General features: G+C 64.2%; 50 protein-coding genes and 1 pseudogene (1 of these 51 running past the window's edge). 41 read left to right on the top strand and 10 right to left on the bottom strand.

Annotated features, from left to right (window positions below; genetic code table 11):
• The 6 genes from EBS11_RS12900 to EBS11_RS12875 all read left to right on the top strand — a co-directional run.
• On the top strand, nt 1-436 hold the 3' end of the coding sequence (locus tag EBS11_RS12900) for a ligase-associated DNA damage response exonuclease (protein ID WP_290603358.1). 608 nt of this gene lie to the left of the window's left edge; the window shows 436 of its 1,044 coding nt (coding positions 609-1,044); the start codon falls outside the window, past its left edge; its stop codon occupies nt 434-436.
• Nucleotides 429-2,060: an ATP-dependent DNA ligase gene (locus tag EBS11_RS12895; RefSeq protein ID WP_290603357.1), complete on the top strand. Its 1,632-nt coding sequence runs from the start codon at nt 429-431 to the stop codon at nt 2,058-2,060. The genes EBS11_RS12900 and EBS11_RS12895 overlap by 8 nt, the downstream gene beginning before the upstream one ends.
• Nucleotides 2,061-2,070: 10 nt before the next feature.
• Nucleotides 2,071-4,536 carry a ligase-associated DNA damage response DEXH box helicase gene (locus EBS11_RS12890; protein WP_290603356.1) on the top strand — a complete coding sequence of 822 codons (2,466 nt, stop codon included), beginning with the start codon at nt 2,071-2,073 and terminating at the stop codon, nt 4,534-4,536.
• Nucleotides 4,533-5,201, top strand: a complete 669-nt coding sequence (pdeM, locus tag EBS11_RS12885; RefSeq protein ID WP_290603355.1) for a ligase-associated DNA damage response endonuclease PdeM — start codon at nt 4,533-4,535, stop codon at nt 5,199-5,201. Before EBS11_RS12890 ends, pdeM begins: the two co-directional genes overlap by 4 nt.
• Before the next feature lie 195 nt (nt 5,202-5,396).
• Nucleotides 5,397-5,768 (top strand): KGG domain-containing protein, encoded by a 372-nt coding sequence (locus EBS11_RS12880; protein ID WP_290603354.1) that lies wholly within the window; start codon nt 5,397-5,399, stop codon nt 5,766-5,768.
• Between the two features lie 225 nt (nt 5,769-5,993).
• Nucleotides 5,994-6,260, top strand: a complete 267-nt coding sequence (locus EBS11_RS12875) for a hypothetical protein (RefSeq protein WP_290603353.1) — start codon at nt 5,994-5,996, stop codon at nt 6,258-6,260.
• 14 nt (nt 6,261-6,274) lie between these two features.
• Here EBS11_RS12875 and EBS11_RS12870 read toward each other — a convergent pair whose 3' ends face one another.
• Nucleotides 6,275-6,880, bottom strand: coding sequence for a DUF2239 family protein (locus EBS11_RS12870; protein ID WP_290603352.1), 606 nt, complete (start codon nt 6,878-6,880; stop codon nt 6,275-6,277).
• An 83-nt stretch (nt 6,881-6,963) separates the two neighbouring features.
• Entirely contained in the window at nt 6,964-7,461 is a 498-nt protein-coding gene (locus EBS11_RS12865; protein WP_290603351.1) for a pyridoxamine 5'-phosphate oxidase family protein, read from the bottom strand.
• Between the two features lie 276 nt (nt 7,462-7,737).
• Between EBS11_RS12865 and EBS11_RS12860 the strand changes: the two genes are divergently transcribed.
• The 6 genes from EBS11_RS12860 to EBS11_RS12835 all read left to right on the top strand — a co-directional run bounded on the left by EBS11_RS12860 (nt 7,738) and on the right by EBS11_RS12835 (nt 12,817).
• Nucleotides 7,738-8,391, top strand: coding sequence for a PepSY-associated TM helix domain-containing protein (locus tag EBS11_RS12860; protein ID WP_290603350.1), 654 nt, complete (start codon nt 7,738-7,740; stop codon nt 8,389-8,391).
• A 31-nt stretch (nt 8,392-8,422) separates the two neighbouring features.
• A complete protein-coding gene (locus tag EBS11_RS12855) occupies nt 8,423-8,938 on the top strand; it encodes a DUF2271 domain-containing protein (protein ID WP_290603349.1) in 516 nt (171 codons plus the stop codon).
• Nucleotides 8,939-8,950: 12 nt separating this feature from the next.
• Nucleotides 8,951-9,775, top strand: a complete 825-nt coding sequence (locus tag EBS11_RS12850; RefSeq protein WP_290603348.1) for a DUF4198 domain-containing protein — start codon at nt 8,951-8,953, stop codon at nt 9,773-9,775.
• A gap of 26 nt (nt 9,776-9,801) precedes the next feature.
• The gene (locus EBS11_RS12845) at nt 9,802-10,842 is read left to right on the top strand and encodes an FAD:protein FMN transferase (RefSeq protein WP_290603347.1); all 1,041 of its coding nucleotides are present in this window, start codon (nt 9,802-9,804) and stop codon (nt 10,840-10,842) included.
• Between the two features lie 117 nt (nt 10,843-10,959).
• Nucleotides 10,960-12,195, top strand: coding sequence for a sulfite reductase subunit alpha (locus tag EBS11_RS12840; RefSeq protein WP_365955352.1), 1,236 nt, complete (start codon nt 10,960-10,962; stop codon nt 12,193-12,195).
• A gap of 70 nt (nt 12,196-12,265) precedes the next feature.
• Complete coding sequence (locus tag EBS11_RS12835) at nt 12,266-12,817, top strand: glutathione peroxidase (protein ID WP_290603346.1); 552 nt, start codon at nt 12,266-12,268, stop codon at nt 12,815-12,817.
• A gap of 63 nt (nt 12,818-12,880) precedes the next feature.
• On the opposite strand, the gene EBS11_RS12830 is transcribed toward EBS11_RS12835, so the two are convergent.
• The 6 genes from EBS11_RS12830 to EBS11_RS12805 form a co-directional block, all read right to left on the bottom strand.
• On the bottom strand, nt 12,881-14,107 hold the full coding sequence (locus EBS11_RS12830; RefSeq protein WP_290603345.1) for a DUF2325 domain-containing protein: 1,227 nt from the start codon (nt 14,105-14,107) through the stop codon (nt 12,881-12,883).
• 43 nt (nt 14,108-14,150) lie between these two features.
• Nucleotides 14,151-14,477: a hypothetical protein gene (locus EBS11_RS12825; RefSeq protein ID WP_290603344.1), complete on the bottom strand. Its 327-nt coding sequence runs from the start codon at nt 14,475-14,477 to the stop codon at nt 14,151-14,153.
• 88 nt (nt 14,478-14,565) lie between these two features.
• The gene (locus EBS11_RS12820; protein ID WP_166449765.1) at nt 14,566-14,763 is read right to left on the bottom strand and encodes a hemin uptake protein HemP; all 198 of its coding nucleotides are present in this window, start codon (nt 14,761-14,763) and stop codon (nt 14,566-14,568) included.
• A 236-nt stretch (nt 14,764-14,999) separates the two neighbouring features.
• Nucleotides 15,000-15,806, bottom strand: a complete 807-nt coding sequence (locus EBS11_RS12815) for a helix-turn-helix domain-containing protein (protein WP_290603384.1) — start codon at nt 15,804-15,806, stop codon at nt 15,000-15,002.
• A gap of 339 nt (nt 15,807-16,145) precedes the next feature.
• Entirely contained in the window at nt 16,146-16,790 is a 645-nt protein-coding gene (locus EBS11_RS12810; RefSeq protein ID WP_034750556.1) for a response regulator transcription factor, read from the bottom strand.
• 140 nt (nt 16,791-16,930) lie between these two features.
• Nucleotides 16,931-17,398 (bottom strand): universal stress protein, encoded by a 468-nt coding sequence (locus EBS11_RS12805; RefSeq protein WP_290603343.1) that lies wholly within the window; start codon nt 17,396-17,398, stop codon nt 16,931-16,933.
• Between the two features lie 468 nt (nt 17,399-17,866).
• Here EBS11_RS12805 and EBS11_RS12800 point away from each other — a divergent pair, with 468 nt between their 5' ends.
• The 18 genes from EBS11_RS12800 (at nt 17,867) to EBS11_RS12715 (ending at nt 38,816) form a co-directional block, all read left to right on the top strand.
• The gene (locus EBS11_RS12800) at nt 17,867-18,727 is read left to right on the top strand and encodes a protein phosphatase CheZ (protein ID WP_290603342.1); all 861 of its coding nucleotides are present in this window, start codon (nt 17,867-17,869) and stop codon (nt 18,725-18,727) included.
• The gene (locus tag EBS11_RS12795) at nt 18,727-20,580 is read left to right on the top strand and encodes a chemotaxis protein CheA (protein WP_290603341.1); all 1,854 of its coding nucleotides are present in this window, start codon (nt 18,727-18,729) and stop codon (nt 20,578-20,580) included. Before EBS11_RS12800 ends, EBS11_RS12795 begins: the two co-directional genes overlap by 1 nt.
• Nucleotides 20,581-20,856: 276 nt before the next feature.
• Entirely contained in the window at nt 20,857-22,260 is a 1,404-nt protein-coding gene (gene leuC, locus EBS11_RS12790; protein ID WP_290603340.1) for a 3-isopropylmalate dehydratase large subunit, read from the top strand.
• Nucleotides 22,261-22,382: 122 nt separating this feature from the next.
• Nucleotides 22,383-22,505, top strand: coding sequence for an entericidin A/B family lipoprotein (locus EBS11_RS12785; protein WP_010400408.1), 123 nt, complete (start codon nt 22,383-22,385; stop codon nt 22,503-22,505).
• Between the two features lie 51 nt (nt 22,506-22,556).
• Complete coding sequence (gene leuD / locus EBS11_RS12780) at nt 22,557-23,204, top strand: 3-isopropylmalate dehydratase small subunit (RefSeq protein WP_290603339.1); 648 nt, start codon at nt 22,557-22,559, stop codon at nt 23,202-23,204.
• A 10-nt stretch (nt 23,205-23,214) separates the two neighbouring features.
• A complete protein-coding gene (gene leuB / locus EBS11_RS12775; RefSeq protein ID WP_290603338.1) occupies nt 23,215-24,285 on the top strand; it encodes a 3-isopropylmalate dehydrogenase in 1,071 nt (356 codons plus the stop codon).
• Nucleotides 24,286-24,330: 45 nt separating this feature from the next.
• Nucleotides 24,331-25,458 carry an aspartate-semialdehyde dehydrogenase gene (asd, locus tag EBS11_RS12770; protein ID WP_290603337.1) on the top strand — a complete coding sequence of 376 codons (1,128 nt, stop codon included), beginning with the start codon at nt 24,331-24,333 and terminating at the stop codon, nt 25,456-25,458.
• 245 nt (nt 25,459-25,703) lie between these two features.
• Nucleotides 25,704-28,217: a FimV/HubP family polar landmark protein gene (locus EBS11_RS12765; protein WP_290603336.1), complete on the top strand. Its 2,514-nt coding sequence runs from the start codon at nt 25,704-25,706 to the stop codon at nt 28,215-28,217.
• Between the two features lie 44 nt (nt 28,218-28,261).
• Nucleotides 28,262-29,092, top strand: coding sequence for a tRNA pseudouridine(38-40) synthase TruA (gene truA, locus EBS11_RS12760; protein WP_290603335.1), 831 nt, complete (start codon nt 28,262-28,264; stop codon nt 29,090-29,092).
• A gap of 22 nt (nt 29,093-29,114) precedes the next feature.
• Nucleotides 29,115-29,798 carry a phosphoribosylanthranilate isomerase gene (locus EBS11_RS12755; protein WP_290603334.1) on the top strand — a complete coding sequence of 228 codons (684 nt, stop codon included), beginning with the start codon at nt 29,115-29,117 and terminating at the stop codon, nt 29,796-29,798.
• The gene (trpB, locus tag EBS11_RS12750) at nt 29,791-31,041 is read left to right on the top strand and encodes a tryptophan synthase subunit beta (protein ID WP_290603333.1); all 1,251 of its coding nucleotides are present in this window, start codon (nt 29,791-29,793) and stop codon (nt 31,039-31,041) included. Before EBS11_RS12755 ends, trpB begins: the two co-directional genes overlap by 8 nt.
• Nucleotides 31,042-31,149: 108 nt before the next feature.
• Nucleotides 31,150-31,947 carry a tryptophan synthase subunit alpha gene (gene trpA, locus EBS11_RS12745; RefSeq protein WP_290603332.1) on the top strand — a complete coding sequence of 266 codons (798 nt, stop codon included), beginning with the start codon at nt 31,150-31,152 and terminating at the stop codon, nt 31,945-31,947.
• Nucleotides 31,948-32,144: 197 nt separating this feature from the next.
• Complete coding sequence (gene accD / locus EBS11_RS12740; protein WP_010400390.1) at nt 32,145-33,017, top strand: acetyl-CoA carboxylase, carboxyltransferase subunit beta; 873 nt, start codon at nt 32,145-32,147, stop codon at nt 33,015-33,017.
• Nucleotides 33,018-33,132: 115 nt separating this feature from the next.
• Nucleotides 33,133-34,431: a bifunctional tetrahydrofolate synthase/dihydrofolate synthase gene (gene folC, locus EBS11_RS12735; RefSeq protein WP_290603331.1), complete on the top strand. Its 1,299-nt coding sequence runs from the start codon at nt 33,133-33,135 to the stop codon at nt 34,429-34,431.
• Between the two features lie 24 nt (nt 34,432-34,455).
• Nucleotides 34,456-35,433 (top strand): SPOR domain-containing protein, encoded by a 978-nt coding sequence (locus EBS11_RS12730; RefSeq protein ID WP_290603330.1) that lies wholly within the window; start codon nt 34,456-34,458, stop codon nt 35,431-35,433.
• Between the two features lie 20 nt (nt 35,434-35,453).
• On the top strand, nt 35,454-35,942 hold the full coding sequence (locus EBS11_RS12725; protein WP_092795381.1) for a CvpA family protein: 489 nt from the start codon (nt 35,454-35,456) through the stop codon (nt 35,940-35,942).
• A 39-nt stretch (nt 35,943-35,981) separates the two neighbouring features.
• Nucleotides 35,982-37,505, top strand: coding sequence for an amidophosphoribosyltransferase (gene purF, locus EBS11_RS12720; protein ID WP_290603329.1), 1,524 nt, complete (start codon nt 35,982-35,984; stop codon nt 37,503-37,505).
• A 69-nt stretch (nt 37,506-37,574) separates the two neighbouring features.
• On the top strand, nt 37,575-38,816 hold the full coding sequence (locus EBS11_RS12715) for a cystathionine gamma-synthase family protein (protein ID WP_290603328.1): 1,242 nt from the start codon (nt 37,575-37,577) through the stop codon (nt 38,814-38,816).
• Nucleotides 38,817-39,020: 204 nt separating this feature from the next.
• Here the strand turns inward: EBS11_RS12715 and lexA are convergent, their stop codons facing one another.
• Nucleotides 39,021-39,656, bottom strand: coding sequence for a transcriptional repressor LexA (gene lexA / locus EBS11_RS12710; RefSeq protein WP_290603383.1), 636 nt, complete (start codon nt 39,654-39,656; stop codon nt 39,021-39,023).
• Nucleotides 39,657-39,921: 265 nt separating this feature from the next.
• Here lexA and rpsF point away from each other — a divergent pair, with 265 nt between their 5' ends.
• The 7 genes from rpsF to EBS11_RS12675 all read left to right on the top strand — a co-directional run bounded on the left by rpsF (nt 39,922) and on the right by EBS11_RS12675 (nt 44,722).
• Nucleotides 39,922-40,308 (top strand): 30S ribosomal protein S6, encoded by a 387-nt coding sequence (gene rpsF / locus EBS11_RS12705; RefSeq protein WP_010400028.1) that lies wholly within the window; start codon nt 39,922-39,924, stop codon nt 40,306-40,308.
• Nucleotides 40,309-40,328: 20 nt separating this feature from the next.
• Nucleotides 40,329-40,628: a primosomal replication protein N gene (gene priB / locus EBS11_RS12700; RefSeq protein WP_086144118.1), complete on the top strand. Its 300-nt coding sequence runs from the start codon at nt 40,329-40,331 to the stop codon at nt 40,626-40,628.
• A 25-nt stretch (nt 40,629-40,653) separates the two neighbouring features.
• The gene (gene rpsR, locus EBS11_RS12695; protein ID WP_010400024.1) at nt 40,654-40,944 is read left to right on the top strand and encodes a 30S ribosomal protein S18; all 291 of its coding nucleotides are present in this window, start codon (nt 40,654-40,656) and stop codon (nt 40,942-40,944) included.
• A 27-nt stretch (nt 40,945-40,971) separates the two neighbouring features.
• Nucleotides 40,972-41,427, top strand: a complete 456-nt coding sequence (gene rplI, locus EBS11_RS12690) for a 50S ribosomal protein L9 (RefSeq protein ID WP_034783456.1) — start codon at nt 40,972-40,974, stop codon at nt 41,425-41,427.
• A 135-nt stretch (nt 41,428-41,562) separates the two neighbouring features.
• Entirely contained in the window at nt 41,563-42,948 is a 1,386-nt protein-coding gene (locus EBS11_RS12685; protein ID WP_071322553.1) for a replicative DNA helicase, read from the top strand.
• Nucleotides 42,949-43,042: 94 nt separating this feature from the next.
• Nucleotides 43,043-43,669: a DUF47 domain-containing protein gene (locus EBS11_RS12680; RefSeq protein ID WP_010400015.1), complete on the top strand. Its 627-nt coding sequence runs from the start codon at nt 43,043-43,045 to the stop codon at nt 43,667-43,669.
• Between the two features lie 39 nt (nt 43,670-43,708).
• Nucleotides 43,709-44,722: an inorganic phosphate transporter gene (locus EBS11_RS12675; RefSeq protein WP_290603382.1), complete on the top strand. Its 1,014-nt coding sequence runs from the start codon at nt 43,709-43,711 to the stop codon at nt 44,720-44,722.
• A 46-nt stretch (nt 44,723-44,768) separates the two neighbouring features.
• Here EBS11_RS12675 and EBS11_RS12670 read toward each other — a convergent pair whose 3' ends face one another.
• The gene (locus EBS11_RS12670; RefSeq protein WP_290603327.1) at nt 44,769-45,665 is read right to left on the bottom strand and encodes an MBL fold metallo-hydrolase; all 897 of its coding nucleotides are present in this window, start codon (nt 45,663-45,665) and stop codon (nt 44,769-44,771) included.
• 188 nt (nt 45,666-45,853) lie between these two features.
• Here EBS11_RS12670 and EBS11_RS12665 point away from each other — a divergent pair, with 188 nt between their 5' ends.
• The 4 genes and pseudogenes from EBS11_RS12665 to EBS11_RS12650 form a co-directional block, all read left to right on the top strand.
• Nucleotides 45,854-47,476: an HD family phosphohydrolase gene (locus EBS11_RS12665; protein WP_290603326.1), complete on the top strand. Its 1,623-nt coding sequence runs from the start codon at nt 45,854-45,856 to the stop codon at nt 47,474-47,476.
• A 32-nt stretch (nt 47,477-47,508) separates the two neighbouring features.
• A pseudogene (locus tag EBS11_RS12660) lies at nt 47,509-49,736 on the top strand (adenylate/guanylate cyclase domain-containing protein).
• A gap of 217 nt (nt 49,737-49,953) precedes the next feature.
• Complete coding sequence (locus EBS11_RS12655; protein ID WP_290603325.1) at nt 49,954-51,576, top strand: ShlB/FhaC/HecB family hemolysin secretion/activation protein; 1,623 nt, start codon at nt 49,954-49,956, stop codon at nt 51,574-51,576.
• Between the two features lie 16 nt (nt 51,577-51,592).
• On the top strand, nt 51,593-57,671 hold a 6,079-nt coding region (locus EBS11_RS12650), incomplete at its 3' end, for a YDG domain-containing protein (protein ID WP_290603324.1).

The following is a 57,671-nucleotide window of genomic DNA, read 5'->3' as shown; positions in this document are numbered from 1 at the left end:
CTACCGCGAATCGGGCGTGGCCTTGCCCGCCACCGTCATGGTGGACGAGGTGACGGACAAGGCGGCCCTGAAGACGGCCATGGTGATCGCCCCGCCGTCGGCGGCCGGCTCGCCCTGGATGAAGCGCTTCGGCGATTACAGCGATGCGTTCGCCAGCGGCTGGATGCTGCTGCGGGGCGCGCGCCGGCGGCGCGGCGTGGACCGCGGTTTCGTCCTGTCCGACCACGCCGACTGGCCCGGCCTCATGCAAGCCATCACGGCCACGCAGGCCGAGCGCATCATCGTCACGCACGGCTCGATTCCCGTGATGGTGCGCTGGCTGCAGCAGCATGGCTGGCAGGCGGGTGGCTTCGAGACGGAATATGGCGACGACGAGGCCGATGACGGCGTGCCCGCGGCATCCGCGGCGCAGGCGGAGGAAGGTCCCCATGCGTGACTTTGCCCGGCTGTATGCGGAGCTCGACGAGACCACGTCCACCAGCCGCAAGCTGGCGGCCCTGCAGGCGTATTTCCAGCGCGCCGCGCCGCAGGACGCGGCCTGGGCCGTGTACTTCCTGGCCGGCGGCAAGCCACGCCAGGCCGTGCCCACCAGACTGCTGCGCGAGTACGCGACCGAACGGGCGGGCCTGGATGCCTGGCTGTTCGACGAGGCCTATCACGCCGTGGGCGACCTGGCCGAAACCATCGCCCTGATCCTGCCCGCGCCGGCCAAGCGCAGCGACATCGGCCTGGCCGAATGGGTCGAGCAGCGCATCGCGCCCCTGCGCGGCGCCGCGCCGGAGACCATCCGCACGGCCCTGCTGGCCTACTGGGACGAGCTGGAAACGCGGGAGCGCTTTTTACTCATCAAGCTGATCGGCGGCGGCTTTCGCGTGGGCGTGTCGAAACTGCTGGTGACGCGGGCGCTGGCGTCCATCGCCGCCATCGACGGCAAGCTCGTCGCCCAGCGCCTGATGGGCTGGACGGACGGCAAGGTCAGCCCCACGGGCGCCGGCTTCTTGAAACTGATCGGCGCGCCGTCCGATGGCGAGCACGCGCTGCGCGGCGGCCAGCCCTATCCCTTCTTCCTCGCCCATCCCCTGCAGGCGGGAGCGGAAACCCTGGGCGACATCGGCGACTGGCTGGTGGAATGGAAATACGACGGCATGCGCGCCCAGCTGCTGCGCCGCGACGGCGCCAGCTGGCTGTGGTCGCGCGGCGAGGAACTGATCACGGAACGCTTTCCCGAACTGGCGCAGCTGCCCCTGCCGGAAGGCACCGTGCTCGATGGCGAAATCCTCGTCTGGCAGCCGGGCGAGGTGCCATCCGCGTTTGCCGACCTGCAAAAGCGCATGGGCCGCAAGACGGTCTCGCCCAGGCTGCTGGCCGAACTGCCGGCCGTGCTCGTGGCCTACGACGTGCTGGAATGCGACGGCGTGGATGTGCGCCACCTGCCGCAGCACGAGCGGCGCGCCCTGCTGGAAAACGTGGTGGCCGCCGTGGACGCTCCCGCGCTGCGCCTGTCGCCGCGCATCGAGGCGGCAAGCTGGGACGCGCTGGCCGCCATCCGCGCGGAATCGCGGGCGCGCGGCGTGGAAGGCATGATGCTCAAGGCCGTGTCGGCCGCGTATGGCGTGGGCCGCACCAAGGACGTGGGTACGTGGTGGAAATGGAAGATCGAGCCATATGCCGTCGACGCCGTGCTGATCTACGCGCAGGCGGGCCACGGCCGCCGCGCCTCGCTGTACACGGACTACACCTTCGCCGTGTGGGATGAGGAGGGGGAGGGCGAGCGCAAGCTGGTGCCGTTCGCCAAGGCATATTCGGGCCTCACGGATGCGGAGATCGGGCAAGTTGACGCCGCCATCCGCAAGACCACCATCGAAAAATTCGGCCCTGTGCGCAGCGTCAAGCCCACCATGGTGTTCGAGATCGGCTTCGAGGGCATCGCCGCGTCCGGCCGCCACAAGGCGGGCATCGCCGTGCGCTTCCCCCGCATCCTGCGCCGGCGCGAGGACAAGGCCATCGGCGACGCCGACACCCTGGCCACCCTGAAGGCCATGCTGGCCGGCGCACCGTGAAAGGCGCGCCATGAGCAAAGGCGCGCTGGCGCAGCGCATCGACGCCTGGTTCCTCGGGCGCGGCTGGAAGGTGTTTCCGTTCCAGCGCGGCGTCTGGCGCGCGGCCGCGCAAGGCCGGTCCGGCCTGCTGCATGCGAGCACGGGGTCGGGCAAGACCTACGCCGTGTGGTTCGGCGCCCTGCTGCGCGCCGAGCGCCTGGCGCGCAAGAGCCGCAAGCAGGGCTTGCGCGTGCTGTGGATTACGCCCATGCGCGCGCTGGCGGCCGACACGGTGCGCGCCCTGCAGGCCTCCGGCGCCGATCTCGCACCGGGCTGGCGCATCGAGGCGCGCACGGGCGACACGAGCGCGGCGCAGCGGGCAAGGCAGGCCAAGGCCTGGCCCGACGTGCTCGTCACAACGCCGGAAAGCCTGTCCCTGATGCTGAGCCAGGCGGATGCACGGGAACGCTTCGCCTTGCTGGAAACGGTGATCGTCGACGAGTGGCACGAATTGATGGGCAGCAAGCGCGGCGTGCAGGTGCAGCTGGCGCTGGCCCGGCTGCGCCGCTGGCAGGAAACCCTGATGACGTGGGGCCTGTCGGCCACCCTGGGCAACCTGGTGCAGGCGCAGGACGTGCTGCTGGGCGACGACAATGACGGCGTGCTCGTCGAAGGCAAGGTCAGGAAGCGCATCCTCGTCGACAGTTTGATCCCCGTCAATCCCACGCGCTTTCCCTGGGGCGGCCACCTGGGCATCCAGATGCTGCAACCGCTGATCGCGGAAATCGAGGGCAGCGCCACCACCCTGGTGTTTACGAATACGCGTTCGCAGGCGGAGCTGTGGTACCAGCATTTGCTCGATGCGCGGCCCGACTGGGCGGGACTGATCGCCCTGCACCACGGTTCGCTGGACCGCGAAGTTCGCGAGTGGGTCGAGCAGCATTTGAAGACGGGCGAGCTGAAAGCAGTCGTGTGCACGTCCAGCCTGGACCTGGGCGTGGATTTTCTGCCCGTCGAACGGGTGCTGCAGGTGGGCAGCGCGAAGGGCATCGCCCGCCTGGTGCAGCGGGCCGGGCGCAGCGGCCACGCGCCGGGGCGCATCTCGCGCGTCACCCTGGTGCCCACCAACAGCCTGGAATTGCTGGAAGCGGCCGGCGCCCGTGCCGCCCTGGCGCAGGGCCACCTGGAAGCGCGGCCCGTGCCCGACAAGCCGCTCGACGTGCTGGTGCAGCACCTGGTGACGGTGGCGCTGGGCGGCGGCTTCCAGTCGCAGGAACTGTACGGGGAAGTGCGCAAGGCGTGGTCCTACCGCCACCTGACGCCCGGCGAGTGGCAATGGGCGCTCGATTTCGTCGCGCGGGGCGGGCAAAGCCTCACCGTGTACCCGGAATACCGGCGCGTGCTGCCGGACGACGACGGTGTCTACCGCGTGCCGGACGCGGCGCTGGCGCGGCGCCACCGCATGAGCATCGGCACCATCGTCTCGGAAGCGGCGATCCAGGTCAAGTTCATGAGCGGCGGCAGGATAGGCAGCATCGAGGAATCGTTCATTTCGCGCCTGCGGCAGGGCGACCATTTTTTGTTTGGCGGGCGCATCCTGGAATTCGTGCGCGTGCACGAGATGACGGCGTACGTGCGGCGGGCTACCGGCAGCCGCGGCGCCGTGCCGCGCTGGCAGGGCGGCAAGATGCCCCTGTCGTCGGAACTGGCGCATGCCGTGCTGGACCAGCTGCAGCTGGCTCAGGAGGGGCGGGCCAGCGGACCGGAAATGCGCGCGCTGGCCCCCTTGCTGGCCATCCAGGCGCGCTGGTCCGCCTTGCCCACGCGCGCGGCCCTGCTGGTGGAAACCCTGTCCAGCCGGGAAGGTCATCACCTGTTCGTCTACCCGTTCGCGGGGCGCTCCGTGCACCTGGGACTGGCATCCCTGCTGGCCTACCGCATCGCCCGCGCACAGCCGGCCACCCTGTCCATCGCCGTCAACGACTACGGCTTCGAATTGCTGGGCGCCAGCGAGCTTGACTACGCGCCCCTGTTCGACGCGGCCACGGGCGGGGGGCTAGCCCTGTTCAGCACGCAGCACTTGCTGGAAGACGTGCTGGCCAGCCTGAACGCGACGGAACTGTCGCAGCGGCGCTTCCGCGAAATCGCCCGCATCGCCGGCCTCGTGTTCCAGGGCTATCCGGGCCAGCCGAAGAGCGCGCGCCAGCTGCAGGCTTCGTCCTCGCTGTTCTTTGAAGTGTTCCGCAGGCATGATGCGGCCAACTTGCTGCTGAGCCAGGCACAGCGCGAAGTGCTGGAGCAGGAGCTGGAACTGACGCGCCTGCGCGCCACCCTGCGCGAGCTGCATGGACGCACGATTGCCCTGCAGCCCCTGGAGCGGGCGTCGCCCTTCGCCTTCGGCCTGATGGTCGAGCGCTTCCGCGAACAGCTGACGACGGAAAAGCTGTCGGACCGGGTGGCGCGTCTCGTCAGTGCACTGGAAAAGGCCGCCGCATGAACGGCCAGCGCCCAACGCATTGCGTCGTGGAACTGGCGGGCGAGCAGCTGTGGCTGCTGGCGCACAAGGCCGTGTACTGGCCGGCGCGCAAGATGCTGGTCGTGGCCGACATCCATTTCGGCAAGGCGGCGGCCTTCCGTGCGCTGGGCGTGCCCGTGCCACGCGGCACCACCTCGCAAAACCTGCTGGCGCTGGACGCCTTGCTGGCCACCTACGCCAGCGAGGAGGTCGTCTTCCTGGGTGACTTCCTGCACGCGCGCGCCGCGCACGCGCCCGCCACCGTGGCGGCCATGCTGGTCTGGCGCACGCGCCATCCCGGCCTGCGCCTGACGGTGGTGCGCGGCAACCATGACCAGCATGCGGGCGACCCGGCGGCGGCGCTGGGCATCCGCATGGTCGACGAGCCGCACACGGTGGGAAATTTGTCGTTCTGCCATCATCCGGACACCGCGGCGGCCGGCCATGTGCTGGCGGGCCACGTGCATCCCGTGTTCCACCTGCGCGCCGGGCGCGGCGGCCTGCGCCTGCCATGCTTCCTGCTGGGCCAGGAACGCACCATCCTGCCCTCGTTCGGCGCCTTCACGGGCGGCCACGCGGTGCGGCCTGCCGCGGGCGAGCGCGTGTACGTGACGGCCGATGCGGCCATCTTTCCCGTCCCCCTGTAACTGCTGAGTGTCTGGTACTTTTGGTGGAAAACTAAAAGTAACTTCGCCACCAAGGGCGGGACTCTTCCTACATGAGCGCTTGCCATCCTCCTATTTCTTGCACCCCATGCGCGCACTAAGATGACGTCTCCCTTGCCATGCGCGGGGAAGAATTGCATGCACTGTTTTCTGATTCTATCGATCAAGGAGATCATCATGGCCACATCGAGCGACAATAAACAGCAGGGCAGTAAAACCAGTAGCAGCGCCGGTAGCGGCGGCGGCAGCAAGCAGAGCGATACCAGCAAGCGTGGCTTCGCGTCCATGGACCCGGCACAGCAGCGCGAAATCGCCAGCGAAGGGGGGCGTGCCGCCCATGAAAAGGGCACGGCGCATGAGTTCACGTCCGAAGAAGCGCGCCGCGCAGGCAGCCAAAGCCACAAGAACGATGCCAACCGGCAAAGTGCCGCCAGCTCCGGCGGCACGCGCGACAATGCCAGCATGAACCAGGACGGCAATCGCGACAGTGGCAACAAGCAAAGCGGCGGGCAGGGCTCCGGCTCGGGGTCTGCTTCGCGCAACAAGTAAGGGAGGCCGCACGGCGCACGTGGCCGGTGCATGGCCGGCGCATGCCTGCCTGGCATCGGCCGGCCACGTGCAGCGCAGCGCGCAGGCGCAGCCGTGAAAATTTTGATGCATTGCAGCAGGCATGGACTATGATGAATGAGCGGCGCTGGCAAGGCGGCTGTTATCGGCCCCTAGCTTGTGCGCACGCACTCCGCACGCAATCCGCAGTCAACGATCAGGGAGAAGATGATGGGCAACTCCACCACGCCACAGCCAGGCAATAGCCAGGGCGGCGCGCCGTCCACGGCAGGCAGCAAGCAAAGCACGGCCGACGCGGCCGAGAGCTTTGTGCTGGTCGATAGCGAGCAAGGACTCGATATCGGCGACGATCTGTTTTCCATCGGCGAAGTGCGGCGTGCCGACCGCCTACCGCATCACCAGTCCGGCTCGGCCGGCCAGAGCCGCCAGAGCGCCGACGACGCGCCCGACACGACGGGCAGCACGGGCGTCTGAGCCGCGCTGACCCGTCAAGCGTCGTCTGACCATCCTCCTTGGGCCAGTTGCAGGACGTGCGCCTGCACGTCCGCTGGCCAATCCTGCACGCACGCCAGAAATGCCTGCTGCCGCCCGGCGAACAGGGCGCGGCAGGCTTCCTCGAAGCCGGGCGCATCGCCGGCGAGCGCGCTCATGACCTTATATGCCGCTTCGCGCGCCTGGCGCTGCTCGTCCTGCGCCTTGTTGCCCCGCTGCGCATGTTCCACCAGCTTGCGCAAGGCGACGGAGGCGCCGCCCGGCTGCGTGGCCAGCCATTCCCAGTGACGGGGCAGCAAGGTGATTTCGCGTGCCACCACGCCCAGTTTCGGCCGCCCCGCCGTGCGGGCAGGGGCGGGCGCGTCCGGCGCCTGCGGTGCCGGCGCGCGGGGCAGGCGCTGCAGCACCTCGTCCAGGCTGCCATGCAGGTTGAGGTCCACCTGGCTGCCGCTGGCGTCGTCAAAGATGAGGATTTGTGCCGCCGGGTCGCGCGTCACCAGTTCCTTCAGCGACTGCGCCACGCCGTGCAAGGGACCTGCGGCGACTTTCCGCTGGCCGGCAAAGGCGGTGTAGCGGGGTGCGGCGGGGATATCGGTCTGCATATGGGCCTCCATGGATAATGCAGGCAATTTTACCCGGGTTAAAATGAAAGTCAATAACACCCGGGTAAAATGACGCGATCCTGCTACAGGTCGACCCGGCCGTGTTCCCCCACGTCCTTCGGCGGCTCGCCCGTGATGGCGGCCTTGGCCATTTCATAGAATTGCATCATCTTGCTGGCGCTGCTGTCCCAGTATTCGGCCGACTGTATCGTCACCTTGATCAGCGACAGCTTGGGATCGTCGAGTCCGCCGGGGAACCAGGCTTTCACGAGCGGACTCCACAGCTCTTCCGCCTTGGCGCGGTCTTTCAGCAGCTGCGCATGGCCGCAGACGGACACGTACAGGCTGTCGCCCGTGTCGACAAAGCTGACATTGACTTGCGGATTGTTCAGCAAATCGCGCGCATAGCTGGCGTCGTCCGACACAAAAAACCAGATCTGCCCGTCATTGTCGATTTGCTGCTGGGTCAAGGGCCGGCTGGTCAGCGTGCGCATGTCGTCGCTGGTGGTGAGCATGCCGAATTTGACGCTCTTGATCCTGGCCGCGATGCTGGCCAGTTGTTCGCTGGAATACTGTTGCATGGTGTGCTCCCCGTTGATTGTCCTGAACAAAGCATAGGCGGGCACGGCATGCGGCTCTGTACGCCAGCTTACGTAACGGGCTTGCCGGCCTGCGTGGCGCCATGTTTCAAAGTTGTTACAAAACGCCGCCCTTGCGGACGTCCCCATGTATTGACTTAATAAATGATAATCATTATCATTTGTTTGAAACTATGGGCATGGAGCGGGATTGAAGGATGGGAATGAAGCACACTGACTTGTCGCGCCACGGGGCTCGCCGCCTGCCGGGAGCGGTCCATGGCTAAGACGGACGCCGCCGACAAGGCCAAGAACAACGCCAGCCGCGCCGTCTGGCTGAAGAATTTGCACCAATGGCATTGGATCAGCTCGGCGCTTTGCCTGCTGGGCATGTTTCTGTTCGCCATTACCGGCATCACCCTGAACCACGCCAGCCAGATCGAAGCCAAGCCATCCATCACGCGCCAGCAGGCGACCCTGCCGGCCCCCTTGGTCACGCAACTGGCCGCCTTTGCCGCCCAGCACGACGGCGCCAACGCGCCCCTGCCGGCCGCCGCCGAGCGCTGGCTTGCGCAGCAATGGTCGCTCAATGCGGGCGGCCGTCCCGCCGAGTGGAGCGTGGACGAAGTGTATCTGCCGCTGCCCAAGGCGGGCGGCGACGCCTGGGTGCGCATCGGCCTGGAAGACGGGGCCGCCGAATATGAATTGACGGACCGGGGCTGGGTGTCCTGGCTCAACGATGTCCACAAGGGCCGCAACACGGGCGTGGCCTGGAACTGGTTCATCGACATCTTTGCCGGCGCCTGCCTCGTGTTTTGCCTGACGGGCCTGCTGATTTTGAAGTTCCACGCGGCCAACCGGCCATTTACCTGGCCGATGGTTGGCCTCGGTATCTTGATACCCTGCGCGATCGCCTTGCTGTTTATTCACTGATCGTTTTTATTCTTCTTTTTACAGGCACACCATGAAATTACGCTACTCCCTGGCGCTTGGCCTTCCCCTGATCGGCACTTCGGCGATGGCAGCCGACCTGTCCCTCAAGATTGAAATTCCGCAACTGAACGTGGCGGAATACCACCGTCCATACGTGGCGGCATGGCTGGAAACGGCAGACCAGAAGGTGGTGGGCAACCTGGCCGTGCTGTACGACGTGAAGAAGAAGGACAAGGCGGGCGAAAAATGGCTGAAGGACATGCGCCAGTGGTGGCGCAAGAGCGGCCGCGACCTGGCCATGCCCGTCGACGGCGTCAGCGGCGCCACGCGCGCCCCCGGTGAACATACCCTGACCTTCCCCGGCGCCAAGGCCTTGCTGGACAAGTTGCCGGCCGGCGAATACCAGGTCGTGGTGGAAGCGGCGCGCGAAGCGGGCGGACGCGAACTGGTGCGCGTGCCGTTCCAGTGGCCGCTGAAGTCGGCCCAGTCCGTACCTGGCAAGGGCAAGGAAGAACTCGGCAATGTCGTCGTCCAACTCAAACCATAAGGCGCCCCCATCATGTTCAAGCAACTGAATAAACCGCTGATCGCCCTGGCCCTGGCCGGCCTGGCCATGAATGCCCACGCCCACCGCGGCTGGATGGTGCCATCGAGCACGATGGTGGAAAGCAAGGACGCCTGGGTCACGGTGGACGCGGCCGTGTCCGACGGCCTGTTCGAGATCGACCACCAGCCGCTGCGCCTGGACGCGCTGCAGGTGACGGGCCCGGATGGCGCGCCAGTCACGCCGGCCAATACCCTGACGGGCCGCCTGCGCAGCGTGTTTGACGTGAAGATGGAAAAGCCTGGCACCTACAAGGCGGCCATCGTGTCGCAAAACGTGATGGGCAGCTACACGGTGAACGGCGAGCAGAAGCGTTTCCGTGGCAACGAGGAAAGCTTCAAGAAGGACGTGCCGGCCGATGCGAAGGATGTGAAAGTCACGCGCACGGCAGCGCGCCTGGAAACCTTCTTCAGCAATGGCGAGACGAGCACGGAAGTGTTCAAGCCGACGGGCGTGGGCCTGGAATTCGTGCCCGTCACCCATCCGAACGACTTGCGCGCGGGCGAGAAAGCCACGTGGCGTTTCCTGATCGACGGCAAGCCGGCCGCCAACCAGGCCTTCAGCCTCGTGCCGGGCGGCGTGCGCTATCGTGGCGTGCTCGGTGAAATCCGCCAGAGCACGGATGCCAAGGGCGAGATCACGTTCACCGTGCCGGCCGCCGGCATGTATTACCTGAGCAGCACCTGGCCTGCGGCCGCCCCCGCCGTGGCCGGCCAGCCGCCCGTGATGCCGGAGCGCCGGGCCACCTACGCCGCTTCCGTGGAAGTGCTGCCGCAGTAAGCGGCGGTCCGTTCGCCAGCTTGCCGATGCGCCGGGTCCTGCTGCCCCAGCATATTTCCGATGAGGTCGCGCCGCCCGGCGCCGCGATCCGGGACTTGCGCGGCCTGTCCATGGGCACCAGCTGGTCCGTGCGCCTGCTGGAATCCGCCATGCCGGGCCGGGCCGGCAGCGCCGACCTGCAGCAGGGCTTGCAGCAGCAGCTGGACCTGGTCGTGGCGCAAATGAGCCACTGGGACGAGGACTCGGACCTGGGCCGCTTCAACCGGGCCGAGGCGGGCAGCTGGCACAGCCTGCCCGCCGCCTTCTGCGAGGTGCTGGGCTTTGCCATGCATGTGGCGCAGGCGTCCGGTGGCGCGTATGACCCGTGCGCGGGCGCCCTCGTCAACCTGTGGGGCTTCGGCCCCCGCAACCGCTACGACCAGCCCGGCTTCCTGCCGCCGAAAGACGATACGGTGGCCCTGCTGCTGTCGCAGCGTCAGCGCCGCCGCCTGGAACTGGACTTGCCGGCCCGCCGCGCGCGCCAGCCCGGCGGCTTGCAGCTGGACCTGTCCGCCATCGCCAAGGGCTATGGCGTGGACCGCCTGGCCCGCTACCTGGACAGCCAGGGCATCCATCACTACCTGGTCGAAGTGGGCGGCGAGCTGCGCGGTGCAGGCAGCAAGCCCGACGGCCAGCCGTGGTGGGTCATGCTGGAACAGGTCGATGGCGCTGCCGATAGTGCCGATAATGCACGGCATCCGGCGGAAATGCTGCTGGCGCTGCATGGCCTGTCCGTGGCGACGTCGGGCGACTACCGGCGTTTCTATGACGACGGTTCGGCGCGTTTTTCCCATACCATCGATCCCCGCAGCGGCATGCCGATCGCCAATCAGCTCGCGTCCGTCACCGTCGTGCATGCCGAATGCATGGCGGCCGACGCCTGGTCGACGGCCCTGACGGTGCTCGGTGCCGAAGCGGGCATGGCGCTGGCCGAAGAGCAGGGCCTGGCCGCGCGCTTCCTGCAGCGCGACGGCGCAGGCTACCGCGAATTTCTCAGCAGCCAGCTGCTGGCCATGCTCGACGAATGAATAGTTATTTCCCATGATTTTTACGCACGATACGACGCGGCTGGCCTTGCTGGCCGCCCTGTCACTCAGCTATGCAGGCGTGTGCCTGGTGCTGACCAGGAACAAGGCGCGCTCCGCTTGCTCCAGATCCGCGGCCGTCAGCTCGGCCAGCGGGCACAGGCGCACGGCAATGCCGAAGAGCTGGCCACGCAAACGGCGCAGAGCCTGCAGCTGGCCGGCATTGCCGTGCGCCTGTGCCCGCTGGCCGAGCTGACGGCCGCGGATCTGGAGCAAGCGGAGCGCGCCTTGTTCCTGGTCAGCACCTATGGCGAAGGCGACGCGCCCGACAATGCGGCCGCCTTCATGGGCCGGCTGATGACGGGCGAGCTTGCGCTGCCGCAACTGCATTACGCGGTGCTCGCCCTGGGCGACCGCAGCTATGGCCAGTATTGCGGCTTTGGCCGCGCGCTGGACGCCTGGCTGGCGGCGCAGGGTGCCGCGCGCCTGTTCGAGCGCATCGAAGTTGACCGCAGCGCCAGCGCCGCCATCGAGCAATGGTTCCAGCACCTGAGCCACCTGGCCGGCACCAGCGACGCACCCGACTGGAGCGCGCCCGCCTTTGGCGAGTGGCGCCTGGCGCACAGGCAGCTGCTCAATCCCGGCAGCGCGGGGGGCGCCATCTATCATCTGGAACTGGCGCCCGCGACGGGCGCTTTGCCGGACTGGCAGTCGGGCGACCTGGTGCAGGTGGCCGCGCCGCTTGATCCTGCGCAACCGCGCGAATATTCCATCGCCTCCATCCCGCACGACGGCAGTGTGCACTTGCTGGTGCGCCAGCATGCGCATCCCGACGGCAGCCTGGGCCTGGCCTCGGGCTGGCTGACGGCGCAGGCGGCCGTCGGCGACGTGGTGCAGCTGCGCCTGCGCCAGCACCGGCGTTTCCGCCTGGAAGACAATGCCCAACGGCCCTTGATCCTGATCGGCAATGGCAGCGGCATCGCGGGCTTGCGCGGCCACCTGAAAAGCCGCGTGCTGGCGGGACAGCGGCGTAACTGGCTGATCTTTGGCGAACGCAACCTTGCCCATGATTTCCATTACCGCGAAGAAATCGAAGGCTGGCATGCGAGCGGCGACCTGCCGCGCCTGGACGTGGCGTTTTCGCGCGACCAGGCGGAGCGCACCTACGTGCAGGACCGCCTGCGCGGCAATGCCGACGAAGTCAGGCTGTGGCTGGCACAGGGCGCCGCCATCTACATCTGCGGCAGCCTGGCCGGCATGGCGGGCGGCGTGGACCAGGCCCTGCAGGAGATGCTGGGCCGCCCCGCGCTCGACGCGCTGGCCGCCGAAGGGCGCTACCGCCGCGACGTCTACTGAGTTTTTTCGCGCCGCCAGCGCGTTCGCGCGCGGGCGGCTATGATGGTTGTTTCTTCCAGGGAGAACCATCATGAGCGACAGTATCTACGACATTCCCTTGCGCCGCATCAATGGCGACTCCAGCAGCCTGGACGCGTATCGCGGCAAGGTGGTGCTGGTGGTCAACGTGGCATCCGCCTGCGGCCTGACACCCCAGTACGCAGGGCTGGAAAAACTCTACGCCGACAAGCAGGCCGAGGGCCTGGTCGTGGCCGGCTTTCCCGCCAATGAATTCGGTGCCCAGGAACCGGGCAGCAATGCCGAGATCGCGGACTTTTGCCGCGGCACCTTTGGCGTGCAATTTCCCATGTTTGAGAAGATCGTCGTCAAGGGGCCGGGCCAGCATCCGCTGTACCAGCGCCTCGTGCAGGAGCAGCCGCGGGCGCAGGAAAAGCCGGGCAGCGATTTCCGCGCCAAGCTGGCCGGCTACGGCATCACGCAGGAACATCCCGGCGACGTGCTGTGGAATTTCGAGAAGTTTTTGATCAGCAAGGAGGGCAAGGTGGTGGGACGCTTTGCGCCCGACACGACGGTGGACGACGCGATCCTGCGCGACGCCATCGCGCGCGAATTGGCGGCCTGAGCGGGAAGGCATCGGCGGGCGGCGTCGACGTTGCGGCGCTGTCCGCGCCGCCCTTGTCCGTGCCTAGTCTGTCGTGTTCAGCGCGGCCGGTTCCATCTCGCCGCTCACTTCCTGCAAGCCGCGCGCCAGGCTGGAAATGCTGGGGTTGTCGATGAAGACGCAGCGCTTGCCCGTGCGCTTGCAGTAATCCTTCACGCGCCAGTAGGCGCTGTGGCTGATGCAGCCCGTCTGGCAAATCACCAGGTCGGCTGCCGCCAGGCTCGAATCGAGCAGGTTGGCATTGTCTTCCAGGCCGCCGTCGTGGTGGGCGAACTGCGCGCCCACCCGTTCGATCAGGGCGCGGTAGGTGGCGACATTGCCGCTGCGTCCGCCCACGCACAGCACGCTCTGGTCGACGAGGCGGATGGGCATTTTCAGCTTGCCGCCCGTCGGCACTTCCAGTTTCGGCGCCGGCGGCGGCACGGCCGTGGCTTGGCGCGGCTGGGCTTGCTTCAATTCCGCGATTTGCTGGCGCAATTCCTTTTCCCGCTCATCCATCTGCGCCAGGCGCTCGACGAGGCGCGTGCGCGATTCCAGCGCCGGGATGGCCGCCTGCAGCTGCGCCAGTTCCGCGCGCAAGCCGTCGATGACGCTGTCCTTGCCGATCGAGTCGGCCCGCGTGCGCAGCAGCACGGCTTCCTGGCGCTCCAGCTCGCCCGTCTTTTCCTGCAGCATGGCCTGGCTGCGCTGCTGCAGCTTGGCCAGTTCGTGCGCCAGGCGCGCATTTTCCTCCTGCAAGGCCGTGAACTTGCCCATGTCGGCGCGCACGCAGGCGCCCGCCTGGTGCTGGATCATGTGCAGGTCGCGGCACATCTGCTCTTCCAGTTCCGCGTCGCAGCGCGGGTGCGTCAGGCCGGCCCAGAAGGCGCCCGACACGTCGCCGTTGGCGACGGCCGTGCGCCACAGTTCGGCCACTTGCTGCGTCGTCTTGGCGCCGCGAAAGCGCAGGATGACGGGCGCGTAGCGGCGTTCCAGTTCCTTTTGCAGCGCTTCGGACAGGCGGTTGCGCGCGCCGCATTCCGTGACGGCGCCCACGTGCACTTCGTAGTCGTCGGCCAGGACCCTGCCGCCCGTCATCTTGCCCACCAGCTTGCGCAGGTATCCTAGCGGTAAACCCACGCCCACGAGGGGGCAATGGCAGGTATGCGACAGTTCCCACAGGCGCCGGCGGCGCGAGGCAAGGGCGGCCGTGTCGGCCGCGCCGCTGGAACAATTGCTGATGACGGGCAGGGACTTGTCTTTGTCACACATGGCGATATCCTGTAGGGCGGTGAAAGGGAGTGGGTGCGGGCGATTACTGGGGCAACGGCGTGGCGGGACGCCGGGGGCCGAGCAGGCGGGCCAGGCGTTCGATGACCGTGGTCCTGGCAGGCGCCGGGCGGTGCAGGGCCGCCAGCGCGGCCCACTGCTGCGACAGCTGCTGGCAGGTGGCCTGCAGCACGGGACCGAGGTCGGGCAGGCCGGACAGCGCCTGCAGGTGGCGTTCGATGACGCCGGCCAGCTTCGGGCAGGCGCCGTCCGCATGGTAGTGCGACATCAGGTGCAGCACGGCCGACAGCATCAACTCAGGCTGTTGCCCTTGCATGGACGAAAACTTCGAAGCAGGTTGGTCGGTCGCCATCAAACGCTCCTGTGCGGTGGTTTGGCTGGCTGGCGCGCACGCGGGGCGCGACTGGCTGGCGAGTGGGGTGGCTGGCTGCCGTGCGCTATCAGGCAGTCAGGATCAGCTTGTTCAATTGCGTGACGCGCAGGCGATAGATCTTGCCGCTGTGTTCAATCTCCACTTCGCGGCCCTGCTGCAGCAGCGCTTCGCTGGTGATGCGGCGCGCCGGTTGCGCCACGCTGACGGGAGGGCGGACGTGGGCGGTGGCGGCATCCTGGATCAAGGCTGGTTTTGAGCTTTGCATGTTGGGCTTTCTTTGTCTCAGTTGAGAATGATTCGTATTTGCATTATTGTTGAATGTGGCCCGAAAAGCAAGGCTTATTTGCGGGGAGTGCGCGCTTTTTTGGTGCGCGCGCAGATGGGGGCGGAAGGGGGCTGGCAATGCGGCGCGCGCGGGGAGGGGACGCAAAAAAGACCCGGCGAGGCGTTTGCGCGCCTCGGCCGGGCCAAGCCTGTGCCAAGCTTGAATCAGGGATGGGGTTAAATGGTGGCCAGCAGTTGCGCGGAGGCCGTGCTGGCTGCTGCCGTATCGGCTTTCAGCTTGGCGGCGGCCAGCTGCTTGGCGCGCGAGCGCGACGGCGGCAGGCGGCGCAGGGTCTTCAGGGCGTCCGGGTCCTTGATGCCGATGGTGCGCTGGTCGACCGTGATGAGGCCGATTTCATTGAAGGCGGACAGGGTGCGGCTGACGGTTTCCAGGGTCAGGCCCAGGTAGCTGCCGATTTCATGGCGCGTCATGCGCAGGTTGAACAGCTTGCTCGAGTAGCCCATCTGCGCGAAGCGGTCGGCCAGCGAGACGAGGAAGCGCGCCACGCGGGCTTCGGCGCTCAAGGCGCCCAGCATGCCGATCATGGCTTGCTCGCGCACCAGTTCGCGGCTCATCACGCCGTACATGACGTTTTCCAGTTCCAGGTGGACCCGGCCCAGGGCCGTGAGTTTCTTGAACGGCAGCAGGATCAGGTCGCAGTCGGACAGGGCCACGGCTTCCGACGAATAATGGCGTGAGTGGATACCGTCCACGCCCAGCATGTCGCCCTTCATGGGAAAGCTGAGCACCTGTTCATTGCCGAATTCGTCGATGAGCACGGTTTTCAGGAAGCCCGAGTTGACGATGTACAGGGTGTCGAAGGGCTGGCCGATGGTGTGCACGCGCTGTCCCGTCTTGAACTGCACGTGCTGGAACAGCAGCTCGTCGGCGGCGATGGTGCAGGCGCTGGAGATATGCAGCAGTTCGCATACTTCCTTCAGGTTCGACCACAGCCGTCCCTGGCGCTGGCGTCCCGCTTCCATCGGGGCGGCAGGAGGCAGCGATGCTGGGGCAGGGCGGGTTTCAGGCGTTTGCGTGGACAGCATGTTCATCTCCTGGTGACAGGTAGTTCAGAGTTGAATGACGGAATGCACAAGGGCGGCGGGCACGGCGCAAGGGCTGGCGGCGCGCGTCCTGGCAGGTAGTGCTCAATTCGCTGAAGACTTGCTGTGTGATGAAATAACTTCCCAGCAACTTGATGACTGGTTTCAGTATGCCAACAACCTTGGGGAATTAATATCAGCAGTGGCTGAATATGGCAGTAGGAGCTGCGGTAGCTGATGTAGGATTGTTCCTACGCCTGGCGGCGCAGGAATGGGCGCTCATGTCTTGAAGGGGGACAGCAGCCGGTGGGCTACCGCGTACTGCACCATTTCCGATAGCGAGCTCATGCCCATCTTTTGCATGATGCGCGTCTTGTGCGTGCTGACCGTCTTCACGCTCAGGTGCAAATTGTTGGCGATCTCCGTGATCGACTTGCCCGCCACCAGCAGCGAGAAGACTTCGAATTCGCGGTCCGACAGCTGTTTGTGCAGCAGGCTTTCATTCGGCATCATGATGTTGAGCACGAGCTGTTCCGCCACTTCGGCGCTGATGTAGGGGCGTCCCGAGGCTACCTTGTGGATGGCGCCCACCAGCTGCGTGCCCGCGCTTTCCTTGGTCAGGTAGCCTTGCGCCCCGGCGCGGATGGCGCGCACGGCATATTGCTCTTCCTCGTGCATGGTGAGGATGAGGATGGCCAGCTTGGGCGCTTCGCTGCGGATCTGCCGGATCAGGTCGACGCCGCTGCGCCCCGGCATCGACAGGTCCAGCAGCAGCAGGTCAAAGCCGCCCTGGCGCACGTGGTTGAGCACTTCGAAGCCGTCGATGGCCTCGCCGACGATGTCGATGTCCGGCGCGCCGTCAAGGATGCGCTTGAGGCCCTCGCGCATGATGGTGTGGTCGTCGGCAATCACAATGCGTATCATAGGCGGGCGATCTGGCGGGGGGCTTGGCGGCCCCCGATGTTAGGAAACGGGTAAGATTGTCATATTAACTGAAAACGGCGCCAGCTTTGCCTTTTTCTTAACAGTTGCAGGCTGGCGGCATCCTCTTGCCATGTGACCCGCTACTGCGGCGCGGGTTCCTTGATCAGCCTGTGCACCAGCACCGGCAGCTTGGAATGCGACAGCACCTTGTTCGTCACGCTGCCCAGCAGCAGCTGGCCCCAGCCGCTGCGGCCGTGCGAGCCCATGAAGATCAGGTCGCAGTGCTGGAGCTGGGCCACTTCCACGATCTTCAGGGCGGGGCTGTCGGAAAAGGCCGTCAGGCCCGTCGCCTCCAGGCCCCGCCTGGCCGCCGCATCGAGGATAGGCTGCCAGTGGTCGGCGCCCGCCTTGCGCATGGCGATGCGGTATTCCTCCTCGCTGGGATAGCTGGGCGGGATGATCTCGATGTACACCGGGTACTGGTATTCGGGCGCCACGTACAGGGCGAGGATGTCGGCGTGCATCTGTTCGGCAAAGGCGACACCGGCGCAGGCGGTCAGGTTGGAGACGGTGGAACCGTCCGTGGCGATCAGAATTTTCTTATACATGGCAGCTCCTTCGGCGGTGGACCAGCGCGCGCAACGTCCTTATTGTAGACGCGGCGGCAGCATTGTATTCATGTAAAGACTTGATAATTATCAATACTACTGCACCTTCAGTATAGACAACATTGGCAGAAAGACCGTGTGTTTGCCCACCATGGCCGCCACGGGCCGGCGTTGCGCGTGCCGCACAGGGGCAGGATTTCTTGCGCGGGGCGTGGTCTTGCCTGCACGCCAATGGTAGTATTTCAAAATACAACAGTGGGAACACTTATTTCCTGGTGGAAAAGCTCTTGCAAGCCCGCTTTGCAGCGGGAAGCGCGTTTTGAGATTTACCAACAGGGCGGCGCCCTGCTACACTCGCACCATCGCAGCGGTATTGCCTCAAATCATCTTAATCGAGAAATTGCGGGTATCAGTCTGTAAAACGCACAGTTCAGGCGGAATTTTGACAAATTATGGAGAAGCAGGGATATGACCAACGCCGCTGATGATTTCGATGCATTATTCGATGAAGTATCCGCGCAAAGCGCGGCCGCGGCCAAGCCCGCGCCTGCCGCCGCGCCCGCTCCCGCCGTGATCGCGGACGACGATTTCGACGCGCTGTTCGATGCCGTGTCGGCCAGCGCCGCCGTGCCCGCTCCCGCGCCTGCGGCCGCCGAGCCTGCCGCTGCCGCTCCGGCCGCGCTGGAAACGGCCGCGTCCGGCGAAGCAACCGACCCCGTCGACCAGTCCGATAAGCCGATGTTCGAGCGCCTGGGCGGCATCGTGCGCCTGCTGCACGACTCCCTGCGCGAACTGGGCTACGACAAGGCGCTGACGGAAGCGTCGTCGCAGATCGTCGACGCCCAGGACCGCCTGGAATACGTCGCCACCTTGACGGAACAGGCCGCCAACAAGGTCCTGAACACGCTCGACGAAGGCATGCCGGCACAGGATGTGCTGTCGAAAAAGGCGAAGGACATGGACAGCCGCTGGACGGCCCTGTTCGATGGCAAGCTGAGCCTGGAAGAATTCAAGGCCCTGGCCGGCGACTCGCGCCAGTTCGCGCAAGCCGTGACCGAGGCCACGGAAGCGGAAAAGGCGCGCCTGCTGGAAATCATGATGGCGCAGGACTTCCAGGACATCACGGGCCAGCTGATCAAAAAAGTGGTCAACATCACCAAGACGGTGGAAAACGAACTGGCGCAGCTGCTGCGCGATAACGCGCCGGCCGAAGTGCGCGAAAAGCTGGCGCAGAAGCAGGAGGCGCCGCTGATGCAGGGCCCGTCCGTGCCGTCGGTGGCGCTGGACCAGGACAATGTTGACGACCTTCTTGCGGATTTGGGATTCTAATGGACGATATGCTCAAGGATTTCGTCGTCGAGGCGATGGATCTTGCGGTTAATGTTGAAGAGCACTTATTGCGTCTCGAACGCGATCCGGACAACAAGGAAACACTGAATGCCGTGTTTCGTTCTTTTCACACCATCAAGGGCGGCGCCGGCTTCATGGGCCTGCCTGCGCTGGTGGCCGCCTGCCATCTGACGGAAAACCTGTTCGATGCCTTGCGCACGGGCGCCGCGCCCGTGACCCCCATCGCCATCGAGGCGGCGCTGCAGGCGTCCGGCTTCGTGGCCGACCAGCTGACGGAACTGGCCAACGGTTCCGCGCCGGAAAGCCTGCCGGCCATGCCGGAAGAGCTGGAACATATCCTGACGAACGCCATCGAAGGCAAGGGCATGGATGCGCCGGCCCCGGCCGCTGCCGCCGTGGTCGCCGAGGTGGTCGTGGCCGAGGCGGTGGCGCCAGCCGCCACCGCCAGCGCCGATGGCCTGGACTGGGAAGGCATGTACAACGCCGTCGTGCCGGCTGGCAGCCAGCTGGCCGTCGTGGCCGCGCCTGCCGCATCGGCCGCCCCGGCCGCCGCACCTGCGGCCGCTGCCGCCGCCAAGCCCGCCGCCAAGGCCTGGGATGGCGCGGAACGCCGCGAAGAGCGTCCCGACGTGCGCCATGCGGCGCCCGTCAAGGAAGACAGCATCCGCGTCGACGCCGTCAAGCTCGACGCCTTGCTGGAAGTGGCCGGCGAATCCGTGCAGGCCGCCAACCAGGCTGCCGTGCTGCTCGAGCGCCTGCTGCAATTCAAATTCGAAGGCCAGGCCGCCACCCTGATGGCGACCCTGGCGGAAACCCTGGAACGCGCCTCGCGCTACTCGACGGAGCTGCAGCGGGCTACCCTGGCCACGCGCATGCAGCCCGTCGGCCGTCTGTTCCAGAAATTCCCGCGCCTCGTGCGCGAGCTGGCAAAAGACCTGGGCAAGGATGTCGAACTGACCATCGAGGGCGCGGAGACGGAAGTGGACCGCGTGGTGGTCGACAGCCTGTACGATCCGCTCGTGCACATGCTGCGCAACTCGCTCGACCATGGCGTCGAATCGCCGGAAGCGCGCCTGGCCGCCGGCAAGCCCGCCAAGTCGTATATTTCGCTGAAAGCATGGCAGGAAGCCAACAGCGTCATGATCGTGCTGCAGGATGACGGCAAGGGCATGGACCCGGTCTTCCTGCGCAGCAAGGCGCAGCAAAAGGGGCTGATCAGCGAAAACGCGCAGCTGAGCAACGACGAGTGCTTCCAGCTGGTGTTCCTGCCAGGCTTCTCGACCAAGGAAGTCGCTTCCAGCGTCTCCGGCCGCGGCGTGGGCATGGACGTGGTGAAGACGGCCGTGGAGAAAAACCGCGGCGCCATCCATATCGAGTCGGCGCTGGGCAAGGGCACGAAGTTCGCCATCCGCCTGCCGATCGAGCTGTCCATCGTGCCGACCATGCTCGTCTCCACCTCGGGCGCCGCGCTGGCGCTGCCGATGGCGGTGGTGCAGCGCGTCGTCGAATTGCCGGAAACGTTCATGGAAGTGGGCGGCGCGCCCGTGCTGAAGGACCAGGGCCGTCCGTTGCCCGTGCGTTCGCTGGCCGGCGCCCTGGGCTACGAATCGTGCAGCGAGCGCGTGGGCATTGTTGTCGCTGCGCCACAGCCGTACATTCTGGCCGTGGAAGCCGTCGATGGCACGGCCGACCTGGTGATCAAGCCGATGACGGCCATCACCGTGGAAGGCATTACCGGTACCGCCCGCTCCGCCGAAGGCGAGCTGGTGCTAGTCGTGGGCCTATCTTTCCTGATGGATGGTTGCAGGGGAAGTGTGCGCATGGCTGCCTAGAAACGCCGGCACCCACGCCAAGCCCGCTGCAGACCTCTGCAGCGGGCTTTTTTTTCGGCTTTTTTCGATTTTTATTCGCCCCGCCGGCAATTTGGCGGATTTTCGTATCAGCAATTTTTTAGCCATATCCGCAATGCCAGCCGAATTTTGTATCGCCCATCCCACGCTGGGGCGGCTTTTGCTTCTGCATTGCACAATATATGGCATAATCATTGCCGATCCCTTCGATCAGTACGACAGATCACTTAAACAGGCTGTGGCAACGCTGCATAAATCATGATGAAGACGCTTTACGACAAACTTTGGGAATCCCACGTTGTTCGGGCCGACGATGATGGCACGACAATTCTGTATATCGACCGGCATTTGCTGCATGAAGTGACCAGCCCGCAAGCCTTCGATGGCCTCGGCGTGGCAGGCCGCCAGCCATGGCGCGTTTCCGCCAACCTGGCCGTGGCCGACCACAACGTGCCCACCACCAGCCGCGTCGACGGCATTGCCGACCCCGTTTCGCGCCTGCAGGTGGAAACGCTGGACAAGAACGCCAAGCACTATGGCTTGACCTACTTCAACATGAACGACAAGCGCCAGGGTATCGTGCATGTGATCGGCCCCGAACAGGGCGCGACCCTGCCCGGCATGACGGTCGTCTGCGGCGACTCGCACACGTCCACGCACGGCGCCTTCGGCGCGCTGGCGCACGGCATCGGCACGTCCGAAGTCGAGCACGTGCTGGCCACGCAAACCTTGCTGCAAAAGAAATCCAAATCCATGCTGGTGCAGGTCGACGGCGCCTTGCCGGCCGGCGTGACGGCCAAGGACATCGTGCTGGCCATCATCGGCAAGATCGGCACGGCCGGCGGCACGGGTTACTGTATCGAGTTCGGCGGCTCGGCCATCCGCGCCCTGTCGATGGAAGGCCGCATGACGGTGTGCAACATGGCCATCGAGGCGGGCGCGCGCGCCGGCATCATCGGCGTGGACGACACCACCATCAATTACGTCAAGGGCCGCCCGTTTTCGCCGGCCGGCCCGCACTGGGAACGGGCCGTGGCCTACTGGCGCACCCTGCATTCGGACCCGGGCGCCCGCTTCGACCTCGTCGTCACCCTCAACGCGGCCGAGATCGAGCCGCAGGTGACGTGGGGCACGTCGCCCGAGATGGTCGTCGGCATCGACGGCCGCGTGCCGGACCCGGACAACGAGAAGGACAGCGTCAAGCGCGACGCCATCGAAAAAGCCCTCGTCTACATGGCCCTGAAGCCGAATACGCCGATTGCCGACATCCGCATTGACAAGGTCTTCATCGGTTCCTGCACCAATTCGCGCATCGAGGATCTGCGGGCGGCAGCGGCCGTGGTGCGCGGCAAGTACCGCGCCTCCAACGTCACCCTGGCGCTGGTCGTGCCCGGCTCCGGCCTCGTGAAAGACCAGGCGGAACGGGAAGGCCTGGACCGCATCTTCAAGGATGCCGGTTTCGAGTGGCGCGAGCCGGGCTGCTCCATGTGCCTGGCCATGAATGCGGACCGCCTGGAACCGGGCGAACGTTGCGCCTCGACCTCGAACCGCAACTTCGAGGGTCGGCAGGGGCAGGGCGGACGCACACACCTGGTGTCGCCCGCGATGGCGGCGGCGGCGGGCATCGCCGGCCACTTTGTCGACGTGCGGGGATTGCGATGAATTAAGGGAACTGCGTGGTAACGCAGCCAAATTCCGGGGTCAGACCCGCCGGGTCTGACCCCAGCTTTCAGCTGCTGGTTTACACTAGCGCCATTCATTTCCCTGAAACAAACGAGACCATCATGAAAAAACTCTTCGCCCTCCTCATCGCCACCGTCATCCTGTCTGGCTGCAATACCGTCTCCGGCATCGGCCGCGATGTGCAGAAAGTCGGCCAGGTCGTCACTGGCGCCGGCGGAAAATAAACCGTGACGGGCCGGTGCAGCGCGCCGCCCGTCCTACCGAGTAGAAACAGCATGGATAAATTTACGATTTACGAAGGCCTGGTCGCCCCGCTGGACCGCGCCAACGTCGACACCGACGCGATTATCCCGAAGCAATTCCTGAAATCGATCCACCGCAGCGGCTTCGGCCCCAACCTGTTCGACGAATGGCGCTATCTCGACCATGGCGAACCGGGCCAGGACAACAGCCGCCGCCCGCTGAATCCCGATTTCGTGCTCAACGAGCCGCGCTACCAGGGCGCGTCGATCTTGCTCACACGCAAGAACTTCGGCTGCGGCTCCTCGCGCGAACATGCGCCGTGGGCGCTGGACCAGTATGGCTTCCGTGCCATCATCGCCCCTTCGTTTGCCGACATCTTCTTCAATAACTGCTACAAGAACGGCCTGCTGCCCATCGTGCTGTCGGAAAGCCAGGTCGAGCACCTGTTCAATGAAGTCAAGGCCTTCCCCGGCTACAAGCTGGTGGTGGACCTGGAACAGCAGTGCGTGCGTACCAGCAATGGTTCCGTGTCGTATCCGTTCGAGATCGACACCTTCCGCAAATATTGCCTGATGAATGGGCTCGACGATATCGGCCTGACCCTGCGCCACGCGGACGATATCCGCGCCTTCGAAGAGCGCCATTTGAACAATCAGCCTTGGCTGGCGAACGTTATCTAAAGATCACTCCATGAAAATTGCAATCTTACCCGGCGACGGCATCGGTCCTGAAATCGTCGCGCAAGCCGTCAAGGTCTTGAATGTGCTGGGCGAATCGTTCGAGCTGGAAACAGCGCCCGTGGGCGGCGCCGGCTATGCGGCCCATGGCCATCCTTTGCCGGAAGGCACCCTGGCCTTGGCGAAGGCGGCCGATGCCGTGCTGTTCGGCGCCGTGGGCGACTACCAATACGACAATCTGGAGCGCCAGTTCCGTCCCGAGCAGGCGATTTTGGGCTTGCGCAAGAACCTGGGCCTGTTCGCCAACCTGCGTCCGGCCATTCTGTATCCGGAACTGGCCGGCGCTTCGACCCTGAAGCCGGAAGTGGTGTCCGGCCTGGATATCCTGATCATCCGCGAATTGACGGGCGACATCTATTTCGGCCAGCCCCGCGGCGTGCGCGAGTGCCCGGACGGTCCGTTCAAGGGCCAGCGCGAAGGCTTTGACACGATGCGCTATGCGGAAGGCGAAATCCGCCGCATCGCCCACGTGGCCTTCCAGGCGGCGCAAAAGCGCGACAAGCGCCTGACCAGCGTGGACAAGGCCAACGTGCTGGAAACCTTCCAGTTCTGGAAAGACATCGTCATCGACGTGCACAAGGAATACCCGGATGTTGCGCTCGATCATATGTACGTCGATAACGCGGCCATGCAGCTGGTGCGGGCGCCGAAGAAATTCGACGTCATGGTGACTGGCAACATGTTCGGCGACATCCTGTCGGACGCGGCCGCCATGCTGACGGGCTCGATCGGCATGCTGCCGTCCGCGTCGCTCGATGCCAATAACAAGGGCCTGTACGAACCGTCGCACGGTTCGGCGCCCGATATCGCGGGCAAGGGCATCGCCAATCCGCTGGCGACGATCTTGTCGGCGGCCATGATGCTGCGCTATTCGCTCAACCGCGAAGAGCAGGCGGACCGCATCGAGGGCGCCGTCAAGCGGGTGCTGGCGCAGGGCCTGCGCACGGCCGATATCCATGAAGCGGGCACGACTTTGGTCGGTACCGAGGCCATGGGTGATGCAGTTGTAAAAGCACTGGGATAAAATAGTCTAATGACGGCAGTCGCCGTCTCATCTTGAGGAATGGTAATGAAATTAGTTGGCTTGGTAGGTTGGCGCGGTATGGTCGGTTCGGTCCTGATGCAGCGCATGCAGGAAGAGGGCGATTTCGCCCACATCGAACCGGTGTTTTTCACGACGTCGAACACGGGCGGCGCGGCGCCGGCCATGGCGAAGAATGAAACCATCCTGAAGGATGCCAACAACATCGCCGAACTGTCCAAGTGCGACATCATCATTTCCTGCCAGGGCGGCGACTACACGAGCGCCGTCTTCCCGCAGCTGCGCGCGGCGGGCTGGAACGGCTACTGGATCGATGCGGCTTCGACCCTGCGCATGGAAAAAGACGCCGTCATCGTGCTCGACCCCGTCAACCTGCACGTCATCAAGGATGCGCTGGGCAAGGGCGTGAAGAATTACATCGGCGGCAACTGCACCGTCTCGTGCATGATGATGGGCCTGGGCGGCCTGTTCCAGCACGACCTGATCGACTGGATGACGTCGATGACCTACCAGGCGGCATCGGGCGGCGGCGCGCAGCACATGCGCGAGCTGCTGACGCAGTTTGGCACCATCAACGCTTCCGTCAAGGCGCTGCTGGACAACCCGGCCTCCGCCATCCTGGAAATCGACCGCCAGGTGCTGGCCACCCAGCACGGCTATTCCCCGGACGAGATCAAGCAGTTCGGCGCGCCGCTGGCCGGCAACCTGATCCCGTGGATCGACAAGGACCTGGGCAACGGCCAGTCGAAGGAAGAGTGGAAGGCGGGTGCGGAAACGAACAAGATCCTGGGCCGCGGCATCGATTTCGGCACCAGGGAAATTCCCGTCGACGGCCTGTGCGTGCGCATCGGCGCCATGCGCTGCCATTCGCAGGCGCTGACCATCAAGCTGAAGAAAGACGTGCCGCTCGATGAAATCAACGACATCATCGCCAGCAACAACCAGTGGGTGAAATTCGTGCCGAACACGCGCGAAGCGTCCGTGCGCGACCTGTCGCCGGCCGCCGTCACGGGCAGCCTGACGATCCCCGTCGGCCGTGTGCGCAAGATGAGCATGGGCGGCGAATACCTGTCCGCCTTCACCGTGGGCGACCAGCTGCTGTGGGGCGCGGCCGAGCCGCTGCGCCGCATGCTGCGCATCCTGCTCGACGCGTAATGGCAGTGACTAGCTGATCAGTATCAAGCCGGGAGCAGTTTTCCCGGCTTTTTTTTCGTCCTGAGCCCGTCAAGGCTCAACCATGCGGAGCTTGCATAGCTCTGGGCATGATGATATGTTGATACCTCTGGAAAAGTAACTGTTTTCCCACGTCAACTAAGATGCCGCCAACTATGCCTGTACACACTCGTCCCCGGGTCGCCTCCCTTGCCATCAAAACACTCAGCAGCGCTGTCGCCTGTGCGGTGTTATTGTCACCGGCGGCATCCGCAGCCGAGCTGGGCAAGATCACGGTGCTGTCCGCCGCCGGCCAGCCGCTGCGCGCCGAGGTCGAATTGTCGGCCATCAAGCCAGGCGAAGCGGCCAGCCTGCTGGCCAAGCTGGCGCCGCCGGACGCCTACCGCCAGGCCAACGTGGAATTCAATCCCGCGCTGAACGCGCTGACGTTCGCCGTGGAAAACCGCAACGGCAAGCCCTTCATCCGCATCAGCTCGGCACAGCCGGTGGCCGAACCCATGGTGGACCTGCTGCTGGAACTGAGCAGCAAGAGCGGGCGCCAGGTGCGCGAATATGCCTTCGTGCTCGATACGCCGGAAGCGCGCCAGACGCGCGGCGCGCAAGTGACGGCGCCGGTGGAACCGGGCAAGGCCAAGCCCGGTGCCGATGCCGCGGCGCCGGCACAGAAGAAACCGGCTGGCGAATACAAGGTCAGGGCGGGCGATACCCTGAGCCGCATCGCCAGCGAACTCAAGCCGTCGGGCGTGTCGCTCGACATGATGCTCGTCGCCCTGTACCGCGCCAATCCCGACGCCTTCAAGGGCGAGAACATGAACCGCATGCAGGCCGGGCGCATCCTGGCCGTGCCCGGCGCGGAGGCCATCCGCGCGACGGACGCGGCCGAGGCGAAGGGCGTGGTGACGGCGCATGCCGTCGATTTCGAAGCCTACCGCAACAAGCTGGCGGGCCAGGTGGCGCAGAGCAAGCCGGCCAAGGCGGCGCAAGCGACGCAAAGCACGGCCGGCAAGATCGGCGCCACGAAGGTGCAGGAAAAGCCGACGGCCGTGAGCGAAGCGCAGGACAAGCTGAAACTGTCGAAGGCGGAACCGGCCGCCAAGTCGGCCGGCAAGAGCGCCGTGGCCAGCGAGGAAGACAAGATCGCCAAGGCGAAACAGGTCGATGAAGCAGCCGCGCGCGTCAAGGAGCTGGAAAAGAACGTCAGCGACCTGGAAAAGTTGATGGCGGTCAAGAGCAAGGCCATGGCCGACAAGAGCGCGCCAGCACCTGCCAAGCCGGCCGAGACTGCTGCCAGCGCTGCGGCCAGTGCCCCTGCCAGTGCCGTGGCCAGCGCGCCCGCCGAAGCGCAGCCGCCCGTGCCGAAGGCCAAGCCCGTGCCGCTCGTGAAGAAACCGTCGCCGCTGGAACCGACCATTACCGACAAGATCAACGATCACCTGGGTGCCATCGGCATCGGCATCGCCGCGCTGCTGGCCGCCGTGGCCGCGCTGGTGGTCGCGCGCCGCCGCAAGGATGCGCCGCCTCCGCCCGAAGCCGTGGCCCCCGTCTTCGAGCCCGAAGCGCCCGTCGCGCCGCCGGCCGGCCCGGCGCCGGAAGACCAGCAGTCCGAGGCGAGCAATCATCTGTTCGGCGCGGCCGCTGCTGCAGCCGGCATCGGCGCCGTGGCGGGCGCAAGCGTGCTGGAAGGCAATGAAACGGACCCCGTGGCCGAAGCGGACGTGTATATCGCCTATGGCCGCGATGGCCAGGCGGAAGATATCCTCAAGGAAGCCCTGCGCCTGCACCCGGAGCGCCATGCGGCCCGTCTGAAGCTGCTGGAAATCTATTCGGCGCGCAATGACGTGCGTGCCTTCGAAGACCAGGCAAGCGAGCTGTACAGCATGACGCGGGGCCAGGGCGAGGAGTGGCCGCAGGCCGCCGCGCTGGGCCTGGCGCTCGACCCCACCAATCCCCTGTATGGCGATACGGAAGACGACGCCGTCGTCAGCCTGAGCAAGGGCGCGGGCGACGAGCTGCGCGGCCAGAGCATGGATCTGCCCGAGGAGCCGCATGCGCCGGCGCCGCTGGCCGACCTGGCGCCCGCCGAGCCAGCCACACCGGCGGTGCCCGAGCGCGATGGCCGCGAGCCGCTCGACTTTGACCTCGACAGCCTCGATTTCGAACCCGTCTCGACGAGCGACCCCATCGTCATGCCGGGGCCTGATGCCAAGCCCGCGTCCGTGGTGCACGAAGCCCACGATGCGCAGTATGACGCCAGCATGGATTTCGGCCTGGACCTGGAACCGCCAGCCGGTCCCGTGAATGGACTGGGGGCGGGCCTGACGCCGCTGCCCGATCCCCTGAAGGATGTGGACCTGGCCCATTTCGACCTCGACGAGCCCGTGGCGCCAGCGGCCGCATCGCCGGCACCGGCGGCGCCCGTCGCGGCGGCCGAGCCGTCGATCGACAGCCTGTTTGACGACGCGCAAGCGCCGGCCACCTTACCGGAAGCCATCCCGCCCGCGCAGGAATTCGACCTGTCCGGCATCGACCTGGACTTGCACGATGGCAAGCCGGCCAGCGCCGGCGTGGACGACCCGCTGTCGGCCATCCACATGGAAATGGATACCAAGCTGGACCTGGCGATCGCTTATCAGGAGATCGGCGACAAGGAAGGCGCGCGCGAGCTGATCGATGAGGTCATCAAGGGCGGCAGCGAGGAGCAGGTGAAGAAAGCGAACACCATGAGGGCTTTACTGAGCTAGCAATGCCCCGGTGCGGCAAGCCGTCGCGCCGGTATAATGCTTCGATGCAAAATATTACGACAGCAACGCCATTGAAGCGTATCGCCCTGGGCCTGCAGTATGACGGCACGGCCTGGCACGGGTACCAGAAGCAGGAAGACGGGCAGACGGTGCAGGACCAGCTGGAAAACGCGCTGGAGCAGTTTGCCCGCGTGCGCCTGGCCACCACCTGCGCCGGCCGCACGGATACGGGCGTGCATGCGCTCGAACAAGTCGTGCACTTCGACACCGATCTGAACCGCGACGTGCACTCCTGGGTGCGGGGCGTCAACGCCTTCCTGCCGAAGTCCATTGCCGTGCGCTGGGCCAAGGAACTGCCCGGCGACCCCACCGTCAACGATTTCTTCCATGCCCGCTTCAGCGCCCGCGCGCGCACCTACCATTATGTGTTGTACAACAACGCCACGCGGTCGCCGCTGGTGGAAGGGCGCGCCGGCTTCTTTTTCCGTCCGCTGGACGTGGAACTGATGCGCCAGGCCGTGGCGCCACTGCTGGGCTGGCATGACTTCACGGCCTTCCGCGCCGCCCAGTGCCAGGCCAAGTCGCCCGTCAAGCTCATGCATGACATCCGGATCGAGCGGCACGGCGACTGTGTCATCTTCACGATTACGGCCAATGCCTTCCTGCACCACATGGTGCGCAACCTCGTCGGCTCGCTCGTCTACATCGGCACGGGGCGGGAAAAGCCGGAATGGCTGGGACATTTGCTTGAAAGTAAAGATCGCCATGCGGCCGCGCCCACCTTCATGCCGGACGGCCTGTACCTGGCGAAGATCGATTACGATCCCAAGTGGGACTTGCCGCAGGACAGCAGCAGCGCCTTGCCCTGGTTTTGAGCTGCATCAATAAAGGAATCGCATGCCACGCACACGCATCAAGATCTGCGGCCTGACCCGCGTCGAAGACATTCAAGCCGTCGTGGCGGCGGGCGCCGACGCCATCGGCTTCGTGTTCTATCCGAAAAGCCCCCGCTACGTGACGCCGCAGCAGGCCGCCAGCCTGATCGCCGCCATCCCGCCCTACGTGACGACGGTTGGCCTGTTCGTCAATGCCACGGTGGAAGAAGTGCGGACCGCCAGGGCCGCGGCGCCCCTGTCCCTGCTGCAATTTCATGGCGACGAGACGCCCGAACACAGCGCCGCGCTCGCCGGCGCCGTGAATATGCCGTTTACGCAAGTGTTCCGGGTGAAACCTGACACCCGCTTTGAAGATTTGCTAGAATACGAACAGCGCTATCGCGCCGCCAGTCCCTTGTTTGCCAGCCTCTTGCTGGATACCTATGTGGATGCGTATGGCGGTGCAGGAAAGGTATTCGATTGGTCCCTCATTCCAGAAGAACTCGCGCCTCGGGTCGTTTTAAGTGGTGGCTTGAGCGTACAAAACGCGACTGACGCAGTGGTGCGCGTGCGCCCTTACGCCGTCGACATCAGCAGTGGTGTCGAAGCGTCCAAGGGCATCAAGGACGCGTCCCGTGTCCGCGCGTTTATCGCCGCGGTGCAGGATGCCGATGCCATCATTGCCAGAGGAAACCACCATGAATGACCACACCACCGCGCCCGGCGCAGCCGCCGCATTGTTCCACGCCACCGACTACCCGTTTCCCGACCCGCGCGGCCACTTCGGCCCCTACGGCGGCTCCTTCGTTGCCGAAACGCTCACGCATGCGCTGGCCGAGCTGAAAGTCGCCTATGCGCGCTACAGCGCCGACCCGGAATTCCTCGAAGAATTCCGCTACGAGCTGAAGCATTTCGTCGGACGTCCGTCGCCCATCTACCACGCCAAGCGCTGGTCCGAGATGGCGGGCGGCGCGCAGATCTATTTCAAGCGCGAAGACTTGAACCACACGGGCGCGCACAAGATCAACAACGTCATCGGCCAGGCCCTGCTGGCCAAGCGCATGGGCAAGCCGCGCATCATCGCCGAGACGGGCGCCGGCCAGCATGGCGTGGCCACGGCCACCATCTGCGCCCGCTTCGGCCTCGAATGCGTGGTCTACATGGGCAGTGAAGACGTCAAGCGCCAGGCGCAGAACGTGTACCGCATGAAACTGCTGGGCGCGACCGTCGTGCCCGTCGAATCCGGTTCCAAGACCTTGAAGGATGCGCTGAACGAAGCCATGCGCGACTGGGTCACGAACATCGAAAACACCTTCTATATCATCGGCACCGTGGCCGGCCCCCATCCGTATCCCATGATGGTGCGCGACTTCCAGTCCGTCATCGGCGAGGAATGCCTCGTGCAGATGCCGGAAATGACGGGCCGCCAGCCCGACTACGTGCTGGCCTGCATCGGCGGCGGCTCGAACGCCATGGGCATCTTCTACCCGTATATCGACCAGAAGGATGTCAAGCTGATCGGCGTGGAAGCGGCCGGCGAAGGGCTGGACACGGGCAAGCACTCGGCCTCGCTGACGGCCGGCTTCCCGGGCGTGCTGCACGGCAACCGCACCTATCTCTTGCAGGATGAGAACGGCCAGATCATCGAGACGCATTCCGTCTCCGCCGGCCTGGACTACCCGGGCGTGGGTCCGGAACATGCTTGGTTGAAAGATTCGGGCCGCGCGCAATACGTCTCCATCACGGACGACGAAGCGCTGCAGGCCTTCCACGATTGCTGCCATATCGAAGGCATCATCCCGGCCCTGGAATCGTCGCATGCGCTGGCCTATGCGGCCAAGCTGGCGGCCACCTTGCCGAAAGACCAGATTGTACTGGCCAACCTGTCGGGCCGTGGCGACAAGGACATGCATACCGTGGCGGAACGCATGGGACTCAATTTCAACTAATAGCGTGTCAACGGGGTCAGACCCGCCGGGACTCGGCGTCCCCGTCTGACCCCAGCCTTTGCTTTGGGTTGAAATCATTCCATCTATCCATCATTAAGAAAGCTCACCATGTCCCGTATCGCCACCACCTTTGCCAATCTCAAATCGAACAACAAGACCGGCCTGGTCACCTTCATCACCGCCGGCGACCCCGGCCCCGACGCCACCGTGCCCCTGATGCACGCGCTCGTCGAGGGCGGCGCCGACGTGCTGGAGCTGGGCGTGCCGTTTTCGGACCCCATGGCCGAAGGCCCCGTCATCCAGCGCGCCTGCGAGCGGGCCCTGAAATTCAACGTGGGCATCCACGACGTGTTCGGCTACGTGCGCCGGTTCCGCGAGACGAACCAGACCACCCCCGTGGTGCTGATGGGCTATGCGAACCCGATCGAGCGCATCGGCAGCGCCGCGTTTATTGATGCAGCGCAAGCTGCCGGCGCCGATGGCGCCATCGTCGTCGATTATCCGCCGGAAGAGTGCGAGGAATTCGCCGCCGCCATGCGCGAGGCGGGACTCGACCTGATTTTCCTGCTGGCGCCCACCTCGACGGAAGAGCGCATCGCGCAAGTGGCCAAGGTTGGCGGCGGCTTCAGCTATTACGTGTCGCTGAAAGGCGTCACGGGAGCGGGTAACATTGATACGGAACAGGTGGCCGAACGCCTCGCTGCCATCCGCCAGCATGTAAAATTACCCATCGGCGTGGGCTTCGGCATCCGCGATGGCGCCACGGCCAAGGCCGTGGCCAAGGTGGCCGACGCCGTCGTCATCGGCAGCCGCATCATCCAGGAGATAGAAAATGCGCCCGAAGGCGGCGCCGTCGATGCCGTGCGCAGCTTTACGGCCGGCATCCGCGCGGCACTGGACGCCTGAGCAAGCTTGCCGTTTACGCAATCTGCGATGGCGGCAAAGTTCGACAGCCCGGCGATAAACGGCTACACTTCGGCCACTGATTTGCCTGTTATTGTGCAATAGATAAAATTTTTGGTGGCGTCCCGCGGGGCGCCGCCGTTTACCGTCTGCCGGGGGCGTCCATCGACGCTACCCCTACAAGGGCCCAAGGAGAAAATATGAGTTGGTTGGAAAAACTGCTGCCACCGCGCATACAGCGTTCGGATGCCGCCGCGCGCAAGACCATGCCGGAAGGCCTGTGGGTCAAGTGCCCCTCGTGCGAAGCCGTGCTGTACCGTACGGACCTGGAATCGAATTTGCACGTGTGTCCGAAATGCGACCACCACATGCGCATCCGCGCGCGTGAACGCCTCGACAGCCTGCTCGACGCGGGCGGCCGCTATGAAATCGGCCAGGAAATCCTGCCCGTCGATACCCTGAAGTTCAAGGACAGCAAGAAATACCCGGACCGCCTGAAATCCGCCATGGAAGCGACGGGCGAGACGGATGCGATGGTCGTCATGGGCGGCGCCATCATGAGCCTGCCAGTCGTCGTGGCGTGCTTCGAATTCGAATTCATGGGCGGCTCCATGGGCTCCGTGGTCGGCGAGCGCTTCGTGCGCGGCGCGCAGATCGCGCTGGAACAGAAAGTGCCGTTCATTTGCATCACCGCCACCGGCGGCGCGCGCATGCAGGAAGGCTTGCTGTCCCTGATGCAGATGGCGAAGACCACGGCCATGCTGACCAAGTTGTCGGAAAAGAAATTGCCGTTCATCAGCGTGCTGACCGACCCGACCATGGGCGGCGTATCCGCCTCGTTCGCCTTCATGGGCGACGTCGTCATTGCCGAACCGAAGGCGCTGATCGGCTTTGCCGGCCCCCGCGTGATTGAAAACACCGTGCGCGAAAAACTGCCGGAAGGCTTCCAGCGCGCCGAATTCCTCGTCACCAAGGGCGCCGTCGACATGATCGTCGACCGCCGCAAGATGCGCGAAGAAATCGCCCGCCTGCTGGCCTTGCTGCAAAACCAGGCTGTTGAAGTACTTGCGTAATTTGATTTACCCCAAAACCTGAACTGCCGGGGTCGGACCCTCAGGGTCCGACCCCAGTCTTCGGTTTGGGTCTCATATCTTTTCCGCCTCGCGCACTCTTTTCAAGAAGTCTCCCATGCAAAACCTCCCCACCACCTTGCCGGACTGGCTCGCCATGCTGGAAACCCGCCATTCGGAAACCCAGATCAACATGGGCCTGGACCGCGTGCAAGCCGTCAAGGCACGCATGCAGCTGGCTTTTACCTGCCCCGTGATCATGGTGGCGGGCACGAATGGCAAGGGTTCCACCTGCGCCATGCTGGAATCCGTGCTGTTGCGCGCCGGATACAAAGTGGGCCTGTACATCAAGCCGCACTTCCTTGATTTTAACGAGCGCGCCCGCGTGCTGGGCGAGATGGCCAGCGACGAGCAGCTCGTCGCCAGTTTCAACGCCGTCGAAGCCGTGCGGGGCGACACGCCGTTGACGTATTTCGAATTCACCACCCTGGCGATTTTGCAGCTGCTGTCGCAGGCGAACCTGGACGTGGCCATCCTGGAAGTGGGCCTGGGTGGGCGCCTCGATGCCGTCAACGTGATCGACGCCGACGTGGCCATCGTCACCAGCGTCGACATCGACCACACGGATTACCTGGGCGATACGCGCGAAGCCATCGGCTTTGAAAAGGCGGGCATCTTCCGCCCGGGCAAGGCGGCCATCTGCAGCGACCCCGTGCCGCCGCAGTCGCTGATCGACCATGCGGAAGCCATCGGCGCCGACCTGTGGCTGATGGGCCGCGATTTCAATTATTCGGGCGACAAGCAGCAGTGGAACTACGGCGGGCGCGAGCAGCGCCGCAATTCGCTGGCCTACCCGAGCCTGCGCGGCGCCAACCAGATCCTCAACGCGACGGCCGTGCTGGCCGCGCTGGAAGTGCTGAAGCTGAAGCTGCCCGTGGGCGCGCAGGAAGTGCGTACGGGCCTCGTGACGGTGGAACTGCCGGGCCGCTTCCAGGTCTTGCCAGGCCGCCCCAGCGTGATCCTGGACGTGGCGCACAACCCCCATGCGGCCTCGGCACTGAACCAGAACCTGGGCAATATGGGTTTCCACCCGTACACCTACGCCGTCTTCGGCTCCATGCAGGACAAGGATATCGATGGCGTCCTCGCCGCGATGGGCGAGCACGTCGACCACTGGTGCCTGACGGGCCTGCCTTCGCCCCGCGCGGCCACGGCGTCGGAGCTGGCCGCCAAGGTGCAGATCATGCTGGAAGACAAGCCTGACAGCAGCGAGCATACCGTGTCTATTTTCGATGATCCGGCACAAGCTTTTGCAAATGCAATGAGCCGGGCCGGTGAGAATGATAGAATTGTGGTCTTTGGTTCTTTCCTCACCGTCGCTGGTGTGATGAAGGCCCGGAAATCCTCTCTTCACTGAAACGCACTCGACTGAAAATCACGCATGGGCTTGTTCTCGAAACTGTTTAAAAACAAGCAAGAATCCTCTGGCGAAGACAGCGGCTTTTATGTCCCTGGCGAAGCGCAGTCGCCGACCCGCAAACGGGCCGCCAACACGGCCGGTGGCGGCGGCTCCCGCCGTGGCGGCAAGGAAGCGCCGGACCCGGTCTTGCCAGAAAAAAAACGCGCACGCCGCCGCCTCGTCGGGGCTGTCGCCCTGGCCCTGGGCGTGGCCGTCGGCTTGCCGATGCTGCTCGATTCCGAACCGAAGGCGCCCGTCAATGACATCGCCATCGACATCCCGTCGAAAGAGAAGGTCGCCGCCGCGCCCGCGCCTGCCCCCGTGCAGCCAGTGCCGGCCCAGGGCTCGGCGCACGATGGCCTGGACCAGTCCGAGGAAATTGTCGACGCGCCCCTGCCTGCGGTAGCCAAGCCCAAGCCGGCGCCGGCGCCAGCCCCCGTGCTGGCAGCTGCCGAGCCTGTCAAGCCAGCCTATGTCGAGCCGAAACCGGAACCCAAGCCTGTCAAGGTGGAAGCCAAGCCCGAACCGAAGCACGAGCCGAAGCCGGAACCCAAGCACGAGGTCAAGGTGGAGTCCAAGCCTGAACCCAAGCACGAGGTCAAGCCGGAGCCGAAACCTGAACCGAAACCGGCCAAGCCGGCGCAGTCTGCCGACGATGCGGCGCGCGCCATGGCGATTTTGGAAGGCAAGCCAGTGGAGAAGCCACAAGAGAAAGCCCATGACGCCGGTTCCGGCAAGTTCGTGGTGCAGGTGGCGGCACTGGCAACGCAGGACAAGGTCGACGAATTGCAGGAAAAACTGCGCGAAGCGGGCATCAAGTCGTACACGCAGAAGGTTTCCAGCCCCGCTGGCGAGCGCATCCGCGTACGGGTGGGGCCGTTCGGCAGCCGCGAAGACGCGGAAAAGACGCGCGCCAAGTTGCAAAAGCTGGGCCTGGGCGGCAGCCTGGTGCCGGCGTGACGTTGCAAGGCTGAACGGGCGTGACGATTTTCGATTATCTGGTGCTGTTCGTGCTGGTGACGTCCGTGCTGATCAGCATGATGCGCGGCCTGGTCAAGGAAATACTGTCCCTGGTCAGCTGGATCGTGGCCTTCGTCATCGCCAATGCGTATGGTGCCACCCTGGCAAAATTCCTGCCGGAAGCCGTGCCGGGCGAAGCCGTCCGCCTGCTGCTGGCCTTCGTGGTGCTGTTCATCGGCGTACGCATTTTGATGGGATTGCTGTCCATGACAGTCGACGCGCTCGTCAAGGTGACGGGCCTGAGCCTGGCCGACCGCACCCTGGGCAGCCTGTTCGGCGTGGCGCGGGGTCTTGTGATCGTGCTGACCGCCGTCATCTTGTGTGGCATGACGTCCATCCCGCAGCAGCCATTCTGGAAAAACGCGCTGCTCAGCCCGCTTGCGGAGCAGGGCGCGCGCGCCATCAAGCCTTATCTGCCTGCCGCTTACGCGCAGCATGTGAAATTTTGAATTTTTTTTAAAATCAGTAGCACAGTTTAGGAGCACACCATGTGTGGCATCGTCGGCGTCGTTTCCCATCAACCTGTCAATCAATTGCTCTATGATGCATTGTTGCTCTTGCAACATCGCGGTCAGGACGCGGCAGGGATTGCGACCAATCACAGCAGTATGTTTTCCATGCACAAGGCCAACGGCCTCGTGCGTGACGTCTTCCGTACGCGCAACATGCGTTCGCTGCAAGGCAATTCGGGCATCGGTCACTGTCGCTATCCGACGGCCGGTTCGTCGAGCGAAGAGGAAGCACAGCCGTTTTATGTGAATGCGCCGTTCGGCATCACCCTGGCGCACAATGGCAACCTGACCAACTGGGAACAGTTGAAGCAGGAAATGTTCAAGAACGACCGCCGCCACATCAATACCGATTCCGACTCGGAAGTGCTGCTCAACGTGCTGGCGCATGAAATCCAGGAAGCGACGACGGGCCTGAACCTGGACCCGGACGCCATCTTCAAGGCCGTTACCGTGCTGAACCGTCGCGTCAAGGGCGGCTATGCTGCCGTGGCGCAAATCGCCGGCGTGGGCTTGCTGGCCTTCCGCGACCCGCACGGCATCCGTCCGCTGTGCCTGGGCATCAATGAAAGCGAGCAGGGCACCGAATACTTGATCGCCTCCGAATCCGTGGCCCTGGAAGGCATGGGCTTCCGTTTCGTGCGCGACATCGGTCCCGGTGAAGCCGTCTTCATCGATGCCGACAAGCAATTGCACAGCCGCCAATGCGCGGACAATGCCAGCTTGAATCCCTGCGTCTTCGAATTCGTCTACCTGGCCCGTCCCGACTCCGTCATCGACGGCGCTTCCGTGTACGCCACGCGCCTGAAAATGGGCGAATACCTGGCCGAAAAGATCCGCACCGAGCTGCCCGGCGTGCATATCGACGTGGTCATGCCGATTCCCGACTCCTCCCGTCCGGCCGCCATCCAGCTGGCCATGGCGCTGAACATCGAGTACCGCGAAGGCTTCATCAAGAACCGCTACATCGGCCGTACCTTCATCATGCCGGGCCAGGCGGCGCGCAAGAAGTCCGTGCGTCAGAAGCTCAACGCCATCCCGTCCGAATTCAAGGATAAAGTGGTGCTGCTGGTCGACGATTCCATCGTGCGCGGCACCACCAGCCGCGAAATCGTGCAGATGGCGCGCGAAGCGGGCGCAACGAAGGTCATCTTCGCCTCGGCCGCGCCGCCGGTCATCTTCCCGAACGTGTACGGCATCGACATGCCGACGCGCGACGAGCTGATCGCCTACGGCCGCACGACGGAAGAAGTGTGCCGCGAAATCACGGCCGATTACCTGGTGTACCAGGATATCGGCGCGCTGAAGCAGGCCATCGCCGATGTCAACCCGGCCCTGACCAGCTTCGAGGCGTCGTGCTTCGACGGCGTGTACGTGACGGGCGACGTGTCGCAGGAATACCTGGACCGCCTGGAATATGCGCGCCACCATCCGAAGGCGGCAGCGCCGGAAGACACGCCACGTTCCCAGCTGAACCTGAACCTCGCCACCACCGAAGGGTGATGTGGAGCCCGGCCATGGCCGGGCTTTTTTTTATCTGATATTTCTCGCTGCCTCGCGCGCCACTTGATCATGAGCAACAACAAAAACTACGGCTTTACCACCACCATCCTGCATAACGACCGCCGTAAGGGCATCGAGCACGGCTCGCTGCACAAGCCCGTGCACACCTCCGTGGCGTTTGGCTATGGCGATGCGCGCCAGCTCGCTTCCGTCTTCCAGGGCAAGGAGCCCGGCTTCCGCTACGGCCGCCAGGGCAACCCGACCGTTTCCGCGCTGGAAGACAAGGTCAACAAGATGGAAGATGGTCTGGCGACCCTGTGCTTCGCCACCGGCATGGGCGCCATCGGCGCCGTGGTGCAGTCGCTGCTGCGCGCGGGCGACCACGTCGTCTCGTCGGCATTCCTGTTTGGCAACACCAACAGCCTGTGGCAAACGGTGACGGGGCAGGGTATCGCCGTGTCCTTCGTCGATGCCACCGATGTCGCCAACGTGGCAGCCGCCATTACGCCGGCCACGCGAATTGTTTTCGTGGAAACTATTGCCAACCCGCGTACGCAGATCGCCGACCTGAAAAAAATCGGCGACCTGTGCCGCGAGAAGGGCATCCTGTACATCGTCGACAATACGATGACGACGCCCTACCTGTTCCGTCCGAAGGCCGTGGGCGCGGGCCTGGTGGTCAATGCGCTGACGAAATCCATCGGCGGCCACGGCAATGCCCTGGGCGGCAGCTTGACGGACACGGGCGTGTTCGACTGGACGCAGTATCCGAACATCTTTGACAATTACAAGAAGGCGGCGCCGGCGCAGTGGGGCATCGCGCAGATCCGCGCCAAGGCCTTGCGCGACTTCGGCGCTTCGCTGGGCCCGGAAGCGGCGCACCATATCGCCGTCGGTGCGGAAACCATGGCCTTGCGCATGGACCGCACCTGCTCGAATGCCCTGGCGCTGGCCACCATGCTGGCCGCGGACCCGCGCGTGGCGGCCGTGCATTACCCTGGCTTGCCATCGCACCCGCAGCACGCGCTGGCGACGGACCTGTTCCGCAGCTATGGCTCGCTGTTCAGCTTTGAGCTGAAGGATGGCATCGACTGCTTCGATTTCCTCAACCGCCTGAATCTGGCGATTCCGGCCAGCAACCTGGGCGACACGCGCACCCTGGTCATTCCTGTTGCCCACACGATTTTCTACGAGATGGGAGCCGAGCGCCGCGCCAGCATGGGCATCGCCGAGTCACTGATCCGCGTCTCCGTCGGCATCGAGGACGAGGTGGATCTGCTCGAGGATTTCCGCCAGGCACTCGATGTATAAGTCGCCGGACAAATGAAAAGGGCCGCAACAGTCATGCTGTTGCGGCCCTTTGTTTTTCGCCGTTCAATGGTAATGTCTTCGTGCCTTCAGAAACCGTAGCGAGCAAGCCCAATATCGGGTTGAGTAGCGGAGCTGTACATTGGTACAGCGAGCAACGGATGCCCGAGAGTGGGCTGCGCAGTAGGTTTATGAGGGCGCGCTCAATCAATGCCAGCTGCGCATCAAGCCCACGGCCAGGCCTTCCAGGGCAAATTCATCTTCCGGCGACACGGTGATCACCTTGAAGTCGGGGTTTTCCGGCAGCAGTTCGATGACGGAACCCGTCTTCTTGTAGCGCTTGACGGTGACTTCGTCGCCGATGCGGGCGACGACGATCTGGCCGTTCTTGGCGCTGTCGATCTTCTTGACGGCCAGCAAGTCGCCATCCATGATGCCGGCGTCGCGCATGGACCAGCCGCGCACCTTCAGCAGGAAGTCGGGCTTGGCCGAAAACAGGGCAGGGTCCACGTTGTAGCTCGCTTCCAGGTTTTCCTGGGCCAGGATGGGCGAACCGGCTGCCACGCGGCCGATCAGGGGCAGCGACATCAGCAGTGCTGCCGGCACCTTCGCCGGCAGCGTTTCGGCTGCCGCACCGATCAGGCGGATGCCGCGCGAGGTGCCGGGCGAGATCTCGATGGCGCCCTTGCGGGCCAGGGCCTGCAAATGCTCTTCGGCCGCGTTGGCCGATTTGAAGCCCAATTCATTGGCGATCTCGGCACGGGTGGGAGGAAAGCCCGTATTTTCAATCGCGTCCTTGATCAGGTTCAGGATTTGTTCTTGTCGTGCTGTCAGCTTGATCATGAGCGGTGGGTGCATACTAAAATGCTGTCTATATGAACAGTCTGTATTTTTGTACAGTATCGCCCACTATGCAAGGGGATTTCGGGCTTTTTCGCCGATTTTCAAAGAAATTCTGTTCTTCAGGCAAGAAAGGCGGCGGCCGGCAGGCGCGGCGCAAGCAATCATTGAATAGTTCGCAAAAGGCGGTTATAATCTTCGGCTGACCTTCCCACACCCGTCTTGACGCCGGGGTGGGCGATTATCAATCCGACCTGAAGGAGTTTGCATGCGTCATTATGAAATAGTCTTTATCGTCCATCCGGACCAAAGCGAGCAAGTGCCCGCGATGATCGAACGCTACAAAGCCAGCGTAACCACCCGCGGCGGTTCGGTTCACCGCGTGGAAGATTGGGGCCGCCGTCAAATGGCTTACTCGATCCAAAAGCTGCCTAAAGCACACTACATCTGCCTGAACATCGAATGCGACAACGAGACCCTGGTCGAGTTGGAAACAGCATTCAAATTCAATGATGCCGTGTTGCGTCACCTGACCGTTAAAATGAAGAAAGCTGAAACAGCTCCTTCGCCGATGATGAAATCGGTACAACGCGAAGACGCGGCCAAAAGCCACCGCACCGAAGCACCAGCAGCCGCTCCAGCCGCAGCCGCTTAATTTTTGACCAGGATCGTGCGCTGAACCAGCTACAAGTAACCGCCATCATTGCCGAGCGCGAAATATTGCGCTATACCCCGGCAGGGTTGCCGATTGTGAATGCAGTATTGCAACACAGTTCGCAGCAGATGGAAGCAGGAATTGCCCGTTTGACCGAGTTTGATGTTGCCGCGCTAGCCGCTGGCGAAATCTCAGGCCGGTTCAGCCAGGCAAGCTTGGGCGGGGTGTATCAGTTCACGGGTTTCCTGGCCAGAAAGAGCCGCAACAGCAAGAGTTTGGTGTTTCACATCATTGATTTTAGTGCAGTCATTCCCGACTAGCGCATTTTAGATACAGGAGCCTGACATGGCATTCGGTAAAAAGTTCGACAAAAATAAGCTCAAGCTTAAAGAAAAACGCAAACAGCAAAACCCTTTGTTCAAACGTAAGAAGTTCTGCCGCTTCACGGCAGCTCACGTTGAGCAAGTCGACTACAAAGACGTCGACACGCTGAAAGACTTCGTCCAGGAAAACGGCAAGATCATGCCAGCACGCCTGACCGGTACCAAAGCGCACTACCAGCGCCAAGTCGACACCGCAATCAAGCGCGCTCGCTTCCTCGCGCTGCTGCCATACACCGATCTGCACCACGCTTAATCGGTCAGATATTCCTGGAGAAGAACTATGCAAATCATTCTGTTAGAAAAAGTTGTAAACGTCGGTAACCTCGGCGAAGTCGTCAAAGTCAAAGACGGTTACGCACGTAACTTCCTGATCCCGCAACGCCTGGCACGTCGTGCTACGGCAACCGCTGTGGCTGAATTCGAAGTCAAGCGCGCCGAACTGGAAAAAGCTGCAGCTGCCAAACTGGCCGCATCGCAAGCCCAAGGCGAAAAACTGAGCGGTCTGACCGTTCAAGTTGCTCAAAAAGCTGGCGTCGATGGCCGTCTGTTCGGTTCCGTCACCAACTTCGACATCGCTGAAGCGCTGACCAAGCAAGGTTTTGCTGTTGAAAAAGCACAAATCCGCATGCCTACCGGCCCGCTGAAGATCGTTGGCGAGCACAACGTTTCGGTTGCTCTGCACACCGACGTGGTTGTGGAAGTTGTTATCGCTGTCGTACCAGACGCGAACGCGTAATCGTCTGCGGGCCTGGCCCGCACGCGCTGCCGCACTATGAAAAGCCGGGTTCGCCCGGCTTTTTTGTGGCCTTTTTTTCGCTCAATTTCAGCCCTTTATTTTTGCCAGCACGCCGAAGCGGGTATAATTCGCGCCATGAACGCCCCCTCTGATCCGCAACTGGATTCCCTCCGTATTCCGCCGCATTCGATCGAAGCAGAACAATCCGTCATCGGTGGTCTGCTGCGCGACAATGCCGCGTATGACCGCATCGCCGATTTCATGCATGCGGAGGATTTCTATCGCTATGACCATCGCATCATCTTCGAGCAAATCGTCAAGATGGTTAACGCTTCCAAGCCAGCCGATGTCATTACTGTTTTTGAAACCCTGACCCAGCTCGGCAAGGCCGAGGATGTGGGCGGACTCGCTTACCTGAACGCCATGGCGCAAAACACGCCATCGGCCGCGAACATCCGGCGCTATGCCGAGATCGTGCGCGACCGCGGCGTGCTGCGCAAACTCATCACCGTCGCCGACGATATCTCCGGCACGGCATTCAGCCCGCAGGGCAAGGAAGTCAAGCAGATGCTTGACGAGGCCGAGTCGAAGATCTTCGCCATCGCCGAAGAGGGCGCGCGCGGCGCCCAGGGCTGGACCGCCATCCAGCCTTTGCTGACGCAGGTGGTCGAGCGCATCGACGAACTGTACAGCCGCGACAACCAGAGTGAAATCACGGGCGTGCCCACCGGTTTCATCGACCTCGACCGCATGACCTCCGGTCTGCAGCCAGGCGACCTGGTGATCGTGGCAGGCCGTCCATCGATGGGCAAGACGGCGTTTTCCGTCAACATCGGCGAAAACGTGGCCATCGACAGCGGCTTGCCCGTGGCCGTGTTCTCGATGGAGATGGGCGGCGCCCAGCTGGCCATGCGTATGCTCGGCTCCGTCGGGCAGCTGGACCAGCACCGCCTGCGCACGGGCCGCCTGAACGACGAAGACTGGCCGCGCCTGACGAACGCGATCCAGAAGATGAACGACGCGCAGTTGTACATCGATGAAACGCCGGCGCTGAACTCCATCGAATTGCGCGCCCGCTCGCGCCGTTTGTCGCGTCAGTGCGGCAAGCTGGGCCTGATCATCGTCGATTACTTGCAGCTGATGTCGGCCAATACCCCGGGCGACAACCGCGCCACGGAGATTTCCGAGATTTCGCGGGGCTTGAAAGGCCTGGCGAAAGAACTCGGCTGCCCCGTGATCGCGCTGTCCCAGCTGAACCGCTCGCTGGAACAACGCCCGAATAAACGTCCCGTGATGTCCGACTTGCGCGAATCGGGCGCTATCGAACAGGATGCCGACGTGATCCTGTTCATTTACCGCGACGAGGTGTATAACCCCGACTCGCCAGACAAGGGAACGGCCGAAATCATCATCGGTAAACAACGTAACGGTCCAATCGGCAGCATCCGCCTCACCTTCATGGGGCAGTACACCAAATTTGGCAATTACAGTGGTGGCCTGGCGCTTTACCAAGGCGACTAAGACTCAGCAGCACTGGCAATTCCATCGGCCGCCCCCTCATACGGGGCGGCTTTCTGTAGTAAATAACACGACTCAATGCTTAACGGAGAATGACATGTTTGGACGCTTGATGCCCACTGAGGGCAAGTTTTTTGAATTGTTTAACCAGCACGCGGAATTGTGCGTCAAGGGCGCCAAAGAGATGCTCGGCCTGATGACCAATTTCGACGACCTGGAAAACCGCGTACATGCGATCGAAAGCATCGAGAAACAGGCGGACAAAGTCACCTACGCCACCGTGGAAATGCTGCACAAGACCTTCATCACGCCGATCGACCGCGACGACATCCATCAGCTGATCACGCGCCAGGACGACATCCTCGACCTGCTGGAAGACGCGGCGCAAACCGTGTCGCTGTACGACCTGAAGGCCGTCACGCCGGAAGCCAAGCGCCTGGCCGAACTGGTGCTGGCCTGTACCGAAAAAGTGCGCGACGCCGTCGCCATGCTGCACAACATGGACAACTCGCGCAAGATCGTCGCCATCTGCGAAGAAATCGACCGCCTGGAATCGGATGCCGACCACGTGATGCGCGCCGCCATGTCCAAGCTGTTCCGCGACGAGCCGGACGTGCGCAACCTGATCAAGCTGAAAGCGATCTACGAAATTCTGGAAACCGTGACCGACCGTTGCGAAGACGTGTCCAATATTATCGAAGGCATCATCGTCGAAAACGCGTAAGCGTTGGGCCTGTCCTGAACCAGAATCAGAAAAGAACATATAATGACCATACAAATCAGCATCTACGTGCTAGGCCTGTTGATCGTCCTTGCGCTGCTGTTTGACTTCATGAACGGCTTCCATGATGCCGCCAACGCGATCGCCACGGTGGTCTCGACGGGCGTGTTGAAGCCGCAGACCGCGGTCGCCATGGCCGCCACGTTCAACTTCGTCGCCATTTTCGTCTTCCACCAGCTGACCGTGGCCGCTACGGTGGGCAAGGGCACCATCGACCCCACGGTGGTGGACCAGTACGTGATCTTCGGCGCGCTGATGGGCGCCATCTTCTGGAACCTGTTTACCTGGTATTACGGCATTCCCTCGTCGTCCTCGCACGCCCTGATCGGCGGCCTGGTGGGCGCCGCCGTCGCCAAGTCCGGCACCGGCGCGCTGGTATCGGCCGGCCTGTGGAAGACCGTTGCCTTCATCGTCATCTCGCCGTTGCTGGGCTTTATCTTCGGCTCCATCATGATGCTGCTGGTGTCGTGGATTTTTGTGCGCTCGACGCCGCGCAAGGTCGACAAGTGGTTCCGCCGCCTGCAGCTGCTGTCGGCCGCGGCATACAGCCTGGGTCACGGCGGCAACGATGCGCAAAAAACCATCGGCATCATCTGGATGCTGCTGATCGCCGCCGGCTATTCCAGCGCGGCCGATGCCATGCCGCCTCTGTGGGTCATCATCTCGTGCTATACGGCGATCAGCTTCGGCACCCTGTTCGGTGGCTGGCGCATCGTCAAGACCATGGGCCAGAAGATCACCAAGCTCAAACCCGTCGGCGGCTTCTGCGCCGAAACGGGCGGTGCCATCACCCTGTTCGTGTCGACGGCGCTGGGCATTCCCGTGTCGACGACGCACACCATCACGGGCGCCATCGTCGGCGTCGGCTCGTCGCAGAAGATGTCGGCCGTGCGCTGGGGCGTGGCGGGCAATATCGTCTGGGCCTGGATCTTCACGATTCCTGCTTCGGCTTTCGTCGCTGCCATCGCCTGGTGGATTGGCCACCACATAATGTGATGGATAGCCAACGCCAGTAAAAAGGGAGCCTTGCGGCTCCCTTTTTTTATGCGCCGGCCAGCTCCACCGTCAGCCCCTCGCAGGCGAGGAATACCTGCAGGCCCGCGAGGCGGTCCGCATAGCGGCCCATCACGTCGGCAAACACGGCTTCGAGCTGCTCGTCGCTGCGCGTCGGCTCGTGGTGGGTGCAGTACAGGCGCCGGGCGCCGCAGCGCAGGGCCAGGTCGAAGGCGGCGTCGAAGGTGCCATGGCCCCAGCCCTGTTTGCCCGGGTATTCCTCGCGCGTGTAGGAGCAATCCATGATCAGCGCATCGACGCCATCGACCAGCGCATCGATGCCGGCCTGGCGCTGCGCGTTGCGCGCTTCGCACGCCGCGTGCTCGGCGTGGCCGGGGGCATGCAGGTTGTAGAACGGTTCGTGGTCGCCGCTGAAAAACAGCGCCGCGCCGGCGCAGTCGATGCGGTAGCCCAGGTTGATGACGGGATGGTTCATCTCCGCGCTGCGCACGCTGGCGCCGCCCACCTCGACGGTGTCGCCGGGCGACAGGGTGCGGTACTCGATGCTGGCCGCCATGGCCGCTTCGCTGACGGGAAAATAGCTGTTTTGCAGCTGGACCGCCATCACGTGCTCGATGCCGCGTCCTGCCACGGCATCGTAGGCGCCATGCAGGCGCATGCGGTTGCCCGCCACGAACAGGGGCGAGAACATGGGCAGGCCGTGGATATGGTCCCAGTGGCTGTGCGTGATGAAGACGTGCGCATGTACCGGTTGGCCGGCCGGCAGTTGCTGCGCCAGTGAAAAGATGCCGCTGCCCGCGTCGAGAATGATCAGGCTGTCGTCGTCGGTGCGCACTTCGATGCACGTGGTGTTGCCGCCATAGCGGGCCGTGCGGGGGCCCGGGGAGGGGATGGAGCCGCGCACCCCCCTGAACGTGAATTTCATTCAGTACCTTGTTACTGTGTAATTATTGTTGATTCTATTCTAATTAATGAGATTGGCGGCAACATTTATGGGTGTTGCAACAGGGAAAGTTATTTCATTTTGTTGTAACTAAGTAATGTACAGTGCGCGGGGTGGCCGTTACACTGGCGCTTGCCTACTCCCTGTTCCCTTACCTGATCGCCATTCACATGCCTCAGCTGCACCCTGAGAAAATCGCCCACCGGCTCGAGCAATTGACCGAACTCAGTGTCGCATTGGGGCACGGCCAGGGTGGACAGGGGCGCGATATCGGGCCGCTGCTGCAGCGTATCGTGCTGCTCGCAAAAAGCATGAGCGGCGCCGACGGCGCCACCCTGTACCGACCGGCAGCCGATGGCCGCCAGCTCGATTTCCACATCAGCGTCAACGACAGCCTGGGCATCGTGCAGGGCGCGGACGTCGGCTTGCCCGGCGTGCCGCTGTTCGATGATGCCGGCCAGCCCAACCTGGCGTCCGTGGCCGCGTATGCGGCCAACCTGCGCCGCTGCGTGAACATCGCCGACGTGTATCGCGACGAGGCCTTCAATTTTTCAGGCATGCGCGATTTCGACCGCCATCACGGCTACCACACGCAATCGATCCTGACGGTGCCCATGAGCGACCACGAAGGGGACTTGATCGGCGTGCTGCAGCTGGTCAATGCCAAGGATGGCGAGACGGGCCAGGTGCGCGCATTTTCGCCCACCGACCAGCGTTTCATCGAGGCGCTGGCGGCGCAGGCCGGCGTCGCGTTGACGAATCAGTTGCTGATCTCGCAGCTGGAAGAACTGCTCGAATCGCTCGTCACCCTGATCAATATCGGCATCGATGAAAAGTCGCCGTACACGGGGCGCCATTGCCAGTTCGTGCCCGAGCTGACGATGCTGCTGGCCGACGCCGCGCACGCCACGCAAACGGGACCGCTGGCCGATTTCCGGCTCAGCGACAACGAACGCAAGCAGCTGTGGCTGGCCGGACTGCTGCACGACTGCGGCAAGATCACCACGCCCGTGCACGTGGTCGACAAGGCGACCAAGCTGGAAACCATTTTCGACCGCATCGCGCTGATCGACACGCGCTACGAAGTGCTGCTGCGTGACGCCGAGATCGCGGCCCTGCGCCAGCAGGTGGCGCAGCCGCAGCAGAGCGAGGCCATCGCCGGCGCGCTGGTGCAGGAGCAGGCCGCGCTGCGCGAGGAGCGCGACTTCATCCGCAGCGTCAATATCGGCGGCGAAAGCATGGCGCCGGCCGACCAGGAGCGCGTGCGGCAAATCGCCAAACGCCGCTGGCGCGCGGCCGATGGCCAGTTGCGCGACTTCCTCGACGCCGACGAGACGGAAAACCTGACCATCCGCGCCGGCACCCTGACGGCGGCCGAGCGGGCCATCGTCAACAACCATATCAGCGTGTCGATCCGCATGCTCGAAGCGCTGCCGTGGCCCAAGCACCTGCAGAAGGTGCCGGAGTATGCGGGCGGCCACCACGAGCGCATGGATGGCAAGGGCTATCCGCGCGGGCTGACGAAAGAGCAGATGTCGGTGCCGGCGCGGCTGATGGCCATCGCCGACATTTTCGAGGCACTGACGGCACGCGACCGGCCATATAAAAAAGGCAAGCCGCTGTCGGAATCCCTGCGCATCCTGGGCAATTTCAGCCTGAACGGGCATATCGACCCGGAGCTGTTCGATGTCTTCATCCGCAGCAAGGTGTATTTGACCTTCGCTGAAAAACATCTGCACCCGAGCCAGATCGATGCCGTCGACGAGGCGGCCATTCCGGGCTACACACCGTGAAGCGGGGCAGGCGCGCGGCGCTGGCCCCCCTCATGCGCAAGCACGGCGCGCGCTCGCTGCTGGGCATGCTGCTGACCTTGGCCGCCGCCATCCTGTGCCTGGCCGGCAATGAGAACATCGCGCGGCTGGACGCCATGCTGGGCGACTGGCGCATGCGTGCCGAGGCGCCGCAGCTCGATCCCCGTATCGTCATCGTCGACATCGACGAAAAGAGCCTGGCGCAGGTAGGGCGTTTCCCGTGGAGCCGCGATATCCAGGCCAGGCTGGTGCGCCAGCTCACCGGCCATTACGGCGTGGCCGCGCTGGGCTTCGACATCTCCTTTCCCGAGGCGGACACCAGTTCCGGCTACGCCGTGCTGCAAGGCCTGGCGCATGGCGAGCTGGCCGGCGTGGCGGGCTTGCCGGCGCAGCTGGAAAAACTGCGCCCGGCCATGGATTACGATGGCCTGTTCGCCGACGCCATGCGCGGCCAGCCCGTGGTGCTGGGCTACAGCGTCTCCGGGAGCCAGACCAAGGGTACGCTGCCCCGGCCTGCCTTTACCGTGGCCGACCTGAATGGACGCGCCGTCACCGCCTACGTGGCGCGCGGCTACGAAGCCAATATCGCGCCATTGCAGGCGGCCGCCCAAGGCGCCGGCATCTTCACGGCGCTGACCGATGCCGATGGCGTGGTGCGTTCGTCGACCCTGCTGACGCGCATCGGCGACGGCTACTATCCCTCGCTGTCGCTGGCCACGGCTGCCGTCTACCTGCAGGCGCGCGCCATCGCCCCCCGTTTCACGGCCACGGCCGATACCTTATCGGCGCGCCAGCTGGACAACGCGGGCCTCGAACACATCGTGCTGTTCACCCCGCGCGGCGCCACGGCGATCCCCGTGGGCGAGGCCCTGACCACCACGGTGCAGTACCGCGGCACGGGCGGTCCCGATGGCGGTGCCTTCCGCTATGTGTCGGCGTCCGACGTGCTGGCCGGCAGCGTTGCGCCTGCGCTGCTGAAAGGCGCCATCGTACTGGTGGGCACCACGGCGCCGGGCCTGAACGACATCCGTGCCACGCCCGTCAATGCCGAATTTCCCGGCGTGGAGGTGCACGCCAACCTGATCAAGTCCATCCTCGACGATCGCTTCAAGGCGCGCCCCGACTATGCGCTGGCGCTCGAGCTGGTGCAGATCCTGCTGTTCGGCGTGCTGCTGGCCGGCGCCCTGGCCGTGCTGCCGCCGGCCGGCGTGATGCTGGTCACGCTGGGGGCGCTGACCCTGACCATCGCACTCAATCTGTACCTGTACGCCGTGCGCGACGTGGTGCTGGGGGGCGCCGTGGTGGTGCTGCTGATCGTTGCCCTCTTCATCGTCAACCTGGCCTGGGGCTATTTTTTCGAGGTGCGCAAGGGCCGCGCGCTGGTGGCGCGCTTCGGCGAATACGTGGCGCCCGAACTGGTGGCCGAGATGGCGGACAATCCGCAGCGCTACACCATGGATGGCGAGAACCGCGAACTGACGGTGCTGTTTGCCGACGTGCGCGGCTTTACGGCCATCTCCGAGCAGCTGTCGCCGGCGGCGCTGCGCGAATACATCAACGAATACCTGACGGCGATGTCGCACGATATCCGCGACAGTCATGGCGGTACCCTGGACAAGTACATCGGCGACGCCGTGATGGCCTTCTGGGGCGCGCCCGTTGCCTTCCCCGACCATGCCCGCCGCGCCGTGGCCAGCGCGCTGCTGATGCAGCAAAGCGCGGCGCGCCTGAACGGCGAGTTCGCCGCGCGGGGCTGGCCGCCGCTGCGCATCGGCATCGGCCTCAATACGGGTCCCATGCACGTGGGCGACATGGGTTCGCGCATCCGCCGTGCCTACACGGTGATGGGCGACAGCGTGAATCTGGCGGCGCGCCTGGAGGGCGCCAGCAAGCGCTATGGCGTGGGCATCGCGCCACGCGCGCGGCGGCGCCCGAATTCCTGTACCGCGAGCTGGACATGATCAGGGTGCTGGGCAAGCAGGAAGCGGTGGCCATCTTCGAGCCGCGCTGCCTGCTGGCCGACGCCACTCCCGCCGAACTGGCGCAACTCGTGCGCTGGCACGAGGCACTGGCCCGGCTGCGCGCACGCGACTGGCATGCTGCCGCCGCGCTGATAGGGCAATTGCAGGCGGATTTCCCCGACGACGGCCTGTATCGCCTGTATGCGGCGCGCGTGGAAGCGTACTGCCGCACGCCGCCTGCGGCCGACTGGGATGGCGTGACGGCACTGGATAGCAAATAGCTAGCTGGCGACGGGGGAAATGTTGTTGATTAAATTATCTTTCATCCTTGTATGCACGATGTATGCTGCGCTGCGACGAAAATGGGGAAAAAACGTCAGAAATTTCTGACTGGAAACTAAAAGCCGTCTAAAATTTGCCTTCAATCCATTGCTGGACACGCTGCCGCTGGCGCCTGCTGGGCCGCGCACGGGTCCGGTTACACAAGAAATCCTTCACATGACATATCGTTTGGTGCACCTGCTTGCGGGTTCCGCGCTGCTGTTCGCCGTCGGCGCCGCCGGCGCTGCCATTTCCCTGGACCAGGCCGCAGCGCCGACGGCCGAAGACAGCGTGCCGCGCTTCGACATCAGCCGTTTTGACGTCCAGGGCAATACCCTGCTCGACGCATCCCAGGTGCAGGCGCTGCTGGCGCCGTTCACGGGCCGCCAGCGTGACTTTTCCGACATCGCCCGCGCCGTCGAGGCGCTGGAAAGCGCCTACCGCGCGCGCGGCTACGGCGCCGTCCAGGTGCAGTTGCCCGAGCAGGAGCTGGATCGGGGCGTGGTGCGCCTGAGCGTGCTGCAAACGCCGCTGGGCAAGGTGCTCATCGGCGGCAATGTCCATGTCGACGACGCCAACGTGCGGCGCGCCTTGCCCTCTCTTCGCGAAGGCGAGACGCCGAATCTGTCCGCCCTGTCGCAAAGCCTGAAACTGGCCAATGAAAATCCGGCGCGCAAGATCGAAGTGCGCCTGCAGGCCGACGAGCAGGCGGACGCCAAGGCGGATGCCATCGACGCCATCGTCACGGTGGCCGACGAAGTGGCGTGGAAGGCCATGCTCAACGTGGACAATACGGGGGCGGCGCAGACGGGCAAGACGCACGTGGGCGTGGTGCTGCAGCATGCGAACCTGTGGGGGCGCGACCATGTGGCCAGCCTGCAATATACGAGCAGCCTGGAAAAGCCGGACAAGGTCGGCGTGTATGGCGCCGGCTACCACCTGCCGCTGTACGCGCTGGGCGACTCGATGGATTTCTTCGCCAGCTATTCGAACGTCGATTCGGGCAGCGTCTCGGCCGGCATTTTTGACCTGGCCGTCAGCGGCCAGGGCAGCATGGCCGGCATCCGCTACAACCAGAACTTTGCGCGCCGCGACGATTTCGAGCCCAAGCTCGTGTATGGCATCGATTACAAGGCTTACCGCAACAGCGTGCAGCTGTTCGGCATGGAACTGGGCGCCGACGTCACCGTGCACCCGCTCAGCGTCAGCTACATCGGCGCCTGGACCCTGCCCACGGGCGAAACCAGCGTGGCGTTGACGTTCGCACACAATATTCCTGGCGGCAAGCACGGTGCGCAAGCCGATTTCGACCGCGTGCGCGCGCATGCCAAGGCCGCCTATAACACCTTGCGCCTGAGCGCCACGTCGGGCCGCGTGCTGGCCGATGACTGGCAATGGCGCGGGCTGTTCAACGCCCAGGTCACGCCCGACGCGCTGGTGCCAGGCGAACAGTTCGGCGCCGGTGGCGCCTCCTCGGTGCGCGGTTTTGACGAGCGCGAAGTGGCGAACGATTCCGGTGCCAGCCTGAACCTGGAACTGTACACGCCGAACTGGTGCGGGCAGGCGCTGGGTTATCAATGCCGCGCGCTGGCCTTCTATGACACGGCCTGGCTGCGCCGCAACCATGCGCTGCCCGGCGAAAGCGCTTCGCAAGGTATCAGCAGCGGGGGACTCGGCATGCGCTTGCTGCTGAGCCGCTACGCCAATCTGCAACTCGATTACGCCCATGTCGTCAATGGCGGCGACACGGGCCGGCGGGGTGCCAGCCGCCTGCACTTCCGACTCGCCTTGGCTTACTAGTATCAGGATGAACACCATGCATAACCATGTCCACCACGCCTCCGCCTTCGTCCTGACGCCGCCCTACGGGCCACCCCTGCGCCGCACGGCGCTGGCGCTGCTGCTGGCCAGCTGCTTCGGCGCGGCGCAGGCCAACCCCGCCTTGCCGCAGGTGGTCAATGGCCAGGCAACGTTCAACCAGCAAGGCAACATCTTCTCGATCACGAACACGCCCAACACCATCATCAACTGGCAGAGTTTTTCCATCCATGCGGGCGAAATCACGCGCTTCATCCAGCAAAACGGCAATAGCGCCGTGCTCAACCGCATTACGGGACAAGACCCCAGCAAGATCCTGGGCAGTCTGGAATCGAACGGCAAGGTATTCCTGATCAATCCGAACGGCATCGTCTTCGGCCAGGGCGCGAAAGTGGATGTGAATGGCCTGGTGGCGTCCAGCCTGGGCATGTCGAATGAAGATTTTCTGTCCGGCAAGCGCCAGTTCACGGCCGGTGGCGTGGCCGGCGGCGTCGGCAATGCTGGTGTGATCAATGCGGGCAAGGGCGGGCAAGTGCTGCTGATCGCGCCGAACGTGGAAAACACGGGCATCATCACGGCGCCGAATGGCGAAGTGATCCTGGCGGCCGGACGCAGCGTGCAGCTGGCCGATCCCGGCAACCCGGACTTGCGCGTGCTGGTCTCGGCGCCACAGGACCAGGCGCTGAACCTGGGCCAGATCATCGCCCAGGGCGGCAGCATCGGCATGGCCGGCGCGCTGGTCAGCCAGCGCGGCGTGCTCAATGCCAACAGCGCCGTTGTCGGCGAGAATGGCAGGATCATGCTCAAGGCCAGCGGCAAGGCCGTGCTTGAAGCGGGCAGCGTCACCAGCGCCACGGGGGCGGCCGGCAAGGGCGGCGAAATCGCCGTGCTGGGCGACCAGGTGGGCCTGTTCGGCGATGCAAGAGTCGACGCCAGCGGCGCCACGGGCGGCGGCACGGTCTTGCTGGGCGGCGACTACCAGGGCAAGAATGCGGCCGTGCAGAATGCGCGCCAGGTGGTGGTGAACAAGGATGCCAGCATCGCTGCCGATGCGACCGACAGGGGCCAGGGCGGCAAGGTCATCGTTTGGGGCACCGAATCGGCGCAGGTGCACGGCAGCATTTCCGCGCGTGGCGGTGCCCACGGTGGCGATGGCGGTTTCGTCGAAACGTCGGGCCATTCCCTGGCCGTTGACGGCATCCGGGTCGATACGGGCACGCGCGCGGGCAGCGGCAAGCGCGGCACCTGGCTGCTCGACCCCTATGATATCGAGGTGGTGGCGGGCTCGGGTGGCAGCCTGGGCAATGTCGACGATTTTACGCACGGTTCGCCAACCGGTAGCACCAGCATCGGCGCCAGCGTCATTTCCAATGCAAACAGCAATGTGATCCTGCAGGCGACGCACCATATCAACTTCAGCAGTGCCGTGGACATGGTGAACACCGGCATCGGCCTGACCGCCATGGCGGGCGAGACGATCAACGTGTTTGCCCCCATCACGACCAAGGGCGGCGCCGTGATCCTGTCGGCCAACGATGCCAGCAGTACCGGTGGTGCCTACGGCCTGGGAGCGAACGTCAATCTGGATGCGGCCATCACCAGCAATGGCGGCAACGTTTCTCTTTCCGGCGCCAGCGTGACGGGCAGCGGCGTGGTCAACGTCGGCAATGGCAATCTGAGTCTGCTCGCGAATATGGCAGCCGGCGGCATCAGCCTGTCGGGCAGCGGCAGCCAGCTGATCGGCAGCGGCATCGCCGGCCAGACGGTAACGTTGCAGGCAGACAATGTCAGCCTCGCCGGCGGCATCAATTTCGGCGGCACGGCCGGCGGCGCGAGTGTGCTCATCAAGCCTTTGAACAGTACGCGCGGCATCGACCTGGGCACCAAGTCGGGCACGGCCCTGAGCTTGAGCGCGGCGGAACTGGCCGGCATCTCGGCGTCGTCGCTGACCATCGGCGACGGTACGAACACGGGCGGCATGCAGATATCGGGCGCGCTCGCCAGAACCGGCGACCTGCACATCAATTCAGGTTCCGCCATCACGGCCACCGCTGCCGTGACCGTGGACGGCGTCTTCGCCCTGGACGGCGGCAACTGGGTACAAAACGGGGCCACCTTGCCAGGATTTGGCGCCAGGAGCTTTGTCATCGGCAGCGGCGCCACATTCCTGCGCGTGGCTGGCGGCGACGGCGGCACGTCCGCGCCATACCTGATCGCCGATATCTATGGCTTGCAAGGCATCGGCAGTCTCGGTCTCGGCAACAGTTATCGCCTGGCGGGCAATATCGATGCCAGCGGCACGGCAAACTGGAATGGCGGCAAGGGTTTCATCCCCATCGCCGGCGGCGGCGCGGCCTATTCCGGCGTCTTTGACGGCGCCGGCTTTGCCATCGGCAACCTGGCCATCGATGGCCGCACGTATGACTCGCCCGTGGGCTTGTTTGGCACCCTGCAGGGCGGCACCTTGCGCAACCTGACGCTTGCCGGCGGCAGCGTCGCGGGCAACGCGAACGTGGGCGCGCTGGTGGGCAATGTGCTCGGCGGTACGATCGACAACGTCAGCAGCAGTGCCGCCGTCAGCGGCCAGCGCAATGTTGGGGGGCTGGTCGGCAGTAACGGCGGGATGATCTCGGCCTCCGGCGCCAGCGGCGCGGTCAGCGGCCTCAATTCCGATGCGGCGGGCAGCATCGGCGGCCTGGTAGGATTGAACCAGGCGGGCGCCAGCATCACGGCATCGATGGCGAGCGGCGCGGTGACGGGCACGCGCGCCATGGTGGGCGGCCTGGTGGGCAATAACGAGGGAGCGGTGGCGCAGTCGTATGCCACGGGCGCCGTCAGCGGCGCGGCCAATATCGGCGGCCTGGTGGGCCGCAATGGCGGCAGCATCAGCAATGCCTACGCCACGGGCGCCGTCGGCGCAGCGGCCAATAGCGACCCGGCGCTAATCCATGAAAACCTGGGCGGGCTGATCGGCTGGAGCGTGGCGGGCAGCAGTGCCAGCAATGTCTACAGCAGCGGTGCCGTGTCCGGCAACGGTTTTGCCGCCGGCACGGCGGGCGGCGTGGTGGGCCGTGCCGACACGGGCGCGGCTGTGTCGTTTGCCTTCTGGAATTACGAAACGGCCGGCATCCAGATGGACCAGGGCGGCGCCAGCGGCCGCACGACAGCCCAGATGCAGCAGCAGGGCAGTTTCAACGGCTACGATTTCAGCAGCGTCTGGCGCATCTACGACGGCTACACGACGCCGATGCTGAAGGCTTTTTTGAAACCGCTGCAGGTGAACGTCACGGACAATGCCAGCGGCAAGGTCTACGATGGCCAGCTGGCCGCCTTCCTGGGCACCATCGGTTACGTGGGCTTGCTCGATGGCGACACGGGCGTCAATGGCAGCCTCGGCTACGGCAATGCGCTCAACGTGGGCAATTACAACTTGACGGGCCTGTGGTCGACCAAGTACGACATCACCCTGGGCGGCACGACCACCTTCGCCATCATGCCGCGCGTCCTGACAGTGAGCATGGGTGGCAACGGCAAGGTCTATGACGGCACCCTGGGTTATGACGGCGCCAGTTTTGTGCTGGGCAATGTCGTGACGGGCGACAACATCAGCATCAGCGGCAGTGCCGCTTTCCTTGACAAGAATGCAGGGAGCGGCAAGGCCGTGCATGCAAGCGGATTGGTGCTGGGCGGCAATGAACTCGGCAACTACAGCTTGGCTGCCAGCACGCTGGACGGCACGGCGGACATCACCGCGCGCCTGTTGAACTATGGCGTCTCGGGTGCCCAGAACCGCGTCTACGACGGCACGACCAACGCCACCCTGAGCGGCTATTTCGAAGGCCTGGTGTCAGGCGATCAGGTCGCCATGGCCGGCTTGCTGGGCAGCTTCCGCGACAAGAATGTCGGCAATGGCAAGGTTGTGGATTACCAGGTGTCCACCGGGCACCTGACGGGACAAGACGCAGGCAACTATGTGCTGAACGCGAATACCGGCAGCACGACGGCCGACATCACCGCGCGCACGCTGAACGTGAGCTTGAGCGGCGTCAACAAGACCTATGACGGCACGACGGGCGCCGTGGTCCACTTTGACCGCATCGCTGGCGATACGCTGACGGTGGCGGGCAATGCGGCGTTTGGTGATAAAAATGCTGGCACCGGCAAGACCGTGAATGTGTCGAACGTCGCTTTGGGCGGACTCGATGCGGGCAACTATGTGCTGAATGCCAATAGTGGCAGCACGACGGCTGACATTGCCGCGCGCACGCTGAACGTGAGTTTGAGCGGCGTCAACAAGACCTATGACGGCACGACGGGTGCGGTCGTCCACTTTGGCGATGACCGGGTCGCCGGCGACACCCTGATGGTAGGGGGCAATGCGGCGTTTGGTGACAAGAATGCGGGTACTGGCAAGACCGTCAATGTATCGGATGTCGCGCTGGTTGGCCTCGATGCGGGCAACTACGTGCTGAACGCGAATACCGGCAGCACCACGGCCGACATTGCCGCGCGCACGCTGAACGTCAGTTTGAGCGGCGTCAACAAAACCTATGACGGCACGACGGGAGCAGTCGTCCACTTTGGCGACGACCGCATCGCCGGCGACACCCTGACGGTGGCGGGCGATGCGGCGTTTGGTGATAAAAATGCTGGCACCGGCAAGACCGTGAATGTATCGAATGTAGCCCTGGCTGGCCTCGACGCGGGCAACTACGTGCTGAACGCCAATAGCGGCAGCACGACGGCCGACATTGCCACGCGCACGCTGAACGTCAGTTTGAGCGGCGTCAACAAGACCTATGACGGCACGACGGGAGCAGTGGTCCACTTTGGCGATGACCGCATCGCCGGCGATACGCTGACGGTGGCGGGCGATGCGGCGTTTGGTGACAAGAATGCGGGCACGGGCAAGACCGTGACTGTGTCGAACGTCGCCCTGGGCGGACTCGATGCGGGCAACTACGTGCTGAACGCGAATACCGGCAGCACGACGGCTGACATTGCTGCGCGCACGCTGAACGTGAGCTTGAGCGGCGTCAACAAGACTTATGACGGCACGACGGGCGCCGTGGTCCACTTTGGCGACGACCGGATCGCTGGCGATACGCTGACGGTAGGGGGCGATGCGGCGTTTGGTGATAAAAATGCTGGCACCGGCAAGACCGTGAATGTATCGAATGTAGCCCTGGCTGGTCTCGACGCGAGCAACTACGTGCTGAATGCCAATACTGGCAGCACGACGGCCGACATCGCGGCACGCACGCTGAATGTGAGCTTGAGCGGCGTCAACAAGACTTATGACGGCACGACGGGCGCCGTGGTCCACTTCGGCGATGACCGCATCGCCGGCGATACGCTGACGGTGGCGGGCAACGCGGCCTTTGGCGACAAGAATGCGGGTACTGGCAAGACCGTCAGTGTATCGAATGTTGCGCTGGCTGGTCTCGACGCAGGCAACTACGTGCTGAGCAGCAGCGCCGGCAGCACGACGGCCGACATCGCGGCACGCACGCTGAATGTCAGCTTGAGCGGCGTCAACAAGACCTATGACGGCACGACGGGAGCAGTGGTCCACTTTGGCGACGACCGGATCGCCGGCGATACGCTGACGGTGGCGGGCAATGCGGCCTTTGGCGACAAGAATGCGGGTACTGGCAAGACCGTCAACGTATCGAATGTCGCGCTGGCTGGCCTTGATGCAGGCAACTATGTGCTGAACGCGAATAGTGGCAGCACGACGGCCGACATCGCGGCACGCACGCTGAATGTCAGCTTAAGCGGTGTCAACAAGACCTATGACGGCACGACAGGGGCAGTCGCCCACTTTGGCGACGACCGCATCGCTGGCGATGCGCTGACGGTCGCGGGCAGTGCGGCCTTTGGCGACAAGAATGCGGGCGTTGGCAAGACCATCAATGTATCGAATGTTGCGCTGGCTGGTCTCGACGCAGGCAACTATGTGCTGAACGCCAATAGTGGCAGCACCACGGCCGACATCAGCGCGCGCACGCTGAACGTGAGCTTGAGCGGCGTCAACAAGACCTATGACGGCACGACGGGCGCCGTGGTCCACTTTG

This window comes from Janthinobacterium sp. (assembly GCF_009923995.1).
GTDB lineage: Bacteria > Pseudomonadota > Gammaproteobacteria > Burkholderiales > Burkholderiaceae_D > Janthinobacterium.
This window is presented reverse-complemented; position numbering and strand designations above follow the sequence as displayed.

Bases quoted from the DNA above. Each gene is read 5' to 3' on its own strand.
- EBS11_RS12665 (WP_290603326.1), top strand. From the start codon at position 45,854: ATGCCTCAGCTGCACCCTGAGAAAATCGCCCACCGGCTCGAGCAATTG.
- folC (WP_290603331.1), top strand. From the start codon at position 33,133: ATGCAAAACCTCCCCACCACCTTGCCGGACTGGCTCGCCATGCTGGAA.
- trpA (WP_290603332.1), top strand. From the start codon at position 31,150: ATGTCCCGTATCGCCACCACCTTTGCCAATCTCAAATCGAACAACAAG.
- rpsF (WP_010400028.1), top strand. From the start codon at position 39,922: ATGCGTCATTATGAAATAGTCTTTATCGTCCATCCGGACCAAAGCGAG.
- leuD (WP_290603339.1), top strand. From the start codon at position 22,557: ATGGATAAATTTACGATTTACGAAGGCCTGGTCGCCCCGCTGGACCGC.
- EBS11_RS12825 (WP_290603344.1), bottom strand. From the start codon at position 14,477: ATGGCGACCGACCAACCTGCTTCGAAGTTTTCGTCCATGCAAGGGCAA.
- EBS11_RS12835 (WP_290603346.1), top strand. From the start codon at position 12,266: ATGAGCGACAGTATCTACGACATTCCCTTGCGCCGCATCAATGGCGAC.
- EBS11_RS12785 (WP_010400408.1), top strand. From the start codon at position 22,383: ATGAAAAAACTCTTCGCCCTCCTCATCGCCACCGTCATCCTGTCTGGC.
- EBS11_RS12855 (WP_290603349.1), top strand. From the start codon at position 8,423: ATGAAATTACGCTACTCCCTGGCGCTTGGCCTTCCCCTGATCGGCACT.
- EBS11_RS12820 (WP_166449765.1), bottom strand. From the start codon at position 14,763: ATGCAAAGCTCAAAACCAGCCTTGATCCAGGATGCCGCCACCGCCCAC.
- EBS11_RS12815 (WP_290603384.1), bottom strand. From the start codon at position 15,806: ATGGAAGCGGGACGCCAGCGCCAGGGACGGCTGTGGTCGAACCTGAAG.
- EBS11_RS12800 (WP_290603342.1), top strand. From the start codon at position 17,867: ATGACCAACGCCGCTGATGATTTCGATGCATTATTCGATGAAGTATCC.
- leuC (WP_290603340.1), top strand. From the start codon at position 20,857: ATGATGAAGACGCTTTACGACAAACTTTGGGAATCCCACGTTGTTCGG.
- leuB (WP_290603338.1), top strand. From the start codon at position 23,215: ATGAAAATTGCAATCTTACCCGGCGACGGCATCGGTCCTGAAATCGTC.
- EBS11_RS12795 (WP_290603341.1), top strand. From the start codon at position 18,727: ATGGACGATATGCTCAAGGATTTCGTCGTCGAGGCGATGGATCTTGCG.
- pdeM (WP_290603355.1), top strand. From the start codon at position 4,533: ATGAACGGCCAGCGCCCAACGCATTGCGTCGTGGAACTGGCGGGCGAG.
- EBS11_RS12680 (WP_010400015.1), top strand. From the start codon at position 43,043: ATGTTTGGACGCTTGATGCCCACTGAGGGCAAGTTTTTTGAATTGTTT.
- trpB (WP_290603333.1), top strand. From the start codon at position 29,791: ATGAATGACCACACCACCGCGCCCGGCGCAGCCGCCGCATTGTTCCAC.
- EBS11_RS12845 (WP_290603347.1), top strand. From the start codon at position 9,802: ATGCGCCGGGTCCTGCTGCCCCAGCATATTTCCGATGAGGTCGCGCCG.
- lexA (WP_290603383.1), bottom strand. From the start codon at position 39,656: ATGATCAAGCTGACAGCACGACAAGAACAAATCCTGAACCTGATCAAG.
- purF (WP_290603329.1), top strand. From the start codon at position 35,982: ATGTGTGGCATCGTCGGCGTCGTTTCCCATCAACCTGTCAATCAATTG.
- EBS11_RS12875 (WP_290603353.1), top strand. From the start codon at position 5,994: ATGATGGGCAACTCCACCACGCCACAGCCAGGCAATAGCCAGGGCGGC.
- EBS11_RS12850 (WP_290603348.1), top strand. From the start codon at position 8,951: ATGTTCAAGCAACTGAATAAACCGCTGATCGCCCTGGCCCTGGCCGGC.
- EBS11_RS12755 (WP_290603334.1), top strand. From the start codon at position 29,115: ATGCCACGCACACGCATCAAGATCTGCGGCCTGACCCGCGTCGAAGAC.
- EBS11_RS12810 (WP_034750556.1), bottom strand. From the start codon at position 16,790: ATGATACGCATTGTGATTGCCGACGACCACACCATCATGCGCGAGGGC.
- rpsR (WP_010400024.1), top strand. From the start codon at position 40,654: ATGGCATTCGGTAAAAAGTTCGACAAAAATAAGCTCAAGCTTAAAGAA.
- EBS11_RS12655 (WP_290603325.1), top strand. From the start codon at position 49,954: ATGACATATCGTTTGGTGCACCTGCTTGCGGGTTCCGCGCTGCTGTTC.
- EBS11_RS12890 (WP_290603356.1), top strand. From the start codon at position 2,071: ATGAGCAAAGGCGCGCTGGCGCAGCGCATCGACGCCTGGTTCCTCGGG.
- EBS11_RS12870 (WP_290603352.1), bottom strand. From the start codon at position 6,880: ATGCAGACCGATATCCCCGCCGCACCCCGCTACACCGCCTTTGCCGGC.
- EBS11_RS12880 (WP_290603354.1), top strand. From the start codon at position 5,397: ATGGCCACATCGAGCGACAATAAACAGCAGGGCAGTAAAACCAGTAGC.
- EBS11_RS12805 (WP_290603343.1), bottom strand. From the start codon at position 17,398: ATGTATAAGAAAATTCTGATCGCCACGGACGGTTCCACCGTCTCCAAC.
- rplI (WP_034783456.1), top strand. From the start codon at position 40,972: ATGCAAATCATTCTGTTAGAAAAAGTTGTAAACGTCGGTAACCTCGGC.
- EBS11_RS12685 (WP_071322553.1), top strand. From the start codon at position 41,563: ATGAACGCCCCCTCTGATCCGCAACTGGATTCCCTCCGTATTCCGCCG.
- EBS11_RS12715 (WP_290603328.1), top strand. From the start codon at position 37,575: ATGAGCAACAACAAAAACTACGGCTTTACCACCACCATCCTGCATAAC.
- truA (WP_290603335.1), top strand. From the start codon at position 28,262: ATGCAAAATATTACGACAGCAACGCCATTGAAGCGTATCGCCCTGGGC.
- EBS11_RS12830 (WP_290603345.1), bottom strand. From the start codon at position 14,107: ATGTGTGACAAAGACAAGTCCCTGCCCGTCATCAGCAATTGTTCCAGC.
- EBS11_RS12865 (WP_290603351.1), bottom strand. From the start codon at position 7,461: ATGCAACAGTATTCCAGCGAACAACTGGCCAGCATCGCGGCCAGGATC.
- EBS11_RS12895 (WP_290603357.1), top strand. From the start codon at position 429: ATGCGTGACTTTGCCCGGCTGTATGCGGAGCTCGACGAGACCACGTCC.
- EBS11_RS12730 (WP_290603330.1), top strand. From the start codon at position 34,456: ATGGGCTTGTTCTCGAAACTGTTTAAAAACAAGCAAGAATCCTCTGGC.
- asd (WP_290603337.1), top strand. From the start codon at position 24,331: ATGAAATTAGTTGGCTTGGTAGGTTGGCGCGGTATGGTCGGTTCGGTC.
- EBS11_RS12670 (WP_290603327.1), bottom strand. From the start codon at position 45,665: ATGAAATTCACGTTCAGGGGGGTGCGCGGCTCCATCCCCTCCCCGGGC.
- EBS11_RS12860 (WP_290603350.1), top strand. From the start codon at position 7,738: ATGGCTAAGACGGACGCCGCCGACAAGGCCAAGAACAACGCCAGCCGC.
- accD (WP_010400390.1), top strand. From the start codon at position 32,145: ATGAGTTGGTTGGAAAAACTGCTGCCACCGCGCATACAGCGTTCGGAT.